This window comes from Streptomyces sp. EDA2-14 (genome assembly GCF_054963755.1).
This window is the reverse complement of the sequence record NZ_JBUEGE010000020.1, coordinates 1-55,815: the sequence shown is the minus strand read 5'-3', so window position 1 is coordinate 55,815 and position 55,815 is coordinate 1. Positions and strand designations below refer to the sequence as shown.

53 protein-coding genes (1 of these 53 only partly in view) are annotated in these 55,815 nt (G+C 71.7%); 16 read left to right on the top strand and 37 right to left on the bottom strand.

Translation table 11 applies throughout. The annotated features are described in order from the left end of the window. Together ACY34M_RS33995 and ACY34M_RS33990 are read left to right on the top strand one after the other, a co-directional pair. Positions 1-1,134 carry the 3' portion of a hypothetical protein gene (locus ACY34M_RS33995; protein WP_462723595.1) on the top strand. It extends 18 nt beyond the left edge of the window, so the window shows 1,134 of its 1,152 coding nt (coding positions 19-1,152); the start codon falls outside the window, past its left edge; its stop codon occupies positions 1,132-1,134. A 222-nt stretch (positions 1,135-1,356) separates the two neighbouring features. Continuing rightward, the gene (locus ACY34M_RS33990; RefSeq protein ID WP_462723594.1) at positions 1,357-2,349 is read left to right on the top strand and encodes a phosphatase PAP2 family protein; all 993 of its coding nucleotides are present in this window, start codon (positions 1,357-1,359) and stop codon (positions 2,347-2,349) included. Positions 2,350-2,468: 119 nt separating this feature from the next. Here the strand turns inward: ACY34M_RS33990 and ACY34M_RS33985 are convergent, their stop codons facing one another. Next, positions 2,469-2,684, bottom strand: a complete 216-nt coding sequence (locus tag ACY34M_RS33985; protein WP_462723593.1) for an I78 family peptidase inhibitor — start codon at positions 2,682-2,684, stop codon at positions 2,469-2,471. Between the two features lie 369 nt (positions 2,685-3,053). Between ACY34M_RS33985 and ctaD the strand changes: the two genes are divergently transcribed. Beyond that, positions 3,054-4,739 carry an aa3-type cytochrome oxidase subunit I gene (gene ctaD, locus ACY34M_RS33980; RefSeq protein ID WP_462723592.1) on the top strand — a complete coding sequence of 562 codons (1,686 nt, stop codon included), beginning with the start codon at positions 3,054-3,056 and terminating at the stop codon, positions 4,737-4,739. On the opposite strand, the gene ACY34M_RS33975 is transcribed toward ctaD, so the two are convergent. The 4 genes from ACY34M_RS33975 to ACY34M_RS33960 form a co-directional block, all read right to left on the bottom strand. After that, positions 4,736-5,512, bottom strand: a complete 777-nt coding sequence (locus ACY34M_RS33975; RefSeq protein WP_462723603.1) for a hypothetical protein — start codon at positions 5,510-5,512, stop codon at positions 4,736-4,738. The genes ctaD and ACY34M_RS33975 overlap by 4 nt on opposite strands. 62 nt (positions 5,513-5,574) lie before the next feature. Further along, on the bottom strand, positions 5,575-6,822 hold the full coding sequence (locus ACY34M_RS33970) for a glycosyltransferase family 4 protein (RefSeq protein ID WP_462723591.1): 1,248 nt from the start codon (positions 6,820-6,822) through the stop codon (positions 5,575-5,577). Positions 6,823-6,988: 166 nt separating this feature from the next. Continuing rightward, entirely contained in the window at positions 6,989-8,269 is a 1,281-nt protein-coding gene (locus tag ACY34M_RS33965) for an ABC transporter substrate-binding protein (protein ID WP_462723590.1), read from the bottom strand. Next, positions 8,244-8,795, bottom strand: coding sequence for a hypothetical protein (locus ACY34M_RS33960; RefSeq protein ID WP_462723589.1), 552 nt, complete (start codon positions 8,793-8,795; stop codon positions 8,244-8,246). The genes ACY34M_RS33965 and ACY34M_RS33960 overlap by 26 nt, the downstream gene beginning before the upstream one ends. Before the next feature lie 145 nt (positions 8,796-8,940). Here ACY34M_RS33960 and ACY34M_RS33955 point away from each other — a divergent pair, with 145 nt between their 5' ends. The 3 genes from ACY34M_RS33955 to ACY34M_RS33945 are packed head-to-tail and all read left to right on the top strand — an operon-like array spanning position 8,941 to position 12,614. Further along, positions 8,941-9,405: a hypothetical protein gene (locus ACY34M_RS33955; RefSeq protein ID WP_462723588.1), complete on the top strand. Its 465-nt coding sequence runs from the start codon at positions 8,941-8,943 to the stop codon at positions 9,403-9,405. 9 nt (positions 9,406-9,414) lie between these two features. After that, positions 9,415-11,940: an ABC transporter permease subunit gene (locus ACY34M_RS33950; RefSeq protein WP_462723587.1), complete on the top strand. Its 2,526-nt coding sequence runs from the start codon at positions 9,415-9,417 to the stop codon at positions 11,938-11,940. Further along, a complete protein-coding gene (locus tag ACY34M_RS33945; protein WP_462723586.1) occupies positions 11,937-12,614 on the top strand; it encodes an ATP-binding cassette domain-containing protein in 678 nt (225 codons plus the stop codon). The genes ACY34M_RS33950 and ACY34M_RS33945 overlap by 4 nt, the downstream gene beginning before the upstream one ends. Here ACY34M_RS33945 and ACY34M_RS33940 read toward each other — a convergent pair. Both ACY34M_RS33940 and ACY34M_RS33935 read right to left on the bottom strand, forming a co-directional pair. Next, positions 12,580-13,152, bottom strand: coding sequence for a transglycosylase family protein (locus tag ACY34M_RS33940; RefSeq protein ID WP_462723585.1), 573 nt, complete (start codon positions 13,150-13,152; stop codon positions 12,580-12,582). The genes ACY34M_RS33945 and ACY34M_RS33940 overlap by 35 nt on opposite strands. A gap of 109 nt (positions 13,153-13,261) precedes the next feature. After that, a complete protein-coding gene (locus ACY34M_RS33935; RefSeq protein ID WP_462723584.1) occupies positions 13,262-13,918 on the bottom strand; it encodes a transglycosylase family protein in 657 nt (218 codons plus the stop codon). A 399-nt stretch (positions 13,919-14,317) separates the two neighbouring features. On the opposite strand from ACY34M_RS33935, the gene ACY34M_RS33930 reads away from it, so the two are divergent. Beyond that, on the top strand, positions 14,318-15,109 hold the full coding sequence (locus ACY34M_RS33930) for a hypothetical protein (protein ID WP_462723583.1): 792 nt from the start codon (positions 14,318-14,320) through the stop codon (positions 15,107-15,109). Between the two features lie 197 nt (positions 15,110-15,306). Continuing rightward, the gene (locus tag ACY34M_RS33925) at positions 15,307-15,612 is read left to right on the top strand and encodes a hypothetical protein (protein ID WP_462723582.1); all 306 of its coding nucleotides are present in this window, start codon (positions 15,307-15,309) and stop codon (positions 15,610-15,612) included. 78 nt (positions 15,613-15,690) lie between these two features. Here the strand turns inward: ACY34M_RS33925 and der are convergent, their stop codons facing one another. From der to ACY34M_RS33895, 6 genes are all read right to left on the bottom strand, one after another. Next, complete coding sequence (der, locus tag ACY34M_RS33920; protein ID WP_462723581.1) at positions 15,691-17,166, bottom strand: ribosome biogenesis GTPase Der; 1,476 nt, start codon at positions 17,164-17,166, stop codon at positions 15,691-15,693. An 81-nt stretch (positions 17,167-17,247) separates the two neighbouring features. Beyond that, positions 17,248-17,895, bottom strand: coding sequence for a lysophospholipid acyltransferase family protein (locus ACY34M_RS33915; RefSeq protein WP_462723580.1), 648 nt, complete (start codon positions 17,893-17,895; stop codon positions 17,248-17,250). After that, positions 17,892-18,584, bottom strand: coding sequence for a (d)CMP kinase (gene cmk, locus ACY34M_RS33910; protein WP_462723579.1), 693 nt, complete (start codon positions 18,582-18,584; stop codon positions 17,892-17,894). Before cmk ends, ACY34M_RS33915 begins: the two co-directional genes overlap by 4 nt. 113 nt (positions 18,585-18,697) lie before the next feature. After that, the gene (locus tag ACY34M_RS33905) at positions 18,698-19,783 is read right to left on the bottom strand and encodes a prephenate dehydrogenase (protein WP_462723578.1); all 1,086 of its coding nucleotides are present in this window, start codon (positions 19,781-19,783) and stop codon (positions 18,698-18,700) included. Continuing rightward, positions 19,780-20,142 carry a chorismate mutase gene (gene aroH / locus ACY34M_RS33900; RefSeq protein WP_399240359.1) on the bottom strand — a complete coding sequence of 121 codons (363 nt, stop codon included), beginning with the start codon at positions 20,140-20,142 and terminating at the stop codon, positions 19,780-19,782. Before aroH ends, ACY34M_RS33905 begins: the two co-directional genes overlap by 4 nt. A 136-nt stretch (positions 20,143-20,278) precedes the next feature. Further along, positions 20,279-20,734, bottom strand: a complete 456-nt coding sequence (locus ACY34M_RS33895; protein ID WP_462723577.1) for a YidB family protein — start codon at positions 20,732-20,734, stop codon at positions 20,279-20,281. A 133-nt stretch (positions 20,735-20,867) separates the two neighbouring features. Between ACY34M_RS33895 and ACY34M_RS33890 the strand changes: the two genes are divergently transcribed. Genes ACY34M_RS33890 through ACY34M_RS33875 form a run of 4 tightly spaced genes read left to right on the top strand, consistent with a single transcriptional unit; the run spans position 20,868 to position 23,316 of the window. Continuing rightward, the gene (locus ACY34M_RS33890; RefSeq protein WP_462723576.1) at positions 20,868-21,539 is read left to right on the top strand and encodes a hypothetical protein; all 672 of its coding nucleotides are present in this window, start codon (positions 20,868-20,870) and stop codon (positions 21,537-21,539) included. Positions 21,540-21,570: 31 nt separating this feature from the next. Beyond that, positions 21,571-22,149: a DUF6529 family protein gene (locus ACY34M_RS33885; RefSeq protein WP_462723575.1), complete on the top strand. Its 579-nt coding sequence runs from the start codon at positions 21,571-21,573 to the stop codon at positions 22,147-22,149. After that, positions 22,146-22,604, top strand: a complete 459-nt coding sequence (locus ACY34M_RS33880; RefSeq protein ID WP_462723574.1) for a Rieske (2Fe-2S) protein — start codon at positions 22,146-22,148, stop codon at positions 22,602-22,604. Before ACY34M_RS33885 ends, ACY34M_RS33880 begins: the two co-directional genes overlap by 4 nt. Positions 22,605-22,626: 22 nt before the next feature. Beyond that, a complete protein-coding gene (locus tag ACY34M_RS33875) occupies positions 22,627-23,316 on the top strand; it encodes a nucleotidyltransferase domain-containing protein (protein WP_462723573.1) in 690 nt (229 codons plus the stop codon). Here ACY34M_RS33875 and ACY34M_RS33870 read toward each other — a convergent pair. From ACY34M_RS33870 to ACY34M_RS33820, 11 genes are all read right to left on the bottom strand, one after another. Beyond that, positions 23,306-24,337, bottom strand: a complete 1,032-nt coding sequence (locus tag ACY34M_RS33870; protein ID WP_462723572.1) for an ADP-ribosylglycohydrolase family protein — start codon at positions 24,335-24,337, stop codon at positions 23,306-23,308. The two genes, ACY34M_RS33875 and ACY34M_RS33870, sit on opposite strands and share 11 nt — an antisense overlap. After that, positions 24,334-25,080 carry an NUDIX hydrolase gene (locus tag ACY34M_RS33865; protein WP_462723571.1) on the bottom strand — a complete coding sequence of 249 codons (747 nt, stop codon included), beginning with the start codon at positions 25,078-25,080 and terminating at the stop codon, positions 24,334-24,336. The genes ACY34M_RS33870 and ACY34M_RS33865 overlap by 4 nt, the downstream gene beginning before the upstream one ends. A 107-nt stretch (positions 25,081-25,187) precedes the next feature. After that, positions 25,188-26,315 carry a pseudouridine synthase gene (locus ACY34M_RS33860; RefSeq protein ID WP_462723570.1) on the bottom strand — a complete coding sequence of 376 codons (1,128 nt, stop codon included), beginning with the start codon at positions 26,313-26,315 and terminating at the stop codon, positions 25,188-25,190. Then, a complete protein-coding gene (gene scpB, locus ACY34M_RS33855; protein ID WP_462723569.1) occupies positions 26,315-26,959 on the bottom strand; it encodes an SMC-Scp complex subunit ScpB in 645 nt (214 codons plus the stop codon). Before scpB ends, ACY34M_RS33860 begins: the two co-directional genes overlap by 1 nt. Then, positions 26,956-28,008 (bottom strand): segregation and condensation protein A, encoded by a 1,053-nt coding sequence (locus ACY34M_RS33850; RefSeq protein WP_462723568.1) that lies wholly within the window; start codon positions 28,006-28,008, stop codon positions 26,956-26,958. Before ACY34M_RS33850 ends, scpB begins: the two co-directional genes overlap by 4 nt. Positions 28,009-28,026: 18 nt before the next feature. Continuing rightward, on the bottom strand, positions 28,027-28,620 hold the full coding sequence (locus tag ACY34M_RS33845) for a hypothetical protein (RefSeq protein ID WP_462723567.1): 594 nt from the start codon (positions 28,618-28,620) through the stop codon (positions 28,027-28,029). Beyond that, entirely contained in the window at positions 28,605-29,786 is a 1,182-nt protein-coding gene (locus tag ACY34M_RS33840) for a ParA family protein (protein WP_462723566.1), read from the bottom strand. The genes ACY34M_RS33845 and ACY34M_RS33840 overlap by 16 nt, the downstream gene beginning before the upstream one ends. A 343-nt stretch (positions 29,787-30,129) precedes the next feature. Continuing rightward, positions 30,130-31,245: an alanine dehydrogenase gene (ald, locus tag ACY34M_RS33835; protein WP_462723565.1), complete on the bottom strand. Its 1,116-nt coding sequence runs from the start codon at positions 31,243-31,245 to the stop codon at positions 30,130-30,132. A 143-nt stretch (positions 31,246-31,388) separates the two neighbouring features. Next, entirely contained in the window at positions 31,389-33,503 is a 2,115-nt protein-coding gene (locus tag ACY34M_RS33830) for a tetratricopeptide repeat protein (protein WP_462723564.1), read from the bottom strand. A 255-nt stretch (positions 33,504-33,758) separates the two neighbouring features. Further along, entirely contained in the window at positions 33,759-34,397 is a 639-nt protein-coding gene (locus ACY34M_RS33825) for an NUDIX domain-containing protein (protein WP_462723563.1), read from the bottom strand. A gap of 87 nt (positions 34,398-34,484) precedes the next feature. Then, a complete protein-coding gene (locus ACY34M_RS33820; RefSeq protein ID WP_462723562.1) occupies positions 34,485-36,179 on the bottom strand; it encodes a CTP synthase in 1,695 nt (564 codons plus the stop codon). Between the two features lie 538 nt (positions 36,180-36,717). Here ACY34M_RS33820 and ACY34M_RS33815 point away from each other — a divergent pair. Then, entirely contained in the window at positions 36,718-38,520 is a 1,803-nt protein-coding gene (locus tag ACY34M_RS33815; RefSeq protein ID WP_462723602.1) for a glycoside hydrolase family 15 protein, read from the top strand. Here the strand turns inward: ACY34M_RS33815 and ACY34M_RS33810 are convergent. Beyond that, positions 38,517-40,007, bottom strand: a complete 1,491-nt coding sequence (locus ACY34M_RS33810) for an APC family permease (RefSeq protein ID WP_462723561.1) — start codon at positions 40,005-40,007, stop codon at positions 38,517-38,519. The two genes, ACY34M_RS33815 and ACY34M_RS33810, sit on opposite strands and share 4 nt — an antisense overlap. 223 nt (positions 40,008-40,230) lie before the next feature. Between ACY34M_RS33810 and ACY34M_RS33805 the strand changes: the two genes are divergently transcribed. Continuing rightward, positions 40,231-41,913, top strand: coding sequence for a PucR family transcriptional regulator (locus ACY34M_RS33805; RefSeq protein WP_462723560.1), 1,683 nt, complete (start codon positions 40,231-40,233; stop codon positions 41,911-41,913). Between the two features lie 3 nt (positions 41,914-41,916). On the opposite strand, the gene ACY34M_RS33800 is transcribed toward ACY34M_RS33805, so the two are convergent. The 6 genes from ACY34M_RS33800 to ACY34M_RS33775 all read right to left on the bottom strand — a co-directional run bounded on the left by ACY34M_RS33800 (position 41,917) and on the right by ACY34M_RS33775 (position 47,925). Further along, a complete protein-coding gene (locus tag ACY34M_RS33800) occupies positions 41,917-43,047 on the bottom strand; it encodes a glycosyltransferase family 4 protein (protein ID WP_462723559.1) in 1,131 nt (376 codons plus the stop codon). A 232-nt stretch (positions 43,048-43,279) separates the two neighbouring features. Next, positions 43,280-43,999 carry a hypothetical protein gene (locus ACY34M_RS33795; RefSeq protein WP_462723558.1) on the bottom strand — a complete coding sequence of 240 codons (720 nt, stop codon included), beginning with the start codon at positions 43,997-43,999 and terminating at the stop codon, positions 43,280-43,282. 35 nt (positions 44,000-44,034) lie between these two features. Continuing rightward, the gene (gene recN / locus ACY34M_RS33790) at positions 44,035-45,759 is read right to left on the bottom strand and encodes a DNA repair protein RecN (RefSeq protein WP_462723601.1); all 1,725 of its coding nucleotides are present in this window, start codon (positions 45,757-45,759) and stop codon (positions 44,035-44,037) included. A gap of 136 nt (positions 45,760-45,895) precedes the next feature. Continuing rightward, positions 45,896-46,816, bottom strand: coding sequence for an NAD kinase (locus ACY34M_RS33785; protein ID WP_462723557.1), 921 nt, complete (start codon positions 46,814-46,816; stop codon positions 45,896-45,898). After that, complete coding sequence (locus ACY34M_RS33780) at positions 46,813-47,628, bottom strand: TlyA family RNA methyltransferase (RefSeq protein ID WP_462723556.1); 816 nt, start codon at positions 47,626-47,628, stop codon at positions 46,813-46,815. The genes ACY34M_RS33785 and ACY34M_RS33780 overlap by 4 nt, the downstream gene beginning before the upstream one ends. Positions 47,629-47,634: 6 nt before the next feature. After that, positions 47,635-47,925 carry a hypothetical protein gene (locus ACY34M_RS33775; RefSeq protein ID WP_462723555.1) on the bottom strand — a complete coding sequence of 97 codons (291 nt, stop codon included), beginning with the start codon at positions 47,923-47,925 and terminating at the stop codon, positions 47,635-47,637. A gap of 42 nt (positions 47,926-47,967) precedes the next feature. On the opposite strand from ACY34M_RS33775, the gene ACY34M_RS33770 reads away from it, so the two are divergent. After that, positions 47,968-48,315, top strand: a complete 348-nt coding sequence (locus ACY34M_RS33770) for an SCP2 sterol-binding domain-containing protein (RefSeq protein ID WP_462723554.1) — start codon at positions 47,968-47,970, stop codon at positions 48,313-48,315. On the opposite strand, the gene ACY34M_RS33765 is transcribed toward ACY34M_RS33770, so the two are convergent. The 4 genes from ACY34M_RS33765 to ACY34M_RS33750 all read right to left on the bottom strand — a co-directional run bounded on the left by ACY34M_RS33765 (position 48,299) and on the right by ACY34M_RS33750 (position 52,560). Next, positions 48,299-49,228 (bottom strand): ABC transporter ATP-binding protein, encoded by a 930-nt coding sequence (locus ACY34M_RS33765; RefSeq protein WP_462723553.1) that lies wholly within the window; start codon positions 49,226-49,228, stop codon positions 48,299-48,301. The two genes, ACY34M_RS33770 and ACY34M_RS33765, sit on opposite strands and share 17 nt — an antisense overlap. Continuing rightward, positions 49,225-50,301 carry a FecCD family ABC transporter permease gene (locus tag ACY34M_RS33760; protein WP_462723552.1) on the bottom strand — a complete coding sequence of 359 codons (1,077 nt, stop codon included), beginning with the start codon at positions 50,299-50,301 and terminating at the stop codon, positions 49,225-49,227. Before ACY34M_RS33760 ends, ACY34M_RS33765 begins: the two co-directional genes overlap by 4 nt. Then, the gene (locus ACY34M_RS33755) at positions 50,298-51,344 is read right to left on the bottom strand and encodes a FecCD family ABC transporter permease (RefSeq protein ID WP_462723551.1); all 1,047 of its coding nucleotides are present in this window, start codon (positions 51,342-51,344) and stop codon (positions 50,298-50,300) included. Before ACY34M_RS33755 ends, ACY34M_RS33760 begins: the two co-directional genes overlap by 4 nt. Positions 51,345-51,492: 148 nt before the next feature. Next, positions 51,493-52,560 carry an HAD hydrolase-like protein gene (locus ACY34M_RS33750; RefSeq protein WP_462723550.1) on the bottom strand — a complete coding sequence of 356 codons (1,068 nt, stop codon included), beginning with the start codon at positions 52,558-52,560 and terminating at the stop codon, positions 51,493-51,495. A gap of 72 nt (positions 52,561-52,632) precedes the next feature. Here ACY34M_RS33750 and ACY34M_RS33745 point away from each other — a divergent pair, with 72 nt between their 5' ends. Then, the gene (locus ACY34M_RS33745) at positions 52,633-53,931 is read left to right on the top strand and encodes a DUF1015 domain-containing protein (RefSeq protein ID WP_462723549.1); all 1,299 of its coding nucleotides are present in this window, start codon (positions 52,633-52,635) and stop codon (positions 53,929-53,931) included. Positions 53,932-54,005: 74 nt separating this feature from the next. Here the strand turns inward: ACY34M_RS33745 and ACY34M_RS33740 are convergent, their stop codons facing one another. Both ACY34M_RS33740 and ACY34M_RS33735 read right to left on the bottom strand, forming a co-directional pair. Next, on the bottom strand, positions 54,006-54,710 hold the full coding sequence (locus tag ACY34M_RS33740; RefSeq protein WP_462723548.1) for a tetratricopeptide repeat protein: 705 nt from the start codon (positions 54,708-54,710) through the stop codon (positions 54,006-54,008). Then, on the bottom strand, positions 54,647-55,815 hold a 1,169-nt coding region (locus tag ACY34M_RS33735; protein ID WP_462724130.1), incomplete at its 5' end, for a hypothetical protein. The genes ACY34M_RS33740 and ACY34M_RS33735, both read right to left, overlap by 64 nt.

Genomic DNA, 55,815 nt, shown 5'->3' with positions numbered 1-55,815 from the left:
GTGACGGACGTGGACCAACGACATCGACTCTCGCCGCGGCTCGCCGCGCCCGCCCTGCTCGGGTACGCGGCGGTGCGGGCGCTCGGCCTGCTCGTGCTCGCGGTGTGGAGCGCGGCGGCGGACAAGAGCGCACACACGCTGCTCACGGCGCGCTGGGACTCGCTCTGGTACACGCGGATCGCCGAGCACGGCTACGGCTGGTCGGTGACGCTGCCCGACGGAACCGTCCACTCGAACCTCGCGTTCTTTCCGCTGCTTCCGTGGCTCGAACGTTTCGGCGCGGCGATCGGTCCGCTGTCGTACGCGGACGCGGGGCTCGTGGTGAGTCTGCTCGCCTCGCTCGCGGCGGCGTGGGGGATCTTCGCCGTCGGGGATCTGCTGCACGGCAGGGCCGCCGGGATCTGGCTGGCCGTGCTGTGGGGGGCGCTGCCCGTCGGGATCGTGGCGTCGATGGCGTACAGCGAGGCGCTGTTCACGGCGCTCGCGGCGTGGGGTCTGTACGCGGTGCTGCGGCGGCACTGGGTGAGCGCGGGGCTGCTCGCGGCGTGCGCGGGCCTGACCCGGCCGATCGGGGCGGCCGTCGTGGCGGCGGTCTGGGTGGCGGCCGCGCTGTGGATCGTGCGCGAGCGGCGGGTGCGGTGGCGGCTGGTGCTCGGGGTGCTGCTCGCCCCGGCGGGCGCGGCGGCGTACGTGCTGTGGGTCGGGCAGCGGGTCGGCGGCGGCCTCTTCGGCTATCTCGACGTGCAGGCGCAGTGGGGCAACGGCTTCGACGGGGGTGTCGCCTTCGCCGGGTTCGTCGCCGACCGGTTCACCTCGCCGCTGGGCGCGCTGGCCGGCGTCGGTCTGATCGTCGGGATCGCACTGGTGATCTGGCTGTACGTCGCCGGGGTACGGCAGCGCCAGCCCGTGCCGGTGCTCGTCTACACGGGCATCGTGGTCGCGCTCGCGCTCTGCGCCTCGGGGTACTTCGGCTCGAAGCCGCGACTGCTGCTGCCCGCGTTCCCGCTGCTGCTGCCGCTCGCGGTGGCGCTCGCCCGGTGGCGCCCGAGCAGGTCGGCCTGGCCGGTCGGCGCTCTCGCAGTGTTGTCGGCGGTGTACGGAGCGTTCTGGTTGAACGGGTCGGGTCCGCCATGAGCGGTGAGTGAACGGCCAATTCCGCAGGGGCATCAGATGAACGCATTCATAAGCGTCATATAACCAGCCGCATAAACGATCTTTGAATTCGGGAATCCTTCCTTCCGGCCGACCCGAATCATGGGAATAATCGGCCACCTGAGATCAATCCCACATCACATCGTCATCACAAAGCCCCTGATTCGCGTCGGTCCACGTCGTGGTCGCTGTAGCGTCGATTGGGTGCGTACCGAACGAAACCTGACCCGCCGGGTCGAGCGGGTCTTCGCCCGGCTCGACCGCGAGCCCGAACGACCGACTCATATGGACATCCCCCACATGAGCCGGCACCGGGTCGTGCTCTTCGGGCTGACCCTGTCCTTCTACCTCACGATCGTGGTGGCGGTGCTCGTCACGTCGTGGCTCGTCGCGGTCGACTGGCAGGTCATGTTCTTCCGGCCGTACCAGCAGTGGCCGGACATCCACGCCTTCCTCGACTACTGGGTCGTCCTCGGCCAGCGCGGCCCCACGGCCGTCATGGTGATGTCGTGGCTGGGCTGGCGGTCCTGGCGGCAGCACACGCTGCGCCCACTGCTGATGTTCGGTACCTCGCTGCTGCTGCTCAACGTGACGGTGGGCGCCGCCAAGTACGGCATGGGCCGCGCGGGCCCGCACTACGCGACCACCATCGGGTCGAGCGAGATGTGGCAGGGCGGCGACATATTTCCCTCGGGTCACACCGCGAACGCGGTGGTGACCTGGGGCATCCTCGCCTACCTCGCCTCCACCCCGAGGGCCAGGCGCTGGCTGTCCGCGGTCTCCGCGGTGATCTCCCTGAGCGTCGGCCTGACCACGGTCTACCTCGGTACGCACTGGCTGAGCGACGTGCTGCTCGGCTGGGCCGCGGGCCTGCTCATCCTGCTCGCGCTGCCCTGGTGCGAGCCGCTGGTGGCCCGCGCCGAGGCGTGGATCCTCTCGTTGCGCGACCGCTGGCGCAGCGGCCGCTCCGGCGCCCCCGCGCCGCAGCCGGAGGCCGATCCGGTCCCGGTCCCGGCGATGGCCACGACCCGCCCGCGCGAGTCCGTCGGCACCACCGCCAGGTCGAGCCGCCAACTGCTCCCGCAGGGCCCGCACACCCCGCGCAGCGAGCGCACCCCGATCACTCCGGCGGGCAGCCGCCGGCCTGCGACGGAGAGAATCACGCGCGGGACACCCTCGACGAGACCGGTGTCCTGAGCGCACCCACAGACGGCGGGGCCCGGTACGCACAGCCAAGCCCCGCACCCGCGAAGGCCCCCGAACCTCCTCAGAGTTCGGGGGCCTTCGCACGCTCCGGGGCGGGGCGGCCGGGGGCGTCAGCCCTTCCAGCAGCGGGTCACCCGTCCCTCGGCGACCTCGAAGTTGAGCCGCCCTGCCTGGTACTCCATGGTGATGATCGCGCCCGGCGGCAGCTGCCGGACGGTGGACCAGCCACGCGAGCCGGCCTGTGACTCGGCGCTGCGCGCGTCGAGTCCGACGTACGCGTCCGGATTGTCCTGTGGTTCCGCAGGCGGAGTGGGGATGGGTGCCATGCGGCCACGGTAGGCCGCGAGTCACGCTTTTGTCACAAGATCACGACAGTTGTTTCTTCATAGTTCCTCACACGATCGAGCGTTCTCCGGCTCTTACTTCTCTCTTACTTTCCACAAAGCGACACCGCCGGACGGAATTCCGGCACCCCTCTCGACAACCTCCGCGGGATCGCCGCCGCACCCCTTTGTTCAATTCCCCACGAATTCCGAATCTAGCGGCGGCGCGGGCCAGTTGACAGCATCCGTGAATTGCCTGTCCATGCCAGAAAGAGGGGCACGCCCCCTGTCGCGGCGGCCCCCCTCGCGAGCATCATGGCGTAAGTCCGCAGCAGGCCCGAGGCGCGCAGCAGAGCAGCGAGGGGGCAAGCGATGGGAACGACCGGGGTGCAGGCGGGGCCCGCACCGGTGGGGGCACCGCGCGAGCGGCGGCCGGGCCGGATCGTCGTGGACTGGCTGACGACGACGGACCACAAGAAGATCGGCCACCTCTACCTGATCACGTCGTTCGGCTTCTTCCTGGTCGGCGGGGTCATGGCGCTGCTCATGCGGGCCGAACTCGCCCGCCCCGGACTGCAGGTGCTGTCCAACGAGGAGTACAACCAGCTCTTCACGATGCACGGCACGATCATGCTGCTGCTGTTCGCGACGCCGACCTTCGCCGGCTTCGCCAACGAGATCATGCCGCTGCAGATCGGCTCGCCGGACGTCGCGTTCCCGCGGCTGAACATGTTCTCGTACTGGCTGTTCCTCTTCGGCGGCCTCATCGTGCTCGGCTCGCTCGTGGTGCCGGGCGGGGCCGCGGACTTCGGCTGGTTCGCGTACGCGCCGCTGAACAGCCTGACCCGCTCCCCCGGCGTCGGCGCCGACCTGTGGATCATGGGGCTCGCGCTCGCCGGGTTCGGCACGATCCTCGGCTCGGTCAACTTCCTGACGACGATCATCGGGATGCGGGCGCCCGGCATGACGATGTTCCGGATGCCGATCTTCACGTGGAACACGCTGTTCACGTCGATCCTCGTGCTGATGGCCTTCCCGGTGCTCGCGGCCGCGCTGCTCTGCCTGGAGGCGGACCGGCGGTTCGGATCCGTGGTGTTCGAGGCCCAGTTCGGGGGTGCGCTGCTGTGGCAGCACCTCTTCTGGTTCTTCGGGCATCCGGAGGTCTACATCATCGCGCTGCCGTTCTTCGGGATCGTCAGCGAGATCCTGCCGGTCTTCAGCCGCAAGCCGATCTGGGGCTACACGATGCTGGTCGGCGCGACCATGGCGATCACGGGCCTGTCGGTGGTCGTGTGGGCGCACCACATGTTCACCACCGGCGGGGTGCTGCTGCCGTTCTTCTCCTTCATGACGTTCCTGATCGCGGTGCCGACCGGCGTGAAGTTCTTCAACTGGTGCGGCACGATGCTGAAGGGCTCGCTGTCCTTCGAGACGCCGATGCTGTGGTCGACCGGCTTCCTGGTGACGTTCCTGTTCGGCGGGCTGACCGGGGTGATCCTGGCCGCGCCGCCGATGGACTTCCACGTCTCGGACTCGTACTTCGTCGTGGCGCACTTCCACTACGTCGTGTTCGGCACGGTCGCCTTCGCCACGTTCGCCGGCTTCTACTTCTGGTGGCCGAAGCTCACGGGCAAGCTGCTCGACGAGCGTCTCGGCAAGATCCACTTCTGGACGCTGTTCGTCGGCTTCCACACGACGTTCCTGGTCCAGCACTGGCTGGGCGCCGAGGGCATGCCGCGCCGGTACGCGGACTACCTGGCGGCGGACGGCTTCACGGCACTCAACACGATCTCGTCGATCGGCGCGTTCCTGCTCGGCCTCTCCACGCTGCCCTTCCTCTACAACGTCTGGAAGACGTGGAAGTACGGCGTGAAGGTCGAGGTCGACGACCCGTGGGGGTACGGCCGCTCCCTGGAGTGGGCGACGGCCTGTCCGCCGCCCCGCCACAACTTCGTCACGCTGCCGAAGATCCGCTCGGAGTCCCCGGCGTTCGATCTGCACCACCCGGAGTTCGCGGCGTTCGAGGACCGGCCGGCCGTCTCGCACGAGAAGTCCTAGGCAGGACTCACCTGCACCGAAAGGTCGTTGTCCCCCGTGTAGTAGGCCTCGGCGGCCATTTCCCCGTGGCCCGCGACGGTCACCCGCTGCGCCGGGTACGTGAAGATGGGCTTCTTGTCGGCGACGTCGTCGAGCAGCCGGGCGAGCCGCACCTGCGGCCCGTCGTCCCCCGCGGGCCGCAGCCACAGGTCCCAGCGGCCCTCGCGCAGCTCGTCGTAGCCGACGCGGAGCGTGAACCGGGGCCCTTCCCACACCAGTTCGGTACGGAGCACGGGGCCGCGCACCGCGCGGGAGCGGATCTCCCCGTGCGCCTTCGCGGTGAACCCGGTGCCGTAGAGCCGCCCGTGGACGGTCAACTCGCCGTGCATGATGAGCAGTTCCCCGGCCTCCGCGTGCGGGGCCCGCAGCCAGCTGCGCACCGAGAGGTTGCCGTGCTTGGTGACGTACGGGATGCGTACGGCGACATAGCCGCGCGAGCCGCTCGGCGCCCGGTCCACCAGGGAGCGCAGATCGTTGACGCCCGGCACGAGCCGCACCGGTTCGTCCCCGGCGACCTGGGAGTACGCGTCCCAGCGGCCTTCGGCGAGGGAGACGCTTATCGGCAGCGAGGCGCGCAGCCGCCCCTCGCCGGTCGGGGTGAGCGGCAGGTACACCGTCTGCCCCGAGGCCCGGTCGACGAGCACCAGATGGGCCGGGTCGGGCGATCCGTGGTCGGTGACGTCGAAGGTGAGTCCGCCGGCGGAGTCGGCGATGCAGTCGGCGCGGGGCGGCATGAGGACGCTCCTGTCGCTGTCGTCGGGGCCGAAGCACGGCGGGGGCGGGGCCGTCGGGGCAGTCATGCGGGGTGTCCCTTCCGCTGCGGTCTGAGGGCGTCGCGCACCGCGTAGGCGCCGCCGAGGAGCGAGCCGCGGGCCCGGTGCAGCAGGTCCACGGAGCCGCCGCGCCGGGTGAGCGAACCGAACAGCGACTCGTAGCGCTCGGCGATCCGCGCCGGGTCGAAGCGCTCGGAGCCCCTGAGGGCGTGGGCGCTCATCTCCTGGCGCAGGGTGTCGTTGTTGATGAGTTCGAGCAGGCCGCCGGAGATGGCCTCGACGCTGCCGACCTCGACGAGACGGCCGTCGACGCCGTTGTTGATGATCTCGCCGGGGCCGTGCGGGCAGTCGGTGGCCACCACCGGCAGACCGCAGCGCATCGCCTCGACGATCGTCATGCCGAAGGACTCGAACCTCGAGGTCACCGCGGCGAGGGAACCTTTCGCCCACTCCGGCTCTATGGGGTGGGCGGGCCCCATCAGATACACGTGGTTGTAGAGGCCGAGCTCGTCGATGAGGGTGCGCAGCTTCTCCTTCTGCCTGCCACCTCCGTAGATCCGCAGACGCCAGTCGGGCCGCTCGGTGCGCACCTGGTCGAAGGCGCGCACCAGCAGGTCGTAGCGCTTGACGGGCGCGAGCCTGCCGGCCGCCACGACCCACTTGCCGCTGCCGTCGGCGGGCTCGATGCCGGGCCGCGGCACCGGGTTGGGCATGGACTCGACGCGGACGCCGGGCAGCCGCAGCCGCTCGCGGTAGGCCAGGGCGTCGGCCTCCGTGGTCGTGGTCAACGCGTCGAGACGCGGGTAGACCGACCGCAGTTCACGGCGGAGCGCGTTCGAGTGCGTGTCGAGCGTGAGGTGCTCCTGGCCGACGCGCAGCACTCCGCGTCTGGTCTCCCTGGCGAGGTGCACATTGAGCCCGGGCCGGGTGCCGACGACGACATCGGCCCCGGTCGAGCCGAGGTGCTCGGCGATCCGCCGGTCGGTGAGCGCGCTGTACTGCTCGTAGCGCCCCTCGCTGCGCGGGAAGACCGCGGCGGGCCGCTGGAACTCCGGGTCGTCGCCCTCGTACCCCCCTGAGCCCTTGCGCAGGTCCACCAGGTGCCGCACCCGTACGCGCGGATCAGGCGCGAACACGGGCTCGTCCCTATGTCGGAAGACCGACACGACCTCCACATCGTGGTGGTCGGCAAGCGCGCTGGCCAGGTTGTACGTGGTGCGGATCGTCCCTCCGATCCCATACGCATTGTGAATCAGGAAAGAAATCTGCATGCGTCCTCGTATCTGTCTGAACAGTCCGTCTTCTGCGCCTACCGGATGGTTAGACGGAGATGACCTCACGAGGGTTGTTCCTCATCATCATCTTGTTCCTGAACAGTTGCCGGATTGGTAGGCAAATTCAGGAACCCCTTCGCCGCGTCGACCGTCTGGGGTCACGTCATGGCTGGTAGGGAAGGTACGGAACGTCGAAGCAGGTGTCCGTCATGCCACCGCTCTGCGTGACCCAGCCTTTTTGGTCGGTCCATCTCACGACCGACAGACATGTACGTCTTCTTTTCGGCGGCTCGGCGTACTTCGCGAACGTCACGGGAAGCAGCAGCCCATCGGCCGAGTACCGTACGCGACGCTCCATAAAACGGTCGACGCACGCTCGCGTGACCGTGCGGCAGGAGCGGGCCGCGTCCGTGAACCACATCGCGGCGGCCCAGCCCTCCAACTGCCACTGCGAGTGCGTCTTCAGGTCCCTGGTCGCGTCGCGGAAGGCGCGCACTGCGGGGTGCCCGGTGTCCTCGTAGTTGCGGCTCGCGCCGGTGGCCCACAGAGAGGCGCGGCAGCGCGGCGCGTCCTTGTAGGCGGACCGGACGGCCGAGGTCCAGTTCTGTACGTTCGTGACCTTCGCGGTGACGTGGGCGCCGACGTCGTCCATGGCCGCGCAGAGCCTGGCGTTGCCGTGCGCGTCGATGGCGTCGAAGACGAGGTCGGCCCCCTGGTCCTTGAGATCGGCGGCCGCGGCCCGGAAGTTGGGCAGCGCGAAGTCGAGCTGCTCGGTGATCACCCGGTACCCCTCGGCCTTCAGCCCGCGCGTCACCAGTCGGGCGTACGCGGCCGACGCGGCCTGGTTGTAGGAGACGACGGCGGCGGTGCGGGCGCCCTGCTCGCGCTTGAAGTAGCGGTAGACCTCGGTGCCGCCGGACAGCTTCCCGCCCCAGCCCGGCGTCCCGTCGCGGGGCGCGAGACTGCCGTAGATCCCGTACAGGTGCGGATACGTGTCGTAGGCGGCGCCGATCGGCTGGCCGCCGATGTCGGGCACGCGCGCGCGGGAGACGCGTTCCGCGCCCGCGTAGTCGAGCGCCGTGGTGGCGACCAGGGCGACGACCTTCTGTTCGTCGACGAGCTTGTGCACACAGGCGTTGTTGCCGACGCCGCTGCCGCCGTCGTCGCACAGGTGCACCTCGACACGGCGCCCCTTGATGCCGCCTTTGGCGTTCAGGTTCCGGAAGTACGCCTGTGCGCCGTCGCGGGTGTCGGTGAAGGTGGCGCCGCCGACGGGGCTGGTGGCGCTGGTGACGATGCCGACGCGCAGGGGCTCGGTGGACCGCGGCGCGGGCGCGGAGCGGTCCTCGAAGTCGCTCTCCGGCAGCCGCGAGCCGCAGGCCGCGAGGGTCACCAGGGCGAGCCCCGCGGCGAGCGCCTCAGCAGCCGGGACCCGGCGACGCATTGCCACTCATCTGCACCAGGGCGCACAGCGTGTTGACGGAGACCTTCCACGTGCCGTCCTGCTCGACGGAGGTCCCCTTGGCGTCGGGCAGCACCGTCGCCCCCTTGAGGGCGAGTCCGTACGTCACGTCGGCCCCGGTCGCCGAGGTGAAGGCGATCCCGGTGACGGTGGCCTCCACCTGACCGCCGCGCTTGTCCCCGCTGAAGCTCTTCAGGACCGGCCGCATCCTGGCGCCGTCCTCCAGGACCTTCTCCTTGTCCGTCGTCGTCACCTTCGGGTCGAAGAACTTCTTCCAGTTGGTCCTGATCTCCTTCTCGGCGGCGGCCCGGTCGGCCGGCCGGCCCCCGCCGGCGCCCGACGGCTCCTTGCCCGCGGGGCGCTCGGAGCTCGGCGTCGGCGGATTGCTGTCGGCGCCGCCGCTGTCGTCTCCGCAGGCCACCAAGGCGGGGCCGAGGACCAGGGCCAGGACGAGGGCCAGTGCCGCGCCCCGCCCGCGAGCCGCGCGCTTCGTGCTCCCGAGAACCATCAGGCTCACCGCCGGGTGTCGGTCCGGGAGGGTCGGCCTGATCGGCCAACTGCCCCCGGAGCTTTCCGAGTTGGGCTCCAGAAGGCATAGTGCAAGCGATCGGCGGACAAGGCCAGACACACACGCACACCAGTGGGGGCCGACGATGCGGACTGCCCGACTACGTATGGTGCACCCGGCCCTGTGGGCGGGCCTCGGCACGCTCGCCGCCGGGGCGGTGCTCTGTGTGATCGGCTGGTACGGGATGTCGGGCGAGCGCTTCGCCGAGCGCCAGCTCCCCTACCTGGCCTCGTGCACGGTGCCGGGAGCGGCCCTGATCATCGCGGGCGCGGTGCTCCTCACGTACGGCAGGAACACGCTCGCGGTGTCGCGCGTGGAGCGCCTCTACGAGCTGCTGGTCGCGGCCGACCCGATGGCCGACGGCCGGAGCCCCGTGACCCCGCTCGCCTCCAGCGGCCGACTGCTCATGGTGCCCGGCGGCACACTGTGGCACCGCGCCGACTGTCCGCTCGTCGAGGGCAAACCGCAGGCGGTGCCCGCGGACCCGGGGGCGATCACGGAGTCCGGGCTCGCTCCGTGCCCCGTCTGCGAACCGCCCGCGGGCAGCTGAGGCGGGGCTGTGCCGTCCTTGACGTACGACCTCACACTCGCCGGGCTCTCGGTGGGCGCGGCGGCGGCGCTCACCGGGATCGGCCTGATCGTCACCTACCGGGCCACGGGCGTCCTCAACTTCGCGCACGGCGCGATCGCGATGCTCTGCGCCTGCCTGCTGCGGCAGTTGGTGGTGGGGTGGGACGTGCCGCTGTGGGCGGGCACGGCACTCGTGCTCCTGCTGGTGGCTCCGGGCCTCGGACTCGTCCTGGAACGCGGGGTGTTCAGACCGCTGGCCCTGTCGGGCGGCGATCCGGCGCGCACGCTGGTGGCGTCCATCGGCGTCTTCGTCCTGCTCGTCGGCGCGGCGGCGCTGCTGTGGGGCACGGGCGGCCGGGACGACGCGCCGACGCCGGTCGCCGGGGAGCCGTGGGGGCAGCTCGCGGTGGCCTGCGCGATCGGCGTCTCGGTGTGGGCGGTGACGCGCTGGACGCGGTTCGGCGAACAGCTCCGGGCGGTCGTCGACAACCGTCCGCTGGCCGTGCTCGGCGGCGTCGACGCGGACCGGGTCGCGGCGGTGGGCTGGGTGTTCGGCACGTTCACCGCGGGGCTGACCGGGGTGCTCCTGGCCCCCTACGTGCGCCTCGACCCGTACGGCCTGCCGCTGCTGGTCATGGAGGTCGTGGCGGTGGCGGTCCTTGCGGGCATGCGGCGGCTCGGGGTGGCGGTGGGGGCCGCGCTCGCGATCGGTGTCGCACAGAGCCAGCTGACACGGTTCCATCCGGGCGGCTGGGGCGAACCGCTCGTCCAGGCGGTGGGGGCGAATCTGTTCGTGGTGGCGCTGCTGGTCGCGGCGCTCGTGCTGCCCGGGGTGGGCGGACAGGGGGCGCTGCCGACGACGGTGACGCGACGGGCCCGGAACGTGCCACGGGAGGCGTGGCTGGTGGCGGGCGTGCTGTTCCTGCTGCCGCTCGGTTTCGCGGGCTCTGACCTGCGGACGTCGATCCAGGTGCCGGCACTGGCGCTGATCCTGCTGTCGTTGGTGGTGGTGACGGGGAGGGCGGGGCAACTGGCTCTGGGACAGTGCGCGTTCGCCGGCCTCGGGGCTCTGTTCACGGCGCTTCTGACGCTCGACCGCTTCCCCGGCCTCCCCCGGATCCCGGCCCTGGCAGCGCTTCTGCTGGCCGTACTGCTGGTGGCGCCGCTGGGGCTGCTGACCGCCGCGCCCGCGATCCGGCGGCACGGTCTCGCTCTGGCGCTCGCCACGTTCGCGGTGGGGGTCGGGGTGAGCCGCTTCGTGTTCGCGCAGCCGTACGCGGCGTCGGGCCTGACGCCGCCGCGGCCCGCGGGTTTCGGGGACGACCGGGCGTTCTACGTCCTGGAACTCGCCCTGCTGGTCGGGGCGTTGGCCGTCGTGGCCGGGCTGCGGCGGGGACGGGTGGGGCGGGCGCTCGCGGCGGTCCGGGACCATGAGGCGGGGGCCTCGGCTGCGGGGGTCGGGGTGCCGGGGCTGAAGGTCGCGGTGTTCGTGGTGGGGGCGGGGCTCGCGGCGCTCGGTGGCGGGCTGCTGACGCTCGGGCTCCGCTCGTTCGACCCGACGGCGTACGACCCGGTGCGGGGGTTGTTGTGGTTCGCGGCGGTGGTGGTGCTGGGGGCGGACAGTCCGTTCGGGGCGTTGCTCGGGGCCGGGCTGCTGGTGGGGCTGGACGCGGGGGCGCGGGGCGGGGCCGCGGCGCTGGTGATCGGGGTGCTGGCGGTGTTGGTGGGGCGGCTTGGGCGAACCTTTCAAGCCCCTGCGGCGATGGAGCAGCGGGGTCCGGGGCGGAGCCCCGTGGCGCGGGGACGCCCGACCGCACCAAGACAGGAGCCGGCACCCGCTCCCCTCACCGCCGACCACCTCACCGTCACCTACGGCCCCCACCCCGCCCTCCAGGACGTGAGCGTCCGGATCCCCAGCGGCAGCGTCACCGCCGTGGTGGGGCCCAACGGGGCCGGGAAGAGCACCTTGTTCCACTGCCTCGCCGGGACCGTGCGCCCCAATGCGGGGCGGGTGCGGCTCGGGACACGGGACATCACGCGGCTCCCGGCGTACGCCCGGACGCGGCTCGGTGTCGCACGGACCTTTCAACAGCTCGTCGTCTTCCCGTCGTTGACCGTGGCCGAGAACATCCGGATCGGCGCCGAGCAGGGCCGCGTACGCGATCCGGCGGCCACCGGACGGATGACGCGGCTGTTCGGACTGCGGGGCGATCAGGAGACGGACGGCCTGTCCACGGGAACGTTGCGCCGCGTCGAACTGGGACGCGCGCTGGCGGGCGGCCCTCACGTGCTGCTGCTCGACGAGCCGACCGCCGGGCTCGACCCCGCCGAGGTCGCCGCCCTCGCCCGGCTGCTGCGGGCGCTCGCCGCCGACGGCATGGCGGTGCTCGTCGTCGAGCACGATCTGGACCTCGTCGCCGAGCTCGCGGACACCGTGCACGTGATGGCGGCGGGCCGCATCGTGGCTTCGGGCACGCCGCACTCCGTCCTCGACCGCACACCGGAGCGCTCATGACGTCCCGTCCCGGCGGCATCCAACTGCGCGACGCCCGCGTCCGCTACGGCCCCCTGGAGGCCCTGCACGGAGTCACGCTCGCCGCCCCCGCCCGCGCGGTCACCGTGCTGCTCGGGCCGAACGGCTCCGGGCGCACCACGGCCCTGCGCGCCCTCGCCGGCACCGTACGGCTCACCGCGGGGTCCGTGGTGTGGGACGGCGTCGACGTCACCCGGCACACCGCCCGGGCCCGCGCCGCGGCGGGCCTGCGCCTCGTACCCGACCGGCAGGCCGTCTTCGCGGGCCTCACCGTCGCCGAGAACCTCCGGCTGGCGGCCGGGGCCGGGGACTTCCGTGCCGCCCTCGACGCCTACCCGGAGCTGGGCCCCCTGCTCGACCGCCGCGCCGGCACCCTCTCCGGCGGCGAGCAGCGGATGCTCGCGGTCTCCCGCGCCCTGCTCGCCCCGGCCCGCGTCGTCCTCGTCGACGAGCCCGCGCAGGGCATGGCCCCTCCGGTCGCGGCCCGCACGTACGCCGTGCTGCGCGCCCTCGACGCCTGCGTGGTGCTGGCCGAGCAGCGGCTGCCGCCCGCCCTGCGCGGGGCGTCGCGAGTGTTCGTGTACGAACTCGGGCGCGGCGCGGTCGTGTTCCGGGGCGAGGCTAGCGAGCGTCCGACGGCTTCGGGTCGGGGATGACCAGCGTCGTCCCCTCCTCGAGGTGGTCCGGGTGCGGGCCGACCGTGTCGCTGTTGGCCTCGTAGAGCGCCTGCCCGCCGCCCTCGACGTGGAAGCGGCGCGCGACGGACGCCAGGGTGTCGCCGCGCTCCACGACGTGCACGCGGCCTTCGAGCCCGTACCGCTTGGAGCAGACCGGCCAGGCCTTCCAGCCCTGGGTGCGCAGCACCTCCTCCGCGACCTTGATCTGCTCGTCGCGGGTCGCGAGGTCGGCGCGCGGCGCGTACTGCAGTCCGCCGTGCTCCTCCCAGGTGGACTGGCGGAACTGGAGCCCGCCGTAGAAGGAGTTGCCGGAGTTCTCGTCCCAGTTGCCGCCGCTCTCGCACTCGGCGAGGCAGGACCACGGCCACTGGGTCTTGGCACATTCGTACGGCTCAAGGGCGTGCGCCTCGGCGGCGGCGCCGGCCGGCGGCGCGGCGAGCGCGAGCAGCACGCCCAGCAGGACCGCCACCCACGGCGCTCGGCCGTGGGCCTTCGGGTGCGTAGAGGTCGGGTGCATAGCGCGGACGGTAGGCAGCCGGTGCGCGGGCGTCCGGCGTGCCGCGCCGCGCCCGCGGCACGACCCCACCCGGTCGGCGCACCGGGTGGGGTCGCGGGGCCGGGGGCGGTCAGCGCAGCCGCAGCCGCTGCCCCGGCAGGATCAGGTCGGGGTCACCGCCGACCACCGACCTGTTGGTGGCGTAGAGGCGTTGCCAGGTGATGCCGTGCGTGGCGGCGATGCGGCCGAGGGTGTCGCCGCCGCGTACGACGTAGCCGCCGCGGCGGGCGGTGCCACGGTCGGTGTGGCCGGAATTGCGCTGCTGCTTGACGGCCTTGGCCGCGGCCCGGGAAGCCGACTTCACCGCCTTGGGTGCCGACTTGGGTGCCGCCTTGGGTACGGCCCGGGACTCCGCTCGCACGCCCGGCGCGCTGCCGTACGCCCCGGCCCGCGCCGAACACGTGGGCCAGGCGCCCCAGCCCTGCGACCGCTGCACCTTGGTGGCCACGGCGATCTGCTGGGCCCGGCTGGCCCGATCGGCGGTCGCCGCGTGGGCACCTCCGCCGTACGCGCGCCACGTGCTTGCGGAGAACTGGAGCCCACCGTAGTAGCCGTTACCGGTGTTGATGTGCCAGTTTCCACCGCTCTCGCAGCGTGCGATGCGGTCCCACACGCCGCCGTCGGCCGCGGGGGCGGGGCCGGCGAGGGCGAGGAGACCGAGTGGGGCGGCTAGGGCCATCCCGGCGAAGACCGCTGTCGTGCGTGCCGTACGTATCGGCGCGGACATGAGATCCCTCTCGTGGACTGCTCGGTGCGGACGGCGGTGGAATCTAGGCAGCGCGCGGCGGCCCCGGCAACAAGGAGCCCGTCCCGCCAGGCCAGTTCGCCGTTACCCGAAGTACCGACGATTTCCGGCCACACGATACATACGGGGATTTCAGTATTTGTCGACCTGTCGGCTTCGCGATCTGTGACCCACTTCACCGGTCCAACTTCCTTGGAAAACCAACAAGTTGGCATGGAGTGACACATTCCGGAGGTTCGTTCACGGTGTGCGCCGGATGAGGTGATTCCGTTCGGATCCGAGCGTGACCGACGACACAGATCACCCGTTGAGCCTGTATAAGCACTCGCCTGACCGCGGCCGATCACCCCGATCGGTCCGACAGATCCCTGAGGAGTCCCCGTGCCTCGCTTGCTCGACGTCAGCAACGACGTACGCGCCGAGATCGGCGACGAAGAAGCCGACCGACTGCTGGCCGGGGACAATGCCCCCGGCAGCTACGACTGCACCTCCTGCCGCACGCCCGGAGACTCGCAGCAGCAGCCGACCAGCACCGTCCTGTTCGTCGGCGACGAGACCGCCGTTCTCGCCTTCGCCCATGCCACCTGCCTGCCCTCGCAGGTCGTCCAGGTCGCGGAGGACCAGCTGCAGGGCGCCGTGCAGTCCGTCAGCGGCGGCCCCGCGGCCGCCGGCGCCGACGGCACCCCGGCCCCGCCCGCGCAAGCCGTGCTCGGCGTGACCAGCGGCCTCGTCCTGCTCGGTGACACGGTGCACCCGGCGCTCGTCGTCGAGCCGACCGGCCCCATCGCCCGCCCGGGCACCACCACGGACGGGGACGACTTCCTGCCGCTCCTGATCGAGCAGGGCTTCATGCCGGTCACCGAGCTGTCCGAGGCCCCCTCGGGGCTGCCCGGCTGGTCGGTGCTGCTCGCCATGGGCCAGCTGCACGCGATCCTGCAGCCCGGCATCGGCGGCTCCCCCGCCCAGGTCGCCTGGTGGCAGGCGCACCAGCCGCTCCTGGTGACGGAGGGCTGGCGGACCGCGGCGAACAAGACGCAGACGGTGCTCGTCTTCGCCGCCTCCTCCGGTTCGATCGGCCACCAGCCGCGCGAGGACCTGCTGCGCCAGGCTCTCGACAAGGCTGCCGCCAACGGACGTCTGGTCGCCGCCGCGATGCCGCTCGCCGGCACCTGAGCCGACCCCGGAAGCGCTCCAGGGCCCCCACGAACACGCCGGTCACACCGCTGACAGCCAGCAACAGCGCAGGCCAAGGGCGCATCCCGTCGGGGGCCCTGTTCGTTGGCACATACGTGCACCCATACGACCCGACCTCATCCAGCGCGCCCGCTCCGTCCCGACGACCCCAGCAGTATCCGAACCCCATCCCGTCGATGCGTCCCGCGGAGGACCGGCCCGGCGGCCACGCCGCGGGCGGCCACGCGGGGAGCGGTCCATCGGTGACCCCGATCTACGACGCCCTGTACGCGGAGTGGCGCCGGTCCTTCCGGACGCTGCCCGGCGACCGCAGCGGCGAGGACGACCCGGGGTTCAGGGGCTTCGATCCGGGCTTCGGCGCGCGCCCGCACCAGCACACCCCGCACCATCCGCCGCGCTGGCAGCCGTACCCGCAGCAGCAGCACGCCACGGGGCGGCACTTTCCCCCGGCCCTGCCGCCGGGGCCGCGCCGGGAGCACTGACCTCCCGCGCCTCGCACAGGAAAACGCCGCCGGTGGATGTCTCCACCGGCGGCGTTCGTCCGTACCGCTTACTGCCGTCTACTTCTTCTTGCCGCGCTTCTCGCGCACCCGCACGGAAATGTGGATCGGCGTGCCCTCGAAGCCGAACTCCTCGCGCAGGCGGCGCTCGATGAAGCGGCGGTAGCCGTGCTCGATGAAGCCGGAGGAGAAGAGCACGAACCGGGGCGGCTTGGAGGCGGCCTGCGTGCCGAACAGGATGCGGGGCTGCTTTCCGCCGCGCACCGGGTGCGGGTGGGAGGCGACGAGCTCACCGAGGAAGGCGTTGAGCCGGCCCGTCGGGATGCGCGTCTCCCAGCCCTCCAGGGCCGTCTCGATCGCGGGGACCAGCTTCTCCATGTGGCGGCCCGTGCGCGCCGACACGTTCACCCGCGGCGCCCAGGCGACCTGGCCCAGCTCGGTCTCGATCTCGCGCTCCAGGTAGTAGCGACGCTCCTCGTCGAGGGTGTCCCACTTGTTGAACGCGAGGACGACCGCGCGGCCCGCCTCGACCGCCATCGTCACGATCCGCTGGTCCTGGATGGAGATCGACTCGGAGGCGTCGATCAGGATGACCGAGACCTCCGCCTTCTCCACGGCGGCCGCGGTGCGCAGCGAGGCGTAGTAGTCGGCGCCCTGCTGGAGGTGGACGCGCTTGCGGATGCCCGCCGTGTCGACGAACTTCCAGGTGACGCCGCCGAGCTCGATCAGCTCGTCGACCGGGTCGCGGGTGGTGCCCGCCAGCTCGTTGACGACGACGCGGTCCTCGTTGGCCACCTTGTTCAGGAGCGAGGACTTGCCGACGTTCGGGCGGCCGATCAGAGCGATACGGCGCGGTCCGCCGAGGCCCGCGCCGCCGAAGGTCTGCTGCGGGGCCTCCGGGAGGGCCTCCAGGACGGCGTCGAGCATGTCGCCGGTGCCGCGGCCGTGCAGCGAGGAGACCGGGTGCGGCTCGCCGATGCCGAGGGACCACAGGTACGAGGCGTCCGCCTCGCCGCTCGGGCCGTCGACCTTGTTGGCGCAGAGCACGACCGGCTTGTTCGCCTTGCGCAGCAGGCGCACGACGGCCTCGTCGGTGTCGGTGACGCCGACCTTGGCGTCGACGACGAAGACGACGGCGTCGGAGGCCTCGATCGCGTACTCGGCCTGCGCGGCCACGGACGCGTCGATGCCGAGCACGTCCTGCTCCCAGCCGCCGGTGTCGACGACCTTGAAGCGGCGGCCCGCCCACTCGGCCTCGTACGTGACGCGGTCGCGGGTGACGCCCGGCTTGTCCTCGACGACTGCCTCGCGGCGCCCGATGATGCGGTTCACCAGGGTCGACTTGCCGACATTCGGGCGGCCGACGACGGCGAGGACGGGCAGCGGCCCGTGGCCCGCGGCGTCGAGCGCGCCCTCGACGTCGTCGAGGTCGAAGCCCTCCTCCGCGGCGAGCTCCATGAACTCCGCGTACTCCGCGTCGCCGAGCTCCCCGTGCTCGTGTTCCGGGGATCCCTCGGGCTGGATCTGGTCGTTCATGAAGTCCGTACCTCGTCGTTCATTCGTGGTGATCGGTGCGCCCGCCTCGTGTCAGGAAAGCCGCACTACTGAAAGTCTCGCTCAGCGCCCGGTCAGGCGCCTGGCGTTTTCCAGGTGGCTGGTGAGCCGGTCCTGGATGCGCACGGTGGCCTCGTCGAGGGCCTTGCGCGTGCGCTGCCCGCTGCCGTCGCCCGCCTCGAAGGGGTCGCCGAAGACGACGTCGACCCGGCTCCTGAACGGGGGCAGCTTCTTTATCAACCGTCCAGGGCGCTCCGTGCTTCCCAGCACGGCGACCGGGACGATCGGCGCCCCGCTGCGCACCGCGAAGTACGAGAGTCCGGCCCGCAGCGAGGCGAAGTCGCCCTCGCCGCGCGTGCCCTCGGGGAAGATGCCGAGCACGCCGCCGCCGGAGAGGACGCCGAGCGCCCGCGTGATGGCCGTACGGTCCGCGCTCGTGCGGTCGACCTTCACCTGCCCGATCCCGTCGAGGAAGGGGCCGAGCGGGCCGACGAACGCCTCCTGCTTGATCAGGAAGTGCGTCGGCCGCGGGGCGACGCCCATGACCATGGGGCCGTCGATGTTGTGGGAGTGGTTCACGGCGAGGATCACCGGTCCGGTCGCCGGGACCCGCCAGGACCCCAGGACCCGCGGCTTCCACAGCCCGTACATGAGGCCGACACCGATGCGCCGACCTACTTCGGCGCCCCGCTCGGAAGGCGCGTCCGTCACTTCGAGTCCCGCTTCTCCTCGACCAGGGTGACGACGCACTCGATGACCTGCTGCAGCGTGAGGTCGCTGGTGTCGACCTCGACGGCGTCGCCGGCCTTGGCCAGCGGCGACGCCTTGCGGCTCGAGTCGGCCTTGTCGCGGGCGACGAGGGCCTCCTGCGTGGCCTTCACGTCGGAGCCCTTGAGCTCTCCGGAGCGGCGGGCGGCGCGGGCCTCGGGCGAGGCGGTGAGGAAGATCTTCAGGTCGGCGTCGGGCAGCACGGTCGTACCGATGTCACGGCCCTCGACGACGATGCCCTTCTCGGCACCGAGGGCGATGGAGCGCTGCAGCTCGGTGATCCGGGCGCGCACCTCGGGGACGGCGCTGACGGCGCTGACCTTGGAGGTGACCTCGGGCGTACGGATCGGTCCCGCGACGTCCGTGCCGTCCACCGTGATGGTGGGCGCCGACGGGTCGGTGCCGGAGACGATGTCGGCCTTGCCGGCGACAGCGGCGATCGCGGACGGGTCGTCGAGGTCGATGCCGTTGTTCACCATCCACCAGGTGATCGCCCGGTACTGGGCTCCGGTGTCCAGGTAGCTGAGGCCGAGCTGGGCGGCGACGGCCTTCGAGGTGCTCGACTTGCCCGTGCCGGAGGGTCCGTCGATGGCGACGATCACTGCTGCGGCGGCGGTCGCGGCGGTTTCCATAGGTGACGGACACCTTTCTCAGTGCACGGGGGCATGGGTACGAGGCGCGGAAGCGCCCCGTACAAGGTTACTGGCTCCGGAAGACCCCTTCTTACGTGCCTCCACGGGCCTCGTTACTGGCGCATCGCCCAGCCCCGCTCGCGCAGCGCGGCGGCCAGCTTGGGCGCCGCGGCGGGCTGCACCATGAGCTGGATGAAGCCGGCCTGCTGCCCGGTCGCGTGCTCGATGCGCACGTCCTCGATGTTGACCCCCGCGGCGCCCGCGTCCGCGAAGATCCGGGCCAGCTCGCCGGGCTCGTCGGAGATGAGGACGGCCACGGCCTCGTACGCCGCCGGGGCCGCGCCGTGCTTGCCGGGCACCCGGGTCTGGCCCGCGTTGCCACGCCGGAGCATGGTCTCGACGCCGTCCGCGCCCTCGCGCCGCTTGGCGTCGTCGGAGGACTGCAGGGAGCGCAGCGCCTGCACCGTCTCCTCCAGGTCGCCCGCGACGGCGGAGAGCAGGTCGGCGACGGGTCCCGGGTTCGCGGAGAGGATGTCGATCCACATCCGCGGGTCGGAGGCCGCGATCCGCGTCACGTCGCGGATGCCCTGTCCGCACAGTCGTACGGCGGCCTCCTCGGCGTGCTCCAGGCGGGCCGCGACCATGCTGGAGACCAGGTGCGGCATGTGCGAGACGAGCGCGACGGCCCGGTCGTGGGAGTCGGCGTCCATCACGACGGGGACGGCCCGGCACAGGGCGACCAGTTCGAGGGCGAGGTTCAGGACCTCGGTGTCCGTGTCCCGGGTCGGGGTCAGCACCCACGGCCGCCCCTCGAAGAGGTCGGCGCTGGCCGCGAGCGGGCCGCTGCGCTCACGGCCCGACATCGGGTGCGTGCCGATGTACGGGGCGAGGTCGAGGCCCAGCTCCTCCAGCTCGCGGCGCGGTCCGCCCTTGACGCTGGCGACGTCGATGTAGGCGCGGGCGACGCCTCGGCGCATGGCGTCGGCGAGCTGCGCGGCGACGTGCGCGGGCGGCACCGCGACGATGCACAGGTCGACGGAGCCCTCGGGCGCCTCGTCGGTCCCCGCGCCGAGCGCGGCGGCGGTGCGGGCCTGCCCCGGGTCGTGGTCGGCGAGGTGCACGGTGACGCCGCGGGAGGCCAGGGCCAGGGCTGCGGAGGTGCCGATCAGGCCGGTGCCGATGACGAGTGCGGTTCTCACTGGGCGATGTCCTTGCGGAGAGTGGCCGCGGCACCGAGGTAGACGTGCGCGACCTCGGCCTTGGTCCGCTCGGTCTCGATGTGCGCGAGGATCCGGACGACGCGCGGCAGGGCGCCCGCGATGTCGAGTTCCTGCGCGCAGATCAGGGGCACGTCGACGATGCCGAGCTTGCGGGCGGCGGCGGCCGGGAAGTCGGAGTGCAGATCGGGCGTGGCCGTGAACCAGATGGAGATCAGGTCGTCGGCGGTCAGCTCGTTCCGCTCGAGGACGGCGGTGAGCAGCTCACTGACCTGCTCGTCCATGTGCCCGGCCTCGTCCCGATCGAGTTGGACGGCGCCCCGGACCGCTCGTACCGCCACGTCACTGCCCCTTTGCTGGTTTTCCCCGTGCCCGTCATTGGTATAGGTGGCCCAGCGTAGTCAAGGCGGGTGACACGGGTGTGGGGCGCCCGTCTGCCGAGACGGGCGCCGCCGCACGCACCCGTGCGCCGCCGGGTCAGAGCTTCTGCTGCTTGATCAGGTCCTCCAGGGAGCCGGACGCCGGCACCTGGCCTTCGGGGGTGAGCCGGTCGACGACCTGCGGCAGGTCCCGGGCCACCTGCGCGGCCGCCTCGTCGCGGCTGACGCCTGCCTCGGCCGCGGCCCTGTCGAGGGCGTCGTCGGGCAGAGCCTGTTTGACCTGGTCGGCGCTGATCGGCTGGTTGTCGCCCGGGCCGACCCACGACGTGAGCTGGTCCCGGTCGACGAGGCCGGACTTCGTGAGCATGTCGAGGAGCCCGCCGAGCGGATTGGACCCGCCTCCGGCGCTCGCGCCGCCCGCTCCGCCCGCACCGCCTCCGAGGAGGCCGCCGAGCAGCGAGCCGAGGATGTTGCCGCCGCCGGACGATCCGCCCTGGCCGCCGCCTCCGCCGAGGAGACCGCCGAGCAGACCGCCCAGATCGTTACCGGCCATGACCACGCGCCTTTCCGTGCATTTCGGTAAACCCGGACCACCTCAATGTCGCCCGAACCGCCCCCTGTCGCCACCCGGCCGGAGCTGCTTGCATGGATGCGGTACCGCTGCCGCCTCGGGGGGAGGCCCGGTCATGAAGCGCTCGGGCCCGCTGTACACCTTGTTCGCAGGGCTGGCCCTCGGCCTGTTCGTGCTGTCGCTCAACGCGACGACCGGCGAGGGCACTTCGTCGTACGGAAAGGCCCCGGCGGCGACGGCCTCGCCCGCGCCCTCCGCCTCGCCGTCCGCCGCCACCCCGCCCACGAAGGCGAGTGCGTCGCCGAGCGCTTCGCGGGCCGCCCGCCCCAAGACGAACTACGCGGGCCGCACGGACGACGACACGTCCGCGATCTCCGTCTCCGTACGCGGCGACAAGGCGATCGCCTACTTCTGCGACGGCCGCTCCAAGGAGTCGTGGATGAAGGGGAACGTCGAGGACGACGGCTCCATGAAGCTGACCGGCAAGCACGGCGCGAAGCTGGACGGCAGGCTCGTCGGCGACCGGATCCGCGGCACCACGACCGTCGCCGAGCACCCCTACGGCTTCTCGGCGAAGAAGGCCGTCAAGCCGTCCGGCCTGTACCGGGCGACCACCGAGGTGCGCGGCGCGAAGATCGACGGCGGCTGGATCGTGCTGCCCGACGGGAGCCAGGTCGGCATCGTGCGCCGGGACGACGAGCCGTCCGCCGCGCCCCGCATCGATCCGGCGACGGGCGAGGTCACGGTCGACGGCGACAGCCTGACGGCCCGCCCGGTCGTCCCCTGAGCACCACGCAGAGGGTTCAGAGAGGGGTCCCATGACCGTCGACCCGAACGCCGCCACCCAGAGCTTCCCGAGCCCCGACCACCGCCGCCCGTCCGCGGCCCGCTATCTGGTCCCCGCGCTCGTCGCGGCGGTGGTGGCCGTGGCGCTCGGCGCGTACGGCAGGGTGCACGATCCGACGGGCACGGCGTTCAACCTCGCCGGCTTCTCCAGCACGGGGGCGGTGAAGTCCTGGCTGGCGACGGCGGCCTTCGCCTTCGCGCTCGTCCAGGTCGTCTCGGCGTTCATGGTGTACGGGAAGCTGCGCGGCCCGTCGTGGGCGCCCGCGCTGCACCGCTGGTCGGGCCGGATCGCGTTCCTGCTCGCGGTCCCGGTGGCGGTGCACTGCCTCTACGCGCTCGGCTACCAGACGTACTCGACCCGCGTGCTGTGGCATTCGTTCCTCGGCTGCTTCTTCTTCGGCGCGTTCAGCGCCAAGATGCTGCTGCTGCGCGCGGAGCGGCTGCCGGGCTGGCTGCTTCCGGTGGTCGGCGGTCTTGTCTTCGCGGTTCTGACGCTGCTGTGGTTGACGTCGGCACTGTGGTTCTTCCGGACGGTGGGAGTGACGACATGAGGCGCACCGCGTCCCGCAGGAGCGTGCTGGTCGTCGGCGCCGCGGCCCTTGCGGCGGGCTGCAGCAAGTACGGGGACGAGAGCGGAGGAGGCGAGGGCACCTCCGAGCCGGAGTCCTCGCCCCCGGCCTCCGCGTCGAAGGGCGGAGGCGGCGGGAAGCCGCCCGCCGCCGACGTGCTGACGAAGACCTCCGACATCCCGGTCGGCGGCGGCAAGGTCTTCCCCGCCGAGAAGGTCGTGGTGACCCAGCCGGCCCGGGGCGACTTCAAGGCGTTCTCCGCGATCTGCACGCACCAGGGCTGCACGGTCAAGGACGTGTCGGGCGGCACCATCAACTGCCCGTGCCACGGATCGAAGTTCAGGATCGCCGACGCCTCGGTGGCGCACGGCCCCGCGGCACGCCCCCTCGACACGCGGCAGATCAAGGTCACCGGAAATTCGATCACGCTGGCGTGAGGCGGCGGCCTACGCTCCAGGCATGAACCACGAGCACCTGGTGCGCGACCACACCGTCTACTCCTGTGTCATGGGCTCGCGCGCCTTCGGCCTGGCCACGGACGCGAGCGACACGGACCGCCGTGGCGTGTACCTGGCCCCGACGCCGCTGTTCTGGCGCTTCGAGAAGCCGCCGACGCACGTCGAGGGCCCGGCCGATGAACAGTTCTCGTGGGAGCTGGAGCGCTTCAGCGCGCTGGCGCTGCGCGCCAACCCGAACGTCCTGGAGTGCCTGCACTCCCCGCTCGTCGAGCACGTCACGGACACGGGCCGCGAACTGCTCTCGCTGCGCGACGCGTTCCTCTCGCGCCAGGCGTACGAGACGTTCATCCGCTACGCCGTCGGGCAGCGCAGGAAGCTCGAGGCGGACGTCCGCATCCACGGCGCCCCGCGCTGGAAGCACGCCATGCACCTGCTGCGCCTCCTGGTCTCCTGCCGGGACCTGCTGCGCACGGGGCGCCTGACGATCGACGTGGGCGAGGAGCGCGAGGCGCTGCTCGCGGTGAAGCGCGGCGAGGTGTCCTGGGCGGAGGTGGACCGCCGGATGACCCGCCTCGCGGCCGCGGCGGACGAGGCGGCGGCCCGCACCCCGCTGCCGCCGGAGCCGGACCGCGCCCGCGTGGAGGACTTCCTGGTCCGCACGCGGCGTGCCTCCGCCGCGCTCAGCCCGTGACCGGCGGGTCCCACTCCGCCCCGAACCGCAGCAGCTCCTCGCGGTGCTCGATCCGCTCCACCCAGTCCTTCGGCCACGCCTCGGCGCCGAGCCGGGCGCCCGCGAACGCCCCGGCGAGCGCCGCGATCGAGTCCGAGTCCCCCGAGGTGCAGGCCGCGCGGCGCAGGGCGAGCACGGGGTCGTCGACGAACTGCAGGAAGCACAGCAGGGCGGTGGCGAGGGCCTCCTCGGCGATCCAGCCCGCGCCCGTGGCGAGGCAGGGGTCGAGCTCCGGGTTGGCCTCGCGCACGGCGCTGTCCAGGCGTTCGAGTACGGCGAGGCACTCGTCCCAGCCGCGCGCGACGAACGCCTCGGGGGTCGGATCGTCGCCCCGCGTCCACAGGTCGCCGAGCCAGCGCGCGTGGTAGGTCTCCCGGTTCTCGTAGGCGTACGAACGCAACCTGCCGACCAGGCCCGTCGGTTCGGCGCCCGTGGCGAGGAGGTGCACGGCGTGCGCGGTGAGGTCGGCGGCGGCGAGGCCCGTGGGGTGGCCGTGGGTGAGGCCCGCCTGGAGCTGGGCGGCGCCCGCGCGCTGTTCGTCGGAGAGGCCGGGGGCGAGGCCGAGGGGAGTGACGCGCATGTTGGCGCCGCAGCCCTTGGAGTGGAGCTGGCTGGCCTCCTGCCAGGACCGGCTCCCGGTCTCCAGCAGGCCGCACGCGCGCAGGCAGGTGTTGCCGGGCGCCCGGTTGTTGTCGGGCGAGCGGTACCAGTCGACGAACTCCGCGCGCAGCGGCCCCTCGAACGGTTCGGGACCGAGCGGCCCGCGCTCCGTCGCGGTGCGCAGCGCCCGCGCCACGGCGAGCGCCATCTGCGTGTCGTCGGTGATGTAGGCGACGGGGTGGCCCGGCAGCTCCATCTCGCGCCAGGGCCCGCACTTGGCGAGGATCGCCGGTACGTCGTTGAACTCGGTCGGGAAGCCGAGCGCGTCCCCGAGGGCGAGGCCGAGCAGGGATCCGGTGGCGGGGCTGTGGGGCGGCGTCATCGGCGGGTTCCTTCCGAGGGCTCGTGCGCGGGGCGCAGCAGCGGAGGGTGCAGTGAGGTGGCGCCGCCCGCCCGGTACAGCGCCGCGGGTTTGCCGCGCCCGCCGGTGAGCCGGGAGGCGCCGGGGATCCGCTCGACGAAGCCGGGCGTCGCGAGCACCTTGCGGCGGAAGTTCGCCGGGTCGAGCTCGGTCCCCCACACCACTTCGTAGACCTGGCGCAGCTCGCCGAGCGTGAACTCGGGCGGGCAGAACCCGGTGGCCAGGCAGGTGTACTCCAGCTTCCCGCCGATACGGTCGTGGGCGTCGGCGAGGATCCGGTCGTGGTCGAAGGCGAGCGGGCCCTGCGTCCCGTACGGGAGCCAGGCGGCCCGTGCCGCGTCCCCGCCGCCGTGGGCCTGCGGGGCGTCGGGCACCAGCGCGGCGAAGGCGACGGACACCACCCGCATCCTGGGGTCGCGCCCCGGTTCGCTGTACGTCCGCAGCTGCTCCAGGTGCAGACCGGCGACGTCGGTGAGCCCGGTCTCCTCGGCCAGCTCGCGCCGTGCGGCGGTCTCGGCGGCCTCGTGCGGCTCCAGGAAGCCGCCGGGCAGCGCCCACCGTCCCGCGTACGGCTCGTGCCCCCGCTCGACGAGCAGGATGTGCAGTCGCCCGGAGCGGAGGGTGAACACGGCGAGGTCGACGGTGACGGCGAAGGGTTCGTAGGCGTACTTGTCGTAGCCCGCCACGGGGCTGTTGTCGGACATGCGAAGACCCCCTCCCTTATTGGTCCAATCGACCTTAAAAGGAGGGGGCGCCGCACACAAGACCCGGGACAGCAAGACCCGGGACACAAGGTCCGAGGAGGTACGACCTACAGGTCGACCTCCTTCATCAGCATGCCGACCTCGGTGTTCGACAGGCGGCGCAGCCAGCCCGACTTCTGGTCGCCCAGCGTGATCGGGCCGAAGGCGACCCGCACCAGCTTGTCGACCGGGAAGCCTGCCTCGGCCAGCATCCGCCGCACGATGTGCTTGCGGCCCTCGTGCAGGGTGACCTCGACGAGGTAGTTCTTGCCGGTCTGCTCGACGACGCGGAAGTGGTCCGCGCGCGCGTACCCGTCCTCCAGCTCGATGCCGTCCTTGAGCCGCTTGCCCAGGTCGCGCGGGATCGGGCCGACGAGGTGCGCGAGGTAGACCTTCTTCACGCCGTACTTGGGGTGCGTGAGGCGGTGGGCCAGCTCACCGTGGTTGGTGAGCAGGATGACGCCCTCGGTCTCCGTGTCGAGCCGCCCCACGTGGAAGAGCCGCGTCTCACGGTTCTGCACGTAGTCGCCCAGGCACTGCCGCCCCTCGTTGTCCTCCATCGTGGAGACGACACCGACCGGCTTGTTCAGCGAGAAGAACTGGTACGACTGCGTGGCCACGGTCAGCCCGTCGACCTTGATCTCGTCCTTCTCCGTGTCGACGCGCAGCCCCTGCTCGAGCACGATCTCGCCGTTGACCTCGACACGGGCCTCGTCGACGAGCTCCTCGCAGGCGCGCCGCGAACCGTAACCGGCACGGGCGAGCACCTTCTGCAGCCGCTCGCCCTCCTGCTCGGCACCGGGGAACGTCTTGGGGAGCTTGACGTCCTTCTTGCCCGCGTACCGCTCGCGGTTGCGCTCCTCGGACCGCGTCTCGTACTCACGCGAACGCGAGGGAGCCGTGCGGTCGCGGCCGGAGCCCTGACCGCGCTTGGGACCGCCCTTGGCGCCGCCGCGCGCGGAGGCGCCGCGGCCCGACTTCGGACCCTCCTTCGAGGCGTTCGGCCCTACGTCGTAGAGCCGCTCCTCGGGACGCGGCCGCTTCGGGCGGGCGCTGCCCTGCTGCTTGTCGTCGCGGTTGTTGCCTGCGCCGCGGTAGTTACCGCGGCCGCCGCTCTTCCCGCCGCGGCCGCCGCTGTTGCCACCACGGCTCCCGCCGTTGTTTCCGCTGCTGTTCCTGCCGCTACTGCTTCGCATCAAAGTTCCGTCTGGTCGTGTACTGCTGCGACACCCGGCGCATCGGGTGCATCCGGGTCGAACGACGGAACACCCTCCTGCGTATCGCCCTCGATCGCGTCCGCCTCGGGGAGGAAGGGCGCGAGCTCCGGCAGCTCGTCCAGGCCGCGCAGGCCCGTCCGCTCCAGAAAGTAGTTCGTCGTCCTGTACAGGATCGCACCTGTTTCGGGTTCCGCGCCCGCCTCCTCCACCAGCCCCCGCTGCAACAGGGTCCTCATGACCCCGTCGCAGTTCACTCCGCGCACCGCGGAGACCCGGGAACGGCTGACCGGCTGGCGGTACGCGACGACGGCGAGGGTCTCCAGGGCCGCCTGGGTGAGCCTCGCCACCTGCCCGTCCAGGACGAAGCCCTCGACGGCGGCGGCGTACTCGGGACGGGTGTAGAACCGCCAGCCGCCCGCCACGAGCCGCAGCTCGAAGCCGCGCCCCTGTACGCGGTACTCGTCGGCCAGCTCCCGCAGCGCGTCGCTCACGGCCCGCCGGGGCCGCTGCAGGATCTTGGCCAGGTGTTCCTCGGTGGCGGGCTCGTCGACCACCATGAGTACGGCTTCGAGGGCGGGCCTGAGCTCCAGCTCCGCCACGCCACCGGGGTCCTGCTCGCTCATGTGGCGGCCTCCTTTTCCTCGGGCACGTCCGGCACCTCGGGCGCCCTGTCGAACTCGTCCGTCACCACGGGCTCGGCCTCCGCCTCTCCCCCGGTCCAGCGCACGACCAGCTCCCCCAGCGGGGTCTCCTGGTCAAGGCCGACGGCCTTCTCGCGGTACAGCTCGAGCAGTGCGAGGAACCGGGCGACGACGGTGAGGGTGTCGTCGGTGTCGGCCACCAGCTCCCGGAACCGGACCTCGCCGGCCTCCTTGAGCCGGGCGACGACCAGCTGCGCCTGCTCCTGCACGCTCACCAGCGGGGCGTGGATGTGCTCGACGTACACCTGCGGCTTGGGCTTGGGCTGCATCGCCTTCACGGCGAGCCTGGCGAAGCCCTCGGCGCCGATGTTGATGACGACCTCGGGCAGCAGGTCGGCGTGGTGCGGTTCGAGTCCGACGGTGCGCGGGTAGCGCCGCGCCTCGTCCTCCATCCGGCCGCTGAAGATGTCGGCGATGTGTTTGTACGCGCGGTACTGCAGCAGCCGCGCGAACAGCAGGTCGCGCGCCTCCAGGAGCGCCAGGTCCGCCTCGTCCTCCACCTCGGCGGCGGGCAGCAGGCGGGCGGCCTTCAGATCGAGCAGCGTGGCGGCGACGACCAGGAACTCGGTCGTCTGGTCCAGGTCCCAGTCGGGCCCCATGGCCCGGATGTGGGCCATGAACTCATCGGTGACCTTGGAGAGCGCGACCTCGGTGACGTCGAGCTTGTGCTTCGAGATGAGCTGCAACAGAAGATCGAACGGCCCCTCGAAATTGTCGAGCCGGACCTTGAACTTCCCGTCGTCGACCTCGGGCTCGGTCTCGGGCTCCGCGACCTCGGGCTCCGCAGCCTCGGCCTCCGGCTCCGTCTCCTCGGGTTCCGAGGGCTCGGGTTCCGACGGCTCGGGTTCCGACGGCTCGGGCTCCGGCGCCGGATCCTGCTCGGGCTCGGGCTCGGGCGTGGAGAGCGCACCACGGCCCAGCGCACGCCGACGACCGTGCGAAGACGGCTCAGAGGATTCGTTCACGGGCATCACTGCCGGAGGCTACCGCTACCGCCCACGCAGCCGACGTACAAGAATGCTCGCGTCCCCACGGGACTCGAGATCGGCGAGGACGACCGCGACCGCCTCGCGCACGATGCGCCCCCGGTCCACGGCGAGCCCGTGCTCCCCGCGCAGCACGAGCCGCGCGTGCTCGAGGTCCATCAGCTCCTCGGCGGACACGTACACGGTGATCTTCTCGTCGTGCCGCTCGCGCCCGCTGGGCCGCCGGTTGGCCGCCCGCGACCGCTTCCGCGCCGCCGCGGTGGAACTGCGCCCACCGGAACCTTCCTGCGCCCCGCCGGAGCTGCGCCGCGCGGTCTTCTCCGCGGCCTTCTCGGCGGCCTCGGTGGCACCGCCGCGACTGCGCGAACCGGCCTCCGACTCGGCCTCGGCGGCGGAGTGTTCGCCGGAACCGGAGGACGCCGGAGCCGGCTCCGCGTCACCGTCGGAGGCGGCGGCCGCCTCGTCGCTCTCCCCGGCAGGCGGGGGAACCCGCGCCTCGCCGTTCGCCGACCGTCTCGGCGACGACGCCTGCAGTCCCATGCCCCCGGTCGTACGGAACAGTTCGTCGGCCCCCGGCAGACTCACTCGGCGTGACACCGGGCGAGCACCTCCCTGGCAAGCTGGCGATAGGCCGCGGCACCGACCGAGTTCGAGGCGTACGTGGTGATCGGTTCACCGGCGACCGTGGTCTCCGGGAAGCGAACGGTCCGGCCGATCACCGTGTGGTAGACGTTGTTGTCGAACGCCTCGACCACGCGCGCGAGCACCTCTCGGCTGTGCACGGTCCGCGAGTCGTACATCGTGGCGAGGATGCCGTCGAGCTCCAGGTCCGGGTTGAGCCGCTCCTGGACCTTCTCGATCGTCTCGGTCAGCAGGGCCACACCGCGCAGCGCGAAGAACTCGCACTCCAGCGGGACGATGACCTTGTGAGCGGCCGTCAGGGCGTTCACGGTCAGCAGGCCGAGCGAGGGCTGACAGTCGATCACGATGTAGTCGTAGTCGGCCATCAGCGGCTTCAGGGCCCGCTGCAGCGTGGACTCGCGCGCCACCTCGCTCACCAACTGCACCTCGGCAGCCGACAGGTCGATGTTGCTGGGGAGCAGGTCCATGTTCGGAACCGCGGTCTTCAGCAGGACCTCGTCGGCGGCCATGCCCCGCTCCATGAGCAGGTTGTAGACCGTGAGGTCGAGTTCCATCGGGTTCACACCCAGGCCCACGGAGAGCGCGCCCTGCGGGTCGAAGTCGACGAGCAGGACCCGGCGGCCGTACTCGGCGAGCGCGGCACCCAGGTTGATGGTCGACGTGGTCTTGCCGACGCCGCCCTTCTGGTTGCACATCGCGATGATCTTCGCGGGGCCGTGGTCCGTCAGCGGTCCTGGAATCGGGAAGTACGGCAGCGGACGCCCGGTGGGGCCGACGCGCTCGCGGCGCTGCCGGGCAGCGTCAGGGGCGAGCGTGGCCGCGTACTCGGGGTCCGGCTCGTATTCGGCGTCGGGGTCGTAGAAGTGTCCGTCGGGGGACAGTTCGTCGTAGTCGGCGAAGTGGCTGTGTGTGTCACCACTTCGGTCGCCGGCCATGGCGTTCACGTGATGGCCATCCATGCTCTGGTCTGCTGTCTGCGTCGGCGTCTGCTGGGGGATGCCCTGACAACTGCTCTGCTGGGCAGCGAAGGTACGCACAGCGACGGGGCCGACAGCCTGAAGCCCCGCGGGAACCTGTCCGCCTGGCTGGCCACCTCCGGGAGTAAATGTCGACTCATTCACAAGTCGTCTTACCTCCTTGGATGTGACCAGGAACATTTATCGATAGGTCAGCGTGGCACCATGCCGACGGTTGGCGACTCTATGGCGTGTCACCGCTCCGCAGCAACACAATCCGCCGGACCCGGCACGATGTGTCGGTAACGAAACACCCTCATGTCAAGGGCGTACGACGGCTCTTCGGTGCATTTCGTCGCTGCGCGAATCGGTTAAAGGGTTACGTTCAAGGCGAGTTGACCATGTCCGGACCCGTACCGATCCCCGTACACGTACGGCCGGACCCCTCGCAAGGTCCGGCCGTAGGCGTGAGATTGACGACTTTTGTTGACGTCGCCTTGGAGACAGGTCAGCCGAGGAGGCTCTCCAGCTCGACGTGCTCGAGGCCGTGCGCCTCGGCGACCTCCTTGTAAACGACCTTGCCGTCATGGGTGTTGAGGCCCAGGGCGAGGGCGGGGTCGCGGCGCAGGGCCTCGGCCCAGCCGCGGTTGGCCAGCTCGACGATGTACGGCATCGTCGCGTTGGTCAGCGCGTACGTCGAGGTGTTGGGCACGGCGCCGGGCATGTTGGCGACGCAGTAGAAGACCGAATTGTGCACCTTGAAGGTCGGCTCGGCGTGCGTGGTGGCGTGCGAGTCCTCGAAGCAGCCGCCCTGGTCGATCGCGATGTCGACAAGGACACTTCCCGGCTTCATACGGGACACGAGCTCGTTGGTGACCAGCTTCGGCGCCTTGGCGCCGGGGATCAGGACGGCACCGACGACGAGGTCGGCCTCGAGGCAGGCCTTCTCCAGCTCGAAGGCGTTGGAGACGACGGTCTGGATCTTCGTACCGAAGATCTTGTCGGCTTCCTTGAGCTTGTTGATGTCCTTGTCGAGCAGGGTCACGTGGAAGCCCATGCCGATGGCGATCGTCGCGGCGTTCCAGCCGGAGACGCCACCGCCGATGACGACGGCCTTGCCCGCGTGCACGCCGGGGACGCCACCGGGGAGCACACCGCGGCCGCCGTTGGCGGCCAGCAGGTGGTAGGCGCCGACCTGCGGGGCGAGGCGGCCCGCGACCTCGGACATCGGGGCGAGCAGCGGCAGCTGGCGGTTCGCGGCCTCGACCGTCTCGTACGCGATCGCGGTCGTGCCCGACTCCAGGAGGGCGTCCGTGCACTCCTTGGACGCGGCCAGGTGCAGGTAGGTGAAGAGCGTCTGGTCCTTGCGGAGGCGGTGGTACTCCTCCGCGATCGGCTCCTTGACCTTCAGCAGGAGATCCGCGGTGGCCCAGACCTCGTCGGCGGTGCCGAGGATCTGCGCACCGGCCGAGACGTACTCGGCGTCCGTGATCGAGGAGCCCACGCCGGCATTCTGCTCGACGAAGACCTGGTGGCCGTGGCGCACCAGCTCATGGACGCCGGCCGGGGTGATGGCCACCCGGAACTCGTTGTTCTTGACCTCGCGGGGGATGCCGACCTTCATCGTCGATCACGGTCCTTGGCTCTGGGATTAAACGGGCAATGCACTACATACCGGCACACCACGGGACGCACCGGAGATGCCACGGATGGCCGCGGCAGAGCCAGTCTAATGAAGGTTATTGAGCTGTCTAGCCTTTCGATGCATCAATCTTCCGCAGATGCACTACGGATTTCGCAGGCATTGGCCGCCTCTTCCGAAGGTTTCGCTTCCGCTCCTGCGGAGCCGGTGAGCTCTTCTCCCAGCATGCGCTCGGCGGCACCGCGGTGCAGCTTGGCGGCGGTGGGGTCGCCGAGCCGGTCGAGGGTGTCCGCGAGCCGCAGCTGGAGCGCGGCCTGCAGCCGTACGTCCTCCGCCTGCCGCGCCCACTCGATCGCCTCGCGGCAGGTGTGCAGCGACTCCTCGGGGCGGCCGGCGTACTCGAGCACCCGGGCCAGCTCGCTCAGCGCCCGCGCCTGCGCGGGCACGTCGCCCTCCTTGCGGTATCCGGCGACGGCCGAGCGCAGCGACCGCAGCGCCTCGCCGTAGCGGCCCGCGTACGTATGGACGCCCGCGATACGTCCGTGCAGGCGCGCGGCGTCGGCCCGCTCGCCGCGCGTGAGGCGCTGGGCGAGGGCCCGCCCGTACCAGTCGGCGGCCCGCTGCCAGTCCCCCAGCGACTGGTAGGCGCCGCCTACGGATTCCATCGCGCGGCCCGTCGCGTACGGGTCCCCCGCGGCGCGTCCCGCGTCGAGCGCGGCCCGGTAGCGGGCCAGGGCCTCGTGCGTCCGGCCGGTCCTGGCGTCGAGGTCGGCGAGGTTGAGCAGGGCGGCGGCCTGCTCCCTCGGCAGCTTGCGGCGCTCGGCGACATCGAGCACGAGCCGGTGGATCCCGTACAGCTCGGGGGCGGCGTCCTCGGTGCCCCGGTGCGCCACGATCGCCCGGACGAGGGCGGCCATGAGGCGGCGGGCGAGGGTGTCCAACTCTCCGTCGGCCACGGCCAGTCGGGCCGCGGCGAGCAGGGCGGGCTGCCGTACGCGCAGCCATTCGGCGGCCGCGTCCCGGTCGGCGAAGCGCAGGGCGCTCGGCAGGCCGGCGAGCTTCTTGCGGGCCGGGGAGTCGTACGGTTCGGTGACGGCGCGGCACGAGGTGAGCAGCCGTACGGTCCGCTCCAGCATCCGGGCGCGGGCCAGCTGCACCTCGCCCGGCCGGTCGACGGTCTCGGTGAGGCCGCGCAGATACGGGGCGAGGCAGCCCGGCACCTCGTACTGCGGCAGCTCGGAGTCCACGCCGCGGACCAGGCCGAGCGTGACGAAGGCTTCGAGGGTGGAGCGGGCCGCAGCGACCGAGCAGCCGGCGAGCGCCGACGCGGTGTGCGGGTCGACGTATCCCTCGGGGGCGAGGCACAGGTAGCGCAGTATCCGGGCGGCGGGGCCCGGCAGCGACTCGTACGCGAACCGGAAGACGCGGGCCAGGGCCGAACCGTCCGGTTCGAGGGCGTGCAGCTGCTTGGCCAGGTCGGCGACGGATTCCTTGGGGCGGGCGGCGAGCCAGCCGCCGGCGATGTTCAGGGCGGCGGGTCCGGCGGCGCACAGCTCCACCAGGGACTCGGCCGAGCGCGGGTCGCAGGTGACGCGGACCGAACCGGTGTGCTGGGTGAGCAGTTCCAGCGCGGCCTTCGTGTCGAGGCCGCCGAGCGTGCAGGGCCGTACGTCCGGGATACCGGTCAGCGGGCCCTCTGCGACGGCGACGGCGAGGCAGTCCGGGGTGTCGGGCAGCAGCGGGTCGACCTGTTCGGCGCTGCCCGCGTCGTCGAGCAGCAGCACCACGCGGCGCACCGCGAGGCCCTCGCGCAGGCGCTCGGCGAGGTCGTCCTCGCTCTCACCCGGCGGGGCGGGGAGTTCGAGGGTGTTCAGCAGGTCGCGCAGGACGCGTTCGGTGGGGACGGGGGTGCCGTCCGGGGCCGTGAGCCGGGTCCGCAGCGTGCCGTCGGGGTACTGGTCGCCGACCTCGCGCAGCAGTTCCTCGGCGAGGGCGGTACGCCCCGTGCCCGGGCGTCCCGCGATCAGGAGCACCCGGGCGCGGGGCGCCTTGCGCCCCGACAGCGTGTCGAGTCCGGCCCGCTCGATGTCGGACCGGAGCTGCGACAACTCCCGCTTGCGCCCCAGGAACTGACGCTCCGCCACCTCTTGTCCCCGACGGGTGCGACGCCGCTTGCGGGACCGTCCGGGGGCCGATCCGGCCTCCGTCACGTCGTCCGACTCGACCGCCTGATCCGTCACGGGCCACGCTCCGTCTCACCCATCCCCTCCGGGGGTCGGCAGGGGGCGTTCCCGAGCCTAGTTGAGGGGGTGGGGGTGACCTTGGCGGACGCCGCGCCCAAGTCGCCTGATCGGATCAGCGGATGATGTGACCTGGAACGGGGTGACGCCCACGGGCTCAGCCCCGGACCCCGCGCCTCAGACGCCGGCCGAGGCTGGATAAAAAAGCCCCTGCGGCGATTGAGCAGCGGGGTCCGGGGCGGAGCCCCGCGGCCGTCACGCCTCGAAGGGTCGCGCAGGCCACTCCGCCAACGCCGGGCGAAGGGCGTCCAGACCGTCACCCGCCAAGGCCGCGGCCAGCGAAAGCGCACCCACCACAAGGCAGTTGTTGTGCAGCTCACCCGCGAGCACCCCCCGGACCAGCTCCGCCAGAGGCACCCGCGCGAACTCCATGTCCGCCTCTTCCTCCTCCACCTCGAAGCGCTCCCCCTCCGCCTCGGAGAGGTCCCGCGCGAGGAAGATGCGGACGGCCTCGGAGCAGCCGCCCGGCGTCGTGTACACATCGGTGAGGACCCGCCAGTCCTCGGCCTTGACGTGCACCTCTTCGTACAGCTCACGCTGCGCCGCGTGCAGCGGGTTCTCACCGGGGATGTCCAGCAGCCCGGCCGGGATCTCCCAGAGCTTCATGCTCACGGGGTGCCGGTACTGCTTGAGGAGCAGCACCCGGTCCTGGTCGTCGAGGGCCACCACGGCCACCGAACCGGGGTGCACCTGGTAGTCGCGCCGGGCGACGGAGCCGTCCGGCATGACGACGTCGTCCGTACGCACGGAGGTCTTGTTCCCGACGAAGGGAGTGTCGGTCCCCCGGACCTCCCACTCCTCGGCGGTGTCCACGAGCGGCGTGCTGGCCGTCATAGCGAAAGTCCTCCTACGTAAGAAACCGGGGCGCACGCCGTAAAAGGCGTACACCCCGGTAACCGTACCTCGCTCGTGTTACAAGCCTTACTTGGCCTTCTTGGCCCCCGCGGAACCGGCCGAACCGCCCTGCGCCGCCTTCACCTTGCGCTCCACGGCCGCCTTCACCAGACCGGCGAACAGCGGGTGCGGACGCGTCGGACGCGAGCGCAGCTCCGGGTGCGCCTGCGTGGCGACCAGGTAGGGGTGGACCTCGCGCGGGTACTCGACGTATTCGACGAGCTTTCCGTCCGGGGAGAGGCCGGAGAACTGCAGGCCCGCCTTCTTCTCCAGCTCGGCGCGGTAGGCGTTGTTCACCTCGTAGCGGTGACGGTGGCGCTCCTCGACGTACTCCTTGTTGTCGTACACCTCGCGCACGATGGAGCCCTCGGCGAGCTTCGCCGGGTACATGCCCAGCCGCATCGTGCCGCCCATGTCACCCTCACCGGCGACGATGTCGAGCTGCTCGGCCATCGTGGAGATGACCGGGTGGGCGGTGGCGGCGTCGAACTCGGTGGAGTTGGCGTCCGGGATGTCGGCCAGGTTCCGGGCCGCCTCGATCACCGTGCACTGCAGGCCGAGGCAGAGGCCGAGCAGCGGGATCTTGTTCTCGCGGGCGTACTGGATCGCGCCGACCTTGCCGGACACGCCGCGGTCGCCGAAGCCGCCGGGGATGCAGATCGCGTCGACGTCGCCGAGCGTCTTCTTGGCGCCGGCCGGCGTCTTGCAGTCGTCCGACGTGACCCACTTGATCTTGACCTTGGCCCGGTTGGCGAAACCGCCGGCGCGCAGCGCCTCGGTCACCGACAGGTAGGCGTCGGGCAGGTCGATGTACTTGCCGACCAGCGCCATGACGATCTCGTGGTCCGGCTTGTGGACACGGCCGAGCAGGTCGTCCCACTGCGTCCAGTCCACGTCACGGAACGGCAGGTCCAGCTTGCGGACGGCGTACGCGTCCAGGCCCTCGCTGTGCACGACCTTCGGGATGTCGTAGATCGAGGGGGCGTCGGGGCAGGCGACGACCGCGGCCTCGTCGACGTCGCACATCAGGCTGATCTTGCGCTTGATCGCGGTCGGGACCTCGCGGTCGCAGCGGAGCACGATGGCGTCCGGCTGGATACCGATGTTGCGCAGCGCCGCAACCGAGTGCTGGGTCGGCTTCGTCTTCAACTCACCCGACGGGCCGATGTACGGCAGGAGGGAAATGTGGACGACCAGCACGTTGTCACGGCCGACCTCGTGGCGGACCTGGCGGACGGTCTCCAGGAACGGCAGCGACTCGATGTCGCCGACGGTGCCGCCGACCTCGGTGATCACGACGTCGACCTCGTCCGTCGCCATGCGGCGGATGCGGTGCTTGATCTCGTTGGTGATGTGCGGGATGACCTGGACGGTGTCGCCCAGGTACTCGCCGCGCCGCTCCTTGGCGATGACCTGCGAGTACACCTGGCCGGTGGTCACGTTGGCCGAGCCGTCGAAGTCGATGTCGAGGAAGCGCTCGTAGTGGCCGATGTCCAGGTCGGTCTCGGCGCCGTCGTTGGTGACGAACACCTCTCCGTGCTGGAAGGGGTTCATCGTGCCCGGGTCGACGTTCAGGTACGGGTCGAGCTTCTGCATGACGACACGGAGGCCACGGGCCTTGAGCAGCATGCCGAGGCTGGAGGCGGTGAGGCCCTTACCGAGGGACGAGGCGACACCCCCAGTGACGAAGATGTGCTTGGTCGTCGAAGATTTCGGCTGCATGGCCAAGAGGGGGCTCCCGTGGTCGCGGTCGTGGGGTGCGTACCGACGCGCTCTGCCGTTTTTTCGGGAGGCGCCGTCGCTGCGGTTCGGGGGTTCTATGACCACCGGCTCACGGGCTACCAGGGTATCAGCGACGGGACGAGGCTGCTTCCGGCCACGCTCCGCGCACAGGCAGCCACGCAGGTGGGACATGGCGTGGACGCTCACCCGGACGGCCGAAACGCGATGCAGTGAGCGGCACGCGGATCACTTGAGCGCGTCGTATCCTGCTCGGACACTCGGCTGGCGAGTAACAACGGAAAACGGCGTCACGACGGCAACACCCCCGCCCGTCCCCCACCGTTCATCGGAGCCATACGTCCGTTCGCCGCGATCCCCACCCGGAACAACCGGCTCGTCAGTTCGTTTGACAACCACGTATCCGGACGGCGTATCAACGGGACAGTACGATCCGTCGTCCTTTCACCCCAACCCCCCTTCGCTCCAACTCTCAGCATCACATTTCACTCCAACCGTGGCCGTTCGACTGGAGATGCACGTGGCCGGGCGCATCGAGGATTACGCACTCATCGGAGACATGCAGACCGCAGCCCTGGTCTGCCGGGACGGCACAGTCGACTGGCTGTGCCTGCCCCGCTTCGACTCGCATGCCATTTTTGCCGGACTGCTCGGCACAGAGGATCACGGTTTCTGGCGCCTGGGCCCAGCCCATGCGTCCGATGCCGAGCCACCGAGCGCGGTGCGGCGGCGCTACCGCGGCGACTCCCTCGTCCTCGAATCGGAGTGGGACACCCCGCGCGGCACCGTCCGCGTCACCGACTTCATGCCGCCGCGCGACGGCGCGCCCCAACTGACCCGGATCGTGGAGGGCGTGAGCGGGCGCGTGCCGATGCGCTCGGCCCTGCGCATGCGCTTCAGCTACGGCCGGATCACCCCGTGGGTGCACAAGGTGGACGGCCGTACGGTCGCCGTGGCGGGGCCCGACTCCGTATGGCTGGACACGTCCGCGGAGACGTACGGCAAGAACCTGACGACGTACTCGGACTTCACGGTGGCGCCCGGTGACCGGATCGCGTTCACCATCCAGTGGCAGCCCTCGCACAAGGAGCAGCCGCCGCTGCCGGACCCCGAGGGTTCGCTGGTGGCGACCGAGCAGTTCTGGCGGGAGTGGGTCGAGCACTGCACGTACCACGGCCCGTACCGCGAGGCCGTCGTCCGCTCGCTGATCACGCTCAAGGCGCTGACGTACGCGCCGACGGGCGGCATCGTCGCCGCGCCGACGACCTCGCTGCCGGAGGAGATCGGCGGCGTACGCAACTGGGACTACCGGTACACGTGGCTGCGCGACGCCGCCATCACCCTGTCGTCGCTGCTGCGTACGGGATACCGGGAAGAGGCCCGCGCCTGGCGCGAGTGGCTGCTGCGGGCCGTGGCCGGCGACCCGGAGAACCTGCAGATCATGTACGGCATCGCGGGCGAGCGCGAGCTCGGCGAGGCGGAGCTGGACTGGCTGCCCGGATACGAGAACTCGGGGCCGGTCCGGGTCGGGAACGGGGCGGCGCACCAGCTCCAGCTCGACGTGTACGGCGAGGTGACCGAGGCGCTGCACCTCGCGCACATGACGGGGCTCGCGAGGAACGACTACGCGTCGCTGCTCCAGCTCAAGCTCATCCGGTACCTGGAGGGTCACTGGGACGAGCCGGACGAGGGCATCTGGGAGGTGCGCGGTCCGCGCCGGCACTTCGTGCACTCGAAGGTCATGGCGTGGGTGGCCGTGGACCGCACCATCAAGCTCATCGAGTCCGGGGACGCGGACGGACCGCTGGAGAAGTGGCGCGGCCTGCGCGACGACATCCACCGGGACGTCTGCGAGAAGGGCTACGACAAGGAGCGGAACACCTTCACGCAGTCGTACGGCAGCAAGGAGCTGGACGCGTCGCTGCTGCTGATCCCGCAGATGGGCTTCCTGCCGCCCGACGACAAGCGCGTCATCGGCACCATCGAGGCGATCCAGCGGGAGCTGTCGACGCCGGACGGGTTCATCCTGCGGTACCCGACGGACGGCGACGACGCGGGGGTCGACGGACTGCCCGGTGACGAAGGGGCCTTCCTCGCCTGCTCGTTCTGGATGGCGGACGACCTCGCGATGATCGGCCGGGTCGACGAGGCCCGCAAGCTCTTCGAGAAGCTGCTCGCGCTCCGCAACGACCTGGGGCTGCTCGCCGAGGAGTGGGATCCCCGGCTGCAGCGTCAGGTCGGCAACTTCCCGCAGGCGTTCAGCCATGTGCCGCTGATCGACACGGCGCTGCGGCTGACGGCGAGCGGGGCGTACGGCGGCTAGACGGGCTGTTCGGCGGCGGGGCGCTCCGTGCGCTCCGCCGCGTCCTCCAGGACGATCCGGCCGATGACCTCGTAGCGGTGCGGGTGGCGGGCCTTCACGTAGGCGCCGAGGGCCAGGCCGCCGAAGAAGACGAGGCCCACGATCCACGGGATCGCCTTGAAGAACAGGGAGTCGGCCGCCGTCCCCGCGGCCGTGTCCATGTTGAGCACGAGGAGCACGACGACCGCCGTCATGCCGATGCCGCCGAGCAGCGGGGCGACGAGCGTTTTGAACCAGTGCCGGTCTTCCGGGTGGTTGCGGCGGAAGTAGCCGATGACCGCGAACGAGCACAGGGTCTGGACGATCAGGATCGCCATCGTGCCGAGGATCGCCAGGAGTGTGTAGAGGTGGGTGTACGGGTCCTGGCCCGTCGCCCAGAAGGTCCCGACCAGGGCCACCGCGACCACCGACTGCACGAACGAGGCGACGTACGGCGAGCCGTGGCTGCGGTGGGTGCGGCCGAGCGCCGGGTGCAGGAATCCCTCGCGGCCGATCGCGTAGAGGTAGCGCGAGGCGCACTGGTGGAAGGCCATGCCGCAGGCGAACGAGCCGGTGATCAGCAGCCACTGGAAGGCGTCGACGGCCCACGCGCCGATGAAGGAGTGGGCCGGGGCGAAGAAGAGGTCCAGCGGGTTGGCACCGGAGGAGATCTTCACCGATCCGCCCAGGCCGTTGCCCGCGATCGTCATCCACGAGACGTAGATGTAGAAGAGGCCGACGCCGAGGACCGAGATCAGCGTCGCGCGCGGGATGACGCGTTTGGGGTCACGGGATTCCTCGCCGTACATCGCCGTCGACTCGAAGCCGACCCAGGACCAGAAGGCGAAGAACAGGCCGAGCCCGGCCGAGGTGCCGGTGAAGGCGTTCTTGGGGTTGATGGGTTCGACGGGGATGCCGTCGGGGCCGCCGCCCTGGATCAGGACCGCCGTGGCCACCGCGAACAGCACGGCGATCTCCGCGATCAGCATCACGCCGAGCGCCTTGGCGGTGAGGTTGATGTCGAAGTAGGAGAGGACCGCCGTCACGGCGAGCATCGCCGCCGCGTAGACGATCCACGGGACGTCCCAGCCGAGCTGGTCGTGGACCGTGGTCTGCGCGAAGTACGAGAAGACGCCGACGATCGACGCCTCGAACACGATGTACGCGAGGACCGCGAGCATCCCGGAGGCCATGCCGGTGATCCGGCCGAGGCCGTGCGAGATGTAGCCGTAGAAGGCGCCGGCCGCCGTGATCCGTTTGGCCATGGCGACATAGCCGACGGAGAACACCGTCAGGACGAGCGTCGCGAAGAGGTAGCCGGCGGGGGCGCCCGTGCCGTTGCCGAAGCCGACGGCGATGGGCAGGTTGCCGGTCATGGCGGTGATCGGGGCGGCCGTCGCGACGGCCATGAAGACGACGCCGGTGGCGCCCACCGAGTTCGCCTTCAAACGGTGCACTGTCTCTGGCATTTCCGTCCCTCTCTCGGGGGCGTCGGTGCGAAATCCGTGGATCGACATGCGGTGCGCGGGTGGAAACGACAGTCTGGCCGGGCAGTGACGTACGCCACAACAGACACCCGGTCGCGCAATGGCAGCCACGGGACGACGAGTTGTCGCGGGATCGACGGGTGTGATCGTCCCCGTGACCGGCAGGAGATGTGCCGGAAACCCGCGCGCCGGTAGCGTCCGTGTCATGGACAGCACCTCCCCCGAGTTCGCCGAGTTCTCCGCGTTCTCCTCGCCCGGCGGCATCACCGTGCGGCGCGCCCTGGAACTGCCCGGACTGCGCAGCGGACTCCCCGAGGTGGTGGCCGGCGGCGAGCGGCTGCAGCGGACCGTGCGCTGGGTGCACGCCGGCGAGGTGCCGAACATCGCGTCACTGCTCAAGGGCGGCGAACTGCTGCTGACCACGGGCTACGGGGTCGGGACCCGCCCCGCCGAACAGCGCGCCTTCGTGCGCAAGCTGGCCGAGCGGGGCATCGCGGCGCTCGTCATCGAGCTGGGCCAGCGGTTCGCGCGGCTGCCCGCTGCGCTCGTGGAGACGGCGCGGGCAGCCGGGCTCCCGCTGGTGCAGCTGCACCGCGAGGTGCCGTTCGTGACGGTGACGGAGGAGATCCACACCGAGATCGTCAACGGGCACTACGCGCTGCTGCGGCGCGCCGAAGAGGTGCACCGGCGCTGCACGGACGCGTTGCTGAGTGGCGGCGGGGTCCCCCAAGTCCTGCGCATTCTCGCCGAGTTCAGCGGAAACCCGGTCTTCCTGGAGACCGCCGACGGGCAGCTGCTCTACGCGGCCGGGGCCGAGGACGACATCACCGATCCGCTCCAGGTGTGGGAGGGCATGCGCGCCGGCCACAAGGACGAGCCGCCGGCCGGGGCGGTCCTCGTCGACGTACCGGGCGGTGGGCCGGGGACGGGTTCGGTGCGGGCGAGGCTCGTGCTGCTGCCGGTGTCGGCGACGCTCGCGCCCGTGCACCGGATCGCCGCCGAGCGGGCGGCCGGATCGCTCGCCGTGGTGCTGATGCAGGCCCGCCAGGAGGAAGAGCTGGCCGCGCGCGGGCGCGGCGACTTCCTCACCGACCTCGCGGAGGGCCGGATCGCGCCGGACGACGCCCCGGCGCAGGCCCGCGTGCTGGGCTTCAAGCCGATCGGGAGCGGTCCGCTGCTGCCGGTCGTGATGCGGTTGCCGGAGGCGTCCGTGGGTGCGGTGGGCCTGTCGCCGGGCGGCGGGTGGGCGGTGCTCGCACGGGCCGTGTCGGAGGAGCTGGCCTCGGTCGGGGTGCCGGTCCTGCTTGGCGTGCGGCCCGTGGAGGGGCGGGTGCCGCTGCTGCTCGGGCTGCGCTCGGAGTCGGAGCGCACGGCGGTCGCGGAGCGGGTCGCGGCGGCGCTGCGGGCGGGCGTCGCGCGGGCCGGGATGCAGCGGGCGGGCGCGCAGCCGCCGGTCGTCGTGGTCGGCGGGGCGGGCGGCTGGGCCGCGGCGGCGGCCGGTCTTCGGCACGCGGCGGAGACGGCGACGGCGGCGCAGGGCCTGGACGACCGGCCGTGGTTCGACGCGCGGCGCCTCGACATCGATCTGCTGCTGTGGCGGCTGCGCGACCACCCGGACCTGGCGGCGTTCGTGGAACGGGCGATCGGCCCGCTCCAGGAGCACGACAGGCGGGCGAAGCCGCCGCTGCTGCCGACGCTCCAGACGTACCTGGCGCACGCGGGCCGCAAGGCGGAGACGGCCCGCGAACTCCATCTGAACCGGCAGACGCTCTACAACCGCCTCGCCCGGATCGGTGAGTTGCTCGGCACGGACCTGGACGATCCGCAGACGGTGCTGGCACTGAGCCTGGCGCTGCGCGCACGACGGCACACACCGGCCACATCCTGACTTCTAGTAAAACCCCGTCAATTCGTCATAGACGCTGAGGACTTGGGCGATGGTCGCGTCCTCGGTCGGCCAGGACGCCGCCTGCGCCGCGCCCCGCTCCTTGAGCTGCTCACGCAGCTGAGGGTCGAGGAGCAGGCGCTCGACGGCGCGGGCGAGCGCGGGCGCGTCCCCGTACGGGACCAACTCGGCTCCGTCGCCGACCAGTTCCGGAATGCCGCCGACATCCGTCGCCACGAGGGGTACGCGCGCGTGCAGCGCCTCCTGCGCGAGCAGCGAGCGGGACTCCCAACTGCTGGGCAGCACGGCGACATCGGCGGCCCGCAACAGCTCGGCGACGTCGTCGCGGCGACCCGCGAGCCGCACGGGCAGGCCCTCGCTCTCGATGCGCCGCTGGAGCGCGGACCGCTCGGGCCCCTCCCCCGCGATCACGAGCAGCGGCACGGGGTCGAGCCCGAGCAGCGCGTGCGCGGCGTCGAGCAGTACGTCGTAGCCCCGGTGCCGCTCCAGGCTGCCGACGGCCATCAGCAACGGGCGGCCCACACTGCCCAGTTCGGCCCGCGTCTTGCTCCGGGTGCGCTCGGCCTCCTCGCCCTCCGGGAGCGGCCCGCGCGGCGCCGGGAAGGACACCGCGGCGAGCCGGGCGTCCCGCGCGCCGCGGGCCCGCGCCCGGTCCACCAGGTCGGAGGAGGTGCCGAGGACGACGGCCGCCGCTTTGGCCACGCGCCGCTCCAGCACGCGCAGCAGGTGGGCGCGGGCCCCCTCGGCGTACGAGCGGGTGTGCCAGGTGACGACGAGCGGGACGCGGCGGCCGCTGAGGGCGACGGAGGCGCGCAGCGCGGCGTGCAGTCCGTGCGCGTGCACGAGGTCGGCGTCGGTGCAGGCCACGCGGAGCGCGGCGACGGACGCCGGATCGCTGCGGCGCGGCACCGGAAGATGGTGGGCGCCCGCGTCCGCGAACCCGTACGCCCGCTCGGCCTCCATCGGCGCGCACACCGTGACGCGCACCCCGCGGGCCACCAACCCCTCGGTCAGGGACCGGACATGGGCGCTGCTGCCCGCACTGCCGCCGCCCAGCACCTGCACGGTGCGCAGCGTCGGCTGTCCGTGTGCTGGCTGGCTGCTGGGGTGGCTCACGCGGCCGGGCTCCTGAGGGGTGTCGGCGAACTCGGTAAGTACGGAAGGCTTTAGGTAACGGAAGGCTTTAGGTATACGGAGAGTACGGGCTCAGGGGTACGTACACCGTCGGCCCCAAGGATGATGCCAGCCCGCACCGACATTCCGGCACCGGCCGTCGACTCCTACCGCCCGGGCCTGGGCAACACGGCACACCGGACCACCCACATGGGTGAGTTCAGGAACGCCGGGCTTACGTATGGGGATACCGGGCCAGCTCACTGACCCGCTCCCCGTTCACTGCCGCGGCGACCAGCCCCGCGGCGTGCGCGACGAGCCCCGCCCGCCCGTTCCCCGCGACGATGGCGACGCCGACGGCGGCACCGAGCGCGTGCGCACCCGCGTCGCCGAGCATCCCGCGCTCGGCGAGATCGTCCGGCAGCACGGCAGCGGCGGCGCCCATCGGCGCGGCGGCGAGCGGGCCGCGCAGCAGACCGGGCACGCCCAGCGCGAGGGTGACCAGGGCCGCCCGCCCCGGTCGTACGTCGACGAGGTTGACGACGTGCGCGGTGCCCGCGACGACGACACCGGCGAGCGCCTTGTCGACAAGCCGATCCTTGAGCAGGGCGCCCGCGACCAGGCCGGCCGCCGAGATCCCGAACAACTTCACGGCGCCGCTGGTGATCTCGCCGTCCCGCAGCGCACCCAGATGCGCCCGGAAGCCGCGCCGTGGATCACCGGCGCCCGCCACGTCGTCGTATCCGCCGCAGACCCCGGCCGCGAGGGTGGCGACCAGCGCGGCGCCCCGGGTGCCGGGCTCCGCGGCGAGCGCGCCCGCCGCAGCGCCCACCGTGACGGCGGGCCCCGGACACAGATCGACGGTCCGCCCGGCGTGGTTCTTCCGCTCCGCGACGCCTTCCGGCTTCACACGCCGCAGCACACTCAGCACTCCACGGGTGACACCCGCGGACATGAGGGCCGCTCCCGCCGTGCCGCGCAGCGAAGTCCTCACGCGTCCGCCCGGGCCGCCTCGAGCAACTCCTCCGCATGGGCCCGCGCCGTCTCCGAGTCCTCCTGCCCCGCGAGCATCCGGGACAGCTCCCGCACCCGGTCCTCGCCTTCGAGCACGGTCACTCCGGAGCTCGTCACCGAGCCGTCGTTGGTCTTCTCCACCAAGAGCTGGCGGTCGGCGAACGCCGCGACCTGCGGCAGGTGCGTGACGACCACGACCTGCGCCGACCTCGCGAGCTTCGCGAGGCGCCGGCCGATCTCGACGGCCGCCTTGCCGCCCACGCCCGCGTCGACCTCGTCGAAGAGGTACGTAGGTACCGGGTCGTTGCCCGCGAAGACGACCTCGACGGCGAGCATCACGCGCGACAGCTCACCGCCGGACGCACCCTTCGCGATGGGCCGGGGCGGCGCGCCGGGGTGCGGGGCGAGCAGCAGTTCCACCTCGTCGACGCCGGTGGGGCCGCAGGCCACGGTCCTGCCGTCGACCTCGACGCCGTCGGCCGCCTCCGTCTCGGCCTGCCGGATGTCGAAGGAGACCCGCGCGTGCGGCATGGCGAGCGAGGAGAGCTCCTCGGTCACCGCGGCGGCGAAGCGGTCGGCCGCCTCCACGCGCGCGTGCGTCAGTTCCTGAGCCAGTACGCCGAGTTCGCCGCGCAGCGACTCGCGCTCCGCGGTCAGCTCGTCGATCCGCTCGTCGTCGCCGTCGAGTTCGAGCAGGCGCGCCGCGCTGGTCTCGGCCCAGGCGAGCACCTCCGAGACGTCCTCGCCGTACTTCCGGGTCAGCGTCGTGAGGGCCGCCCGCCGCTCCTCCACCGCGGAGAGCCGCAGCGGATCGGCGTCCAAATTGTCGGAGTAGCCCGCGAGTTCGGCGGCGACGTCGGTGAGCAGGATCTGCACCTCGCCGATCCGCTCGGCGAGCGTGCCGAGCGCCGAGTCGTGCGCGCGCACGGCCTCCAGGGCGCGGTGCGCGCCACCGACCAGCGTCTGCGCGTCGACGCCCTCCGGGTCCTCGGGGTTTCCGGCGAGCGCGGCGTGCGCGGCGGCCGCCGCCGAGGCCAGCGCCTCCGCGTGGCCGAGCCGCGATGCCTCCTCGGCCAGCTCCACGTCCTCGCCGGCCCGCGGCTCCACGGCGCCGATCTCCTCGAGCCCGAAGCGCAGCAGATCCGCCTCCTGCGCCCGCTCGCGGGCGCGCGTGGTGATCTCCTCCAGCTCCCCGCCGACGGCCTTCAACCGCTTGTAGACGGCCCTGTACTTGGCGAGCGGCGCGGCGACGGTGTCGCCCGCGTACCGGTCGAGCGCCTGCCGCTGCCGGCCGAGCTTCAGCAGTCCCTGCTGGTCGGTCTGACCGTGCACGGCGACGAGGTCGTCGGCGAGTTCGCTCAGCACACCCACGGGCACGGACCGCCCGCCCAGGTGCGCCCGCGAGCGCCCTTCGGCGGAGACGGTGCGGCTGAGCAGCAGCACCCCGTCCTCCAGCTCGGCGCCGGCCTCCTCGGCCCGCGCGAGCGCGCCCGATCCGGCGGGCACGGCGACGCGCCCCTCGACCACGGCGTTCTTCGCCCCGATCCGTACGAGCGCGGGGTCGGCACGCCCGCCGAGCAGCAAGCCGAGACTGGTGACGACCATGGTCTTGCCCGCGCCCGTCTCACCGGTGACCGCCGTGAAGCCGGGCGAAAGCTCGACCACGGCGTCGTCGATGACTCCGAGCGACCGTATCCGCATCTCCTCCAACACGCCTCTGACCTTACGAGGTCGGAGGGCGTCCGTGCGACGGACCCTGGCCCCAACGGCCGATTCCGCAGGTGGGAGGCCACAAGCGGTGACAAACCTTCACGCCGCCGTCACTCGAACGTGCTGATCAGTGCGGCGCCCCGCGCCACCCCGCCACCGGCAGCGCGAACTTCGCCACCAGCCGGTCCGTGAACACCGCGTGGTGCAGCCGGGCCAGGCGGACCGGCACCCCGCCCCGGCGCACCTCGATGCGCGCCCCCGGCGGCAGCTCGACGGTCCGCCGCCCGTCGCACCACAGCACTCCGTGCGGCGTGTGCTGCTGCACCTCGACCGCGAGCACCGAATCCGGCGACGTGATGAGCGGCTTGGCGAACAGGGCGTGCGCGCTGATCGGCACCATGAGCAGCGCCTCGACCTCGGGCCACACCACGGGGCCGCCCGCGGAGAACGCGTAGGCCGTGGACCCGGTGGGCGTCGCGCACACGATGCCGTCGCAGCCGAAGCCGGTGACGGGCCGCCCGTCGATCTCGAGGACGACCTCCAGCATCCGCTCGGGCTCGATCTTCTGCACGGCCGCCTCGTTGAGCGCCCAGTCCCGGTGCACGACGTCGCCGTTGCGGTGCACGACGACGTCGATCGTCATGCGCTCCTCGACCTCGTACTCCTTGGTGACGACGCGGTCGACGACCTTGTCGAGGTCGTCGCGCTCCGCCTCCGCGAGAAAGCCGACGCGCCCCAGGTTCACGCCGAGCATCGGCACCCCGGACGCCCGCGCGAACTCGGCGCCGCGCAGCAGCGTGCCGTCGCCGCCGAGCACGATGAGCAGCTCACAGCCGTCGAGGCAGGAGGGCGTCGCCTCCGACTCCTTCACCAGTTCCACGGAGTCGGGCACCGGCAGGTCCTGCGCCTCCGTCTCCAGGACCCGCACCCCGAGGCCGCTGCGCAGCAGCCCCTGCACGACGAGTTCGGCGCTGCGGACAGCGGCCGGCCGCCCCGTGTGGGCGAGCAGGAAAACCGTACGAGCTCGGGTCTGTGGCCGCTGGTTCAACGGGGTCCCTCCGCAACTGCGCGATCTACGTCGGCCGGGTCGAGCTGATCCGCCCCGGCACGCAGCCACAGAAAGTACTCGACGTTCCCGGACGGTCCCGGCAGGGGGCTCGCGGTCACTCCGCGCACGCCGTACCCGAGCTTCCATGCCTGGTCGGCGACCGTGCGCACGGCCTCGGCCCGCAGTTCGGGGCTGCGCACGACGCCCCCGCTGCCGAGCCGCTCCTTGCCCACCTCGAACTGCGGCTTGACCATCAGCACGAGGTCCGCCCCCGGCGCCGCGCAGCGCGCGAGGGCAGGCAGCACAAGGCCGAGCGGGATGAAGGACAGGTCTCCGACCACGATGTCCACGGGTACGTCATCGATCGCCTCCAACGTCAATTCGCGTACGTTCGTACGGTCCTTGACGGTGACGCGTTCATCGCTCTGCAGTGACCACGCGAGTTGTCCGTAGCCGACGTCGACCGCGACGACGTGCGCGACCCCGGCCCGCAGCAGCACATCCGTGAAGCCGCCGGTGGACGCGCCCGCGTCCAGCGCCCTGCGCCCCTTGACCTCGAGTCCCTGCGGCCCGAACGCCGCCAGCGCGCCCGCGAGCTTGTGCCCGCCGCGCGATACGTAGTCGGGGTCTCCGTCGTCCGCCGCGACCACGATCGACACGCCCTCGTTGACCTGCGTCGCGGGTTTGGTCGCGACGATCTTGGAGACGCTGACCCGGCCCGCCGCGATCAGCTGGCTCGCGTGCTCGCGCGAGCGCGCCAGCTTGCGGTTGACGAGTTCGGCGTCGAGGCGGCGACGTGCCACACCTGCCACGGTGGTTCAGCTCCTGAAGTCGGACGGAGACGGAGACGGAGAGGTGGGGCGGGCATCCAGCGCGGTCAGCGCGTTCCGCAGCCCCTGATGTACATCCTCGTACACCTCGACGTGCCCGTCCGCCGCGAGGTGGTCCACATCGCCGAGCCGCTCCAGCTGGGCGTCCACCTCGGCGTTCCCCGTGGGGGTGCGCTCGATGCCGAGCGGGGCGGGGGCCGCGGGGTCGTACGAGGGCTCCGCTGCGGGGTCCGCTGCCGGTTCCGGCACGTCGGTGGGCTCGGTGGGCGTCTCGCTCATGCAACGACGCTACCCCGAAGCACCGGTGTACCGTCGATCACGATGGCGACGATTGAGGAGTGCCGGGCGGCGCTCGACAAACTCTCGGACAACATGGCGGGGGCAGAGGGCGACGTGCGGACGGCCGCGGCCCTGGACCGCTCGCTGAGCTGCCGCATCACGGATCTCGACGTGACGTTTTCCGGTCGGCTCAAGGACGGCCGGATCGAGGTTCTCGACACCCGCCCCGGACCGCCCGCGCAGAAGGCGCAGATCCGGCTCGCGATGACCGGCGACGATCTGGTGTCGATGGTCGACGGCGAGCTGAACTTCGCGAAGGCGTGGGCGGCCGGTCGGGTCAGGCTGGAGGCCTCGTTCCGCGATCTGCTGCGGCTCAGGACGCTGCTGTAGCCGCTGCCTTGGCAGCCCCGGCCGCAGCGGGCTCCTTCTTGCCGCGGGCCTTGCGCGCGGCCGGCACCACCAGCGGCGTCCCCGTCTCCGGGTCGTCGATGACCTGGCACTTCATGCCGAACAGCTGCTCGACGAGTTCGGCCGTGACGATGTCCTTGGGCGCGCCCTCGGCGATGACCTCGCCCTCGCGCAGGGCGATGAGGTGGGTGGCGTAGCGGGCCGCGTGGTTGAGGTCGTGCAGGACGGCGACGAGCGTGCGTCCCTGCTCCTCGTGCAGCTCGGCGCAGAGGTCGAGGACGTCGATCTGGTGCTGGATGTCGAGGTACGTCGTCGGCTCGTCGAGCAGCAGCAGCGGCGTCTGCTGGGCGAGCGCCATGGCGATCCACACGCGCTGGCGCTGGCCTCCGGAGAGCTCGTCGACGTACCGGTCGGCCAGCTCGGCGACGCCGGTCGACTGCATCGACTCCTGGACGACCCGCTCGTCGTCGCTCGACCACTGGCGCAGCAGGCCCTGGTGCGGGTAGCGGCCACGGGCCACGAGGTCGCCGACGGTGATGCCGTCGGGCGCCGTCGACGACTGCGGCAGCAGGCCGAGCGTCTTGGCGACCTTCTTCGCGGGCATCGACTGGATGACGCCGCCGTCGAGCAGGACGCGGCCCGCGCTCGGCTTGAGCATCCGCGACAGGGCGCGCAGCAGGGTGGATTTGCCGCAGGCGTTCGGGCCGACGATGACCGTGAAGGAGTTGTCGGGGATCTCCACCGACAGCTTCTCGGCGATGACGCGCTGGTCGTATCCGAGGGTCACGTCGTCGGCTATCAGCCTGTTCACTGCGGTGCTCCTTTGGTTCGTACGAGAGTCATCAGGCCTGCGGGCGTCATCGGGTCCGGGTTCCCGGGCTGCGGGGGTGCTCATATCCGGCCCGCCTTGCGCTCGGTCACCAGGAGCCACAGCAGATAGACGCCGCCGACGACGCCGGTGACCACACCGACGGGGAGCTGGTCGGCGCCGAACGCCCGCTGCGAGACCAGGTCGGCGACGATCAGCAGGGCCGCGCCCAGGATCGTCGACGCCGCCAGGTTCGGCCCCGGCGACTTGGTCAGCCGGCGGGCGATCTGCGGGGCGGTGAGCGCCACGAAGGTGACCGGGCCCGCGGCGGCGGTCGCGGCGGCCGTCAGCACGACGGAGGCCGTGAGCAGCAGCAGCCGGGTCCGCTCGACGCCCACGCCGAGGCCGCCCGCCGCGTCGTCGCCCATCTCCAGCATCCGCAGCGGACGCGCGTACAGGGCGACGAGCGGGATCAGCACCACGAACATGATCAGCAGCGGCCAGACCTGCGTCCAGTCACGGCCGTTGAGCGAGCCGGTCATCCACACGGTGGCGCGGGCGGCGTCCACGAAGTCGGCCTTCGTGAGCAGATACCCGTTGACCGCCGTCACGAAGGCGGAGACACCGATACCGACGAGGACGAGCCGGTAGCCGTGCACGCCCCGCTTCCACGCGAGGACGTAGATCGCGAAGCCGGTGACGAGACCGCCGACGAGCGCGCCGATCGCGACCTGTCCCGCGCTGCCCCCGAAGATCACGATCATCACGAGCGCGCCGGCGGTCGAGCCCTGCCCGAGGCCGAGCACGTCGGGGCTGCCCAGCGGATTGCGGGACACGGACTGGAAGAGCGCGCCGGACAGGCCGAGCGCGGCGCCGACGAGCAGGCCGACGAGGACCCGCGGCAGACGCAGGTCGTTGATGATGAATTCCTGGCCCGCGTTGCCGTTGCCCGCGAGGGTGCGCAGCACGTCGGGGACCGGGATCGGGAAGTCGCCGGTGCCGATGAGGAAGACGCTCGCGGCGAGCGCCGCCACGAGCAGGACCACGACGACGACGAGCGAGCGGACGTCGAGCCGGACGGAGAGGCCACCGGGCGTGCGTATCGCCTTGGTCTTCGCGGGCTTGGCCGCGGTCTTGGTCCCGGTCTTGGTCGCGTTCACAGCTGGGCCATCCTTCGGCGACGTACGAGCACGATGAAGACCGGCGCGCCGATGACGGCGGTGACGATGCCGACCTGGAGCTCGGACGGACGGGCGACGATCCGGCCGACGACATCGGCGCCGAGCAGCAGCACGGGCGAGAGGACCGCCGCGTACGGCATGATCCAGCGCATGTCGGGGCCGGTGAACGAGCGCACCATGTGCGGCACCATCAGGCCGACGAAGGCGATCGGGCCGCAGGCGGCGGTGGCCGCGCCGCACAGCAGCGTCGCGGCGACCATGCTCAGGGCGCGGGTGCGGCCGAGGTGGGCGCCGAGCGCGCGGGCGGTGTCGTCGCCCATGGCCATGGCGTTGAGCGGCCGCGAGAGGAACAGGGCGAGGACGGCGCCGACGGCGATGAACGGCCACACCTGCTGGATGGTGTGCATGGTGGACGTGGCCAGCGAGCCGACCTGCCAGAACCGCATCCGGTTGAGGGCCATGTCGTCGGTGATCATCACCGCGTAGAGGTAGCCGGAGAGCGCCGCGTTGATCGCGGTACCGGCGAGGGCGAGCCGCACGGGCGTCGCGTTGCGCGTGCCGCCGAGCGCGTACACCAGGACACCGACGGCCGCGGCGCCCGCGAAGGCGAACCATACGTAGCCGGTGAGCGAGGTGACCCCGAAGAAGCTGATGGCGGAGACGACGGCGGCCGACGCGCCCATGTTGATGCCGAGGATGCCGGGGTCGGCCAGGGGGTTGCGGGTCAGGGCCTGCAGAACGGCGCCGGCGAGGCCGAGCGCGACACCGGCGAGCAGTCCGAGCAGGGTCCGCGAGACCCGTTCGCCGACGACCACGTCCGCGTAGTTCCCCGTGTCCTGGAACAGGCCGTGCCAGACCTGGTCGAGGGAGAGCGGTTTGGCGCCCACGGCGATGCTGGCCACAAGGACGGCCACCAACACAAGGACAGACGCGAACAGCCCGGCGGTGCGTATCGCCGCACGACGGCCGGGGGGCGCGGGAGCGTTCACCGCGCTGGCTTCTGGAGGACTGTCGACCAACACGAGGTTAGGTTAGCCTACCCTGCCGCCCCGCCGAGCCCTGGGCGATCTGCCGCGAGGGCGGCCCCCACCCGTGACGGCGGCTCCGCACCGTGGCGGCGGGCCGCCACCTCGCCCTGGGCGGCAGGGTGGGCAAGGCGGCCCCACCACGCTACAGCCCCAGCCGTGCGACCGCCTTCTCCGATTCCAGCTCACAAACCCCGTCCCCAGCCGCACTCCACGCCGCACCACACAACGCCCGCAACCCGTCAATCGCCGCCCCGTCCCCCTCAAGCCGCAACTCCCCACTCCCGGCAACCGCGGTCCAGCCCCCGCACCGGAACCCGCCGTCACCACCCTGGACCTCCGCGACCTCCGGCTGCCCGGTGAGTACCCCCCGCAGATCCACATCCACATACGTCGGCCGATGCTCCGGCGGCGCCGCAAGCAACTGCGCCGCATCCGTCACCCCGGTGAGCACCAGCAACGAATCCACACCCCCGTTGAACGCCCCCTCGATGTCGGTGTCGAGCCGGTCCCCCACCACCAACGGCGTCTTCGCCCCGGTCCGCAGAATCGTCTCCCGGTGCATCGGAGGCAACGGCTTCCCCGCGATCTGCGGCTCGGCCCCCGTCGCGATCCGGACGACTTCCACCGCCGCCCCGTTCCCCGGCGCGATGCCCCGCGCACTCGGAATCGTCAGGTCGGTGTTGGACGCGAACCACGGCACCCCGCGCGCAATCCCGTAGCACGCCTCCGCGAACCGCCCCCACGCCATGTCGGGCCCGCCGTACCCCTGCGCCACGGCCGCCGGGTCCTCATCGGCGGAGTCCACCGGCACGAGCCCGCGCTCCCGCAGCGCCACCCGCAGCCCTTCACCGCCGATCACCAGCACCCGCGACCCGCTCGGCACCTGCTCGCTGATGAGCCGGGCGACGGCCTGCGCGGACGTGATGACGTCGGCGGCCCCGGTCGGGATCCCCAGCTCGGTCAGATGCTCGGCCACGGCGTCCGGCGTGCGCAGCGCGTTGTTCGTGACGTACGCGAGACCCATCCCGCCGTCGCGCGCCACGGCCAGCGACTCGACGGCATGCGCGATGGCCTGCCCGCCCGCGTACACGACCCCGTCGAGATCGAGCAGCGCCGTGTCGTACGCCTCGCTCAGCGCTCTCGCGCTGTCACCGGGCCGCACCCGAACCCCGGCGTCGGCCGCTCCGCCCGCACTCTGGCCCTGGCTCATTCCGCATCGCTCCTCGCTCGATCCCAGTCCCCCGATCATCCCTCACGCCACTGACACTCGTACGATGCGGGGATGAACACTGCAGGTCGCACGGCACAGACGGGCAGCGACGGCCTGGACCTGATCCCGTTCCGGGGCGTGCGCTACGTCCCCGAACAGGTCGGCAGCCTCGCCGCCGTGACCTCACCCCCGTACGACGTGGTCGTACGGCCGGACGGACTGCACCACCTGGAGAACGCGGACCCGCACAACATCGTCCGCCTGATCCTGCCGCAGGCCGTGGATCCCCGGACCCGCAACGGCCTGGCGGCCGCCACCCTGCGGAACTGGCTCGCCGAGGGCGTCCTCGCCCCCGACACCGCCCCTTCCCTCTACGTCTACGAGCAGCGCAACGGCGATGTACTGCAACGCGGCATCATCGGCGCCCTCCACCTCTCCGACGCCTCGGAAGGTGTGGTCCTGCCCCACGAGGACGTCATGCCGCATGTGGTCGAGGACCGGGCCGGCCTGATGCGCACGACGGCCGCGAACCTCGAACCACTCCTGCTGACCTACCGCGGCAACGGCAGCGCGACGGGCGCCACCGCCGTCATCGAACGCACGGTCGGCCGCACCCCGCTCCTCTCCACGACCACCGAGGACGGCTACAGCCACCGCCTCTGGTCCCTCACGGACCCCGCGGACCAGCGCCAGGTCCAGGAGAGCCTCGCCACCCACCAGGCGCTGATCGCGGACGGCCACCACCGCTGGGCCACCTACCTGCGCCTGCGCACCGAACACACCGCGACCGGCCGCACTCCGTGGGACTACGGCCTCGTCCTCCTGGTCGACACGGCCCGCTACCCGCTCCAGGTCCGCGCCATCCACCGCCTCCTCGGCCGCCTCCCCCTGGACCGGGCGCTGGCGGCGGCCCGCCCCCACTTCCGTATCCGCGAGATCACCGGCCCGCTCCCGCACGCGATGGAGGCTCTGGCCCGTGCGGCGTCCCAAGGCAACGCCTTCCTCCTGACCGGCACCGAGGACACCTACCACCTCCTGGACCACCCCGACCCGGCGCTCCTGGCCCGTACGATTCCGGCCGACCGCCCCGAAGCATGGCGCACGCTCGACGCGACGGTCCTGCACTCCACGCTCCTCGACATCTGGGGCATCCCGGAGGACTCCCCCGCCGACATCGCGTACATCCACGACACGCAGGCGACGGTCGACAAGGCCCGCCTCGACGGCGGCACCGCGGTCCTGATGCACCCGGTCCGCGAGGAGGTCGTCCGAGAACTGGCCCAGCAGGGCGTGACGATGCCCCGCAAATCGACGTCGTTCGGCCCCAAGCCGGCATCGGGCCTGGTCCTGCGCACACTGACGAACGACTAAGAGGCACTGAGAAACGACGAACGGGCGGGCCCCCCTTGAGGGAGCCCGCCCGTTCGTCGTCTCACGACCTACTACTAGTCACGCTCTTCGCGCTCCGCAGCGGCACTGTCGCCCTGCTGAGCAGGCACGCCGTCGTCCTCACTGTCGTCGAAGGCGTCCACGAACTCGACGCCGTCCAGCTCGGCGAGCCGGTCGGACGCGTCGGTGCTGCCGTCCTTGTCGGACTCGACGGCCTTGGCGAACCACTCACGCGCCTCGTCCTCGCGCCCGGCCTCCAGCAGCGCATCGGCGTACGCGTACCGCAGACGCGCGGTCCACGGCTGCGTGGCGTTCGAAGCCAGCTCGGGGCTCTGCAGCGTCACGATGGCCGCGTCCAGCTGCCCCATGTCGCGGCGCGCACCGGCGGCCACGAGACGCATCTCGACCTGCCCGGCCTTGTCCAGCTTGGACACCTCGGGGGCGCCGGCCATGTCGAGCGCCTTCTCGGGACGCCCGAGCCCGCGCTCGCAGTCGGCCATGAGGGGCCACAGGTCCACGGCCCCGGTCATCCGCCGCGCGGCCCGGAACTCGGCAAGCGCCTCGCTGTACTTCTGGTTCCCGTATGCGGCGAAGCCCGCGGCCTCCCGCACTCCGGCGACGCGCGACGCGAGTCGCAGCGCGATCCTGGAGTACGCGTACGCGCGCTCCGGATCCTCATCGATCAGCCGGGCCACCATCACGAGGTTGTTGGCGACATCCTCGGCAAGCCCCCTCGGGAGGGACTGAAGCTCCTGCTGCACGCTCTTGTCGAGCTCGGCGCCGGAGACGTCGTCCGGGATCGGCAGCCGCTTGATCGGCTCGCGGTCCCGCTCCCGGTCGTCCCGGAACCGGGGCCCACCGCGCCCACGGTCGTCGCGGCGGTCGTCACGACGGAAGCCGCCACCACGGTTGTCGTCGCGCCGGTCGTCACGCCCACGGAACCCACCGGGACGCCCGCCCCGGTCGTCACGGCGCGGCCCACCACGCCCACGGTCGTCGCGGCGGTCGTCCCGACGGAACCCGCCACCACGGTTGTCGTCGCGCCGGTCGTCACGACGCGGCCCACGGTCCCGGTCGCGATCCCGGTCACCGTACGAACGGTCGTCACGGCGGTCGCGGTAGCCACCACCGCGGTTGTCGTCGCGCCGGTCATCACGGCGATCGTCACGGCGGTCGTCCCGACGGAACCCACCGGGACGCCCACCCCGGTCGTCACGGCGCGGACCACGATCGCGGTCGTCACGCCGGTCGTCCCGACGGAACCCGCCACCACGGTTGTCGTCCCGACGGTCATCACGCCGGTCGTCACGGCGGAAGCCACCGCCACGGTTGTCGTCGCGCCGGTCGTCACGACGCGGCCCACGGTCCCGGTCGCGATCCCGGTCACCGTACGGACGGTCATCGCGACGGTACGAGGGGCGGCCCCGGTCGCGGTCGCGGTCCCGGTCACCGTAGGAACGGTCGTCGCGCCGGTCGTCCCGACGGAAGCCGCCACCACGGTTGTCGTCCCGACGGTCGTCACGACGCGGACCACGGTCACGGTCATCGCGGCGGGGGCCACGGTCGCGGTCGCGGTCATCGCGACGGTACGAAGGGCGGTCCCGGTCACCGTCACGCCGGTCACGGCGCGGGGCGCCGCCACCGTTGCCGCGGAATCCGCCCCGGTCCCCCCGGTCACCACTGTCCCGTCGGCGCTGATCGCGCTCAGGTCGGTCGTCGGGAGAGTTGGTGGCCATCGCTTGACTCCTGTCTTCGGTACCGCAGTCATTCTCGCGCAGCCGGGGTGCCGGCGCGCTCCGAGAAGAGCTCTGTAAATACAAAAAGGACCCTTGGTCCCCAGCATGTGTGCCGGGACCAAGGGTCCTC

Excerpts from the sequence above, each read along its gene's own strand:
- ACY34M_RS33985 (WP_462723593.1), bottom strand. The coding sequence starts at position 2,684 with ATGGCACCCATCCCCACTCCGCCTGCGGAACCACAGGACAATCCGGAC.
- ctaD (WP_462723592.1), top strand. The coding sequence starts at position 3,054 with ATGGGAACGACCGGGGTGCAGGCGGGGCCCGCACCGGTGGGGGCACCG.
- ACY34M_RS33975 (WP_462723603.1), bottom strand. The coding sequence starts at position 5,512 with ATGCCGCCCCGCGCCGACTGCATCGCCGACTCCGCCGGCGGACTCACC.
- ACY34M_RS33970 (WP_462723591.1), bottom strand. The coding sequence starts at position 6,822 with ATGCAGATTTCTTTCCTGATTCACAATGCGTATGGGATCGGAGGGACG.
- ACY34M_RS33965 (WP_462723590.1), bottom strand. The coding sequence starts at position 8,269 with ATGCGTCGCCGGGTCCCGGCTGCTGAGGCGCTCGCCGCGGGGCTCGCC.
- ACY34M_RS33960 (WP_462723589.1), bottom strand. The coding sequence starts at position 8,795 with ATGGTTCTCGGGAGCACGAAGCGCGCGGCTCGCGGGCGGGGCGCGGCA.
- ACY34M_RS33955 (WP_462723588.1), top strand. The coding sequence starts at position 8,941 with ATGCGGACTGCCCGACTACGTATGGTGCACCCGGCCCTGTGGGCGGGC.
- ACY34M_RS33945 (WP_462723586.1), top strand. The coding sequence starts at position 11,937 with ATGACGTCCCGTCCCGGCGGCATCCAACTGCGCGACGCCCGCGTCCGC.
- ACY34M_RS33940 (WP_462723585.1), bottom strand. The coding sequence starts at position 13,152 with ATGCACCCGACCTCTACGCACCCGAAGGCCCACGGCCGAGCGCCGTGG.
- ACY34M_RS33935 (WP_462723584.1), bottom strand. The coding sequence starts at position 13,918 with ATGTCCGCGCCGATACGTACGGCACGCACGACAGCGGTCTTCGCCGGG.
- ACY34M_RS33925 (WP_462723582.1), top strand. The coding sequence starts at position 15,307 with ATGCGTCCCGCGGAGGACCGGCCCGGCGGCCACGCCGCGGGCGGCCAC.
- der (WP_462723581.1), bottom strand. The coding sequence starts at position 17,166 with ATGAACGACCAGATCCAGCCCGAGGGATCCCCGGAACACGAGCACGGG.
- cmk (WP_462723579.1), bottom strand. The coding sequence starts at position 18,584 with ATGGAAACCGCCGCGACCGCCGCCGCAGCAGTGATCGTCGCCATCGAC.
- ACY34M_RS33895 (WP_462723577.1), bottom strand. The coding sequence starts at position 20,734 with ATGGCCGGTAACGATCTGGGCGGTCTGCTCGGCGGTCTCCTCGGCGGA.
- ACY34M_RS33890 (WP_462723576.1), top strand. The coding sequence starts at position 20,868 with ATGAAGCGCTCGGGCCCGCTGTACACCTTGTTCGCAGGGCTGGCCCTC.
- ACY34M_RS33885 (WP_462723575.1), top strand. The coding sequence starts at position 21,571 with ATGACCGTCGACCCGAACGCCGCCACCCAGAGCTTCCCGAGCCCCGAC.
- ACY34M_RS33880 (WP_462723574.1), top strand. The coding sequence starts at position 22,146 with ATGAGGCGCACCGCGTCCCGCAGGAGCGTGCTGGTCGTCGGCGCCGCG.
- ACY34M_RS33875 (WP_462723573.1), top strand. The coding sequence starts at position 22,627 with ATGAACCACGAGCACCTGGTGCGCGACCACACCGTCTACTCCTGTGTC.
- ACY34M_RS33870 (WP_462723572.1), bottom strand. The coding sequence starts at position 24,337 with ATGACGCCGCCCCACAGCCCCGCCACCGGATCCCTGCTCGGCCTCGCC.
- ACY34M_RS33865 (WP_462723571.1), bottom strand. The coding sequence starts at position 25,080 with ATGTCCGACAACAGCCCCGTGGCGGGCTACGACAAGTACGCCTACGAA.
- ACY34M_RS33860 (WP_462723570.1), bottom strand. The coding sequence starts at position 26,315 with ATGCGAAGCAGTAGCGGCAGGAACAGCAGCGGAAACAACGGCGGGAGC.
- scpB (WP_462723569.1), bottom strand. The coding sequence starts at position 26,959 with ATGAGCGAGCAGGACCCCGGTGGCGTGGCGGAGCTGGAGCTCAGGCCC.
- ACY34M_RS33850 (WP_462723568.1), bottom strand. The coding sequence starts at position 28,008 with ATGCCCGTGAACGAATCCTCTGAGCCGTCTTCGCACGGTCGTCGGCGT.
- ald (WP_462723565.1), bottom strand. The coding sequence starts at position 31,245 with ATGAAGGTCGGCATCCCCCGCGAGGTCAAGAACAACGAGTTCCGGGTG.
- ACY34M_RS33825 (WP_462723563.1), bottom strand. The coding sequence starts at position 34,397 with ATGACGGCCAGCACGCCGCTCGTGGACACCGCCGAGGAGTGGGAGGTC.
- ACY34M_RS33820 (WP_462723562.1), bottom strand. The coding sequence starts at position 36,179 with ATGCAGCCGAAATCTTCGACGACCAAGCACATCTTCGTCACTGGGGGT.
- ACY34M_RS33810 (WP_462723561.1), bottom strand. The coding sequence starts at position 40,007 with ATGCCAGAGACAGTGCACCGTTTGAAGGCGAACTCGGTGGGCGCCACC.
- ACY34M_RS33805 (WP_462723560.1), top strand. The coding sequence starts at position 40,231 with ATGGACAGCACCTCCCCCGAGTTCGCCGAGTTCTCCGCGTTCTCCTCG.
- ACY34M_RS33795 (WP_462723558.1), bottom strand. The coding sequence starts at position 43,999 with ATGTCCGCGGGTGTCACCCGTGGAGTGCTGAGTGTGCTGCGGCGTGTG.
- recN (WP_462723601.1), bottom strand. The coding sequence starts at position 45,759 with ATGCGGATACGGTCGCTCGGAGTCATCGACGACGCCGTGGTCGAGCTT.
- ACY34M_RS33775 (WP_462723555.1), bottom strand. The coding sequence starts at position 47,925 with ATGAGCGAGACGCCCACCGAGCCCACCGACGTGCCGGAACCGGCAGCG.
- ACY34M_RS33770 (WP_462723554.1), top strand. The coding sequence starts at position 47,968 with ATGGCGACGATTGAGGAGTGCCGGGCGGCGCTCGACAAACTCTCGGAC.
- ACY34M_RS33765 (WP_462723553.1), bottom strand. The coding sequence starts at position 49,228 with ATGAGCACCCCCGCAGCCCGGGAACCCGGACCCGATGACGCCCGCAGG.
- ACY34M_RS33750 (WP_462723550.1), bottom strand. The coding sequence starts at position 52,560 with ATGAGCCAGGGCCAGAGTGCGGGCGGAGCGGCCGACGCCGGGGTTCGG.
- ACY34M_RS33745 (WP_462723549.1), top strand. The coding sequence starts at position 52,633 with ATGAACACTGCAGGTCGCACGGCACAGACGGGCAGCGACGGCCTGGAC.